General features: G+C 72.8%; 36 protein-coding genes (1 of these 36 cut by a window edge). 20 read left to right on the forward strand and 16 right to left on the reverse strand.

Features of this window, described 5'->3' with window-relative positions; translation table 11 throughout:
• The 8 genes in view from ACPXBU_RS16100 to ACPXBU_RS16135 are tightly spaced (at most 22 nt apart) and all read right to left on the reverse strand, a layout consistent with a single transcriptional unit that may run on beyond the window.
• Positions 1-360, reverse strand: the start of a protein-coding gene (locus ACPXBU_RS16100) for an ATP-grasp domain-containing protein (protein WP_393361824.1). Its footprint begins 894 nt before the window's first position; 360 of the gene's 1,254 nt are visible here — the first part of the coding sequence; it begins with the start codon at positions 358-360; its stop codon lies off the left edge, out of view.
• Positions 353-1,663, reverse strand: a complete 1,311-nt coding sequence (locus tag ACPXBU_RS16105; protein WP_425758640.1) for an ATP-grasp domain-containing protein — start codon at positions 1,661-1,663, stop codon at positions 353-355. Before ACPXBU_RS16105 ends, ACPXBU_RS16100 begins: the two co-directional genes overlap by 8 nt.
• Positions 1,660-2,940 (reverse strand): aspartate aminotransferase family protein, encoded by a 1,281-nt coding sequence (locus tag ACPXBU_RS16110; protein ID WP_393361829.1) that lies wholly within the window; start codon positions 2,938-2,940, stop codon positions 1,660-1,662. Before ACPXBU_RS16110 ends, ACPXBU_RS16105 begins: the two co-directional genes overlap by 4 nt.
• Entirely contained in the window at positions 2,934-4,454 is a 1,521-nt protein-coding gene (locus tag ACPXBU_RS16115) for an amino acid adenylation domain-containing protein (protein WP_425758641.1), read from the reverse strand. The genes ACPXBU_RS16110 and ACPXBU_RS16115 overlap by 7 nt, the downstream gene beginning before the upstream one ends.
• Positions 4,447-5,625 (reverse strand): acyl-CoA dehydrogenase family protein, encoded by a 1,179-nt coding sequence (locus tag ACPXBU_RS16120; protein ID WP_393361835.1) that lies wholly within the window; start codon positions 5,623-5,625, stop codon positions 4,447-4,449. The genes ACPXBU_RS16115 and ACPXBU_RS16120 overlap by 8 nt, the downstream gene beginning before the upstream one ends.
• Positions 5,622-5,888, reverse strand: coding sequence for a phosphopantetheine-binding protein (locus ACPXBU_RS16125; protein ID WP_393361838.1), 267 nt, complete (start codon positions 5,886-5,888; stop codon positions 5,622-5,624). The genes ACPXBU_RS16120 and ACPXBU_RS16125 overlap by 4 nt, the downstream gene beginning before the upstream one ends.
• Before the next feature lie 22 nt (positions 5,889-5,910).
• Positions 5,911-7,161: a pyridoxal phosphate-dependent aminotransferase gene (locus ACPXBU_RS16130; RefSeq protein ID WP_425758642.1), complete on the reverse strand. Its 1,251-nt coding sequence runs from the start codon at positions 7,159-7,161 to the stop codon at positions 5,911-5,913.
• The gene (locus tag ACPXBU_RS16135; protein ID WP_425758643.1) at positions 7,158-8,471 is read right to left on the reverse strand and encodes a KamA family radical SAM protein; all 1,314 of its coding nucleotides are present in this window, start codon (positions 8,469-8,471) and stop codon (positions 7,158-7,160) included. The genes ACPXBU_RS16130 and ACPXBU_RS16135 overlap by 4 nt, the downstream gene beginning before the upstream one ends.
• A 346-nt stretch (positions 8,472-8,817) precedes the next feature.
• Between ACPXBU_RS16135 and ACPXBU_RS16140 the strand changes: the two genes are divergently transcribed.
• From ACPXBU_RS16140 to ACPXBU_RS16190, 11 genes are read left to right on the forward strand one after another with little or no spacing between them, the layout of a single operon-like run.
• Positions 8,818-9,537, forward strand: a complete 720-nt coding sequence (locus ACPXBU_RS16140; RefSeq protein WP_425758644.1) for an alpha/beta fold hydrolase — start codon at positions 8,818-8,820, stop codon at positions 9,535-9,537.
• Positions 9,530-10,780 carry a glutamate-5-semialdehyde dehydrogenase gene (locus tag ACPXBU_RS16145; protein WP_425758645.1) on the forward strand — a complete coding sequence of 417 codons (1,251 nt, stop codon included), beginning with the start codon at positions 9,530-9,532 and terminating at the stop codon, positions 10,778-10,780. The genes ACPXBU_RS16140 and ACPXBU_RS16145 overlap by 8 nt, the downstream gene beginning before the upstream one ends.
• A gap of 38 nt (positions 10,781-10,818) precedes the next feature.
• Positions 10,819-11,100 (forward strand): acyl carrier protein, encoded by a 282-nt coding sequence (locus ACPXBU_RS16150; protein ID WP_393361853.1) that lies wholly within the window; start codon positions 10,819-10,821, stop codon positions 11,098-11,100.
• A complete protein-coding gene (locus tag ACPXBU_RS16155; RefSeq protein ID WP_425758646.1) occupies positions 11,097-12,413 on the forward strand; it encodes a TrpB-like pyridoxal phosphate-dependent enzyme in 1,317 nt (438 codons plus the stop codon). Before ACPXBU_RS16150 ends, ACPXBU_RS16155 begins: the two co-directional genes overlap by 4 nt.
• Positions 12,410-13,270, forward strand: a complete 861-nt coding sequence (locus tag ACPXBU_RS16160) for an acyl carrier protein (protein ID WP_425758647.1) — start codon at positions 12,410-12,412, stop codon at positions 13,268-13,270. Before ACPXBU_RS16155 ends, ACPXBU_RS16160 begins: the two co-directional genes overlap by 4 nt.
• The gene (locus ACPXBU_RS16165; RefSeq protein ID WP_425758648.1) at positions 13,267-13,524 is read left to right on the forward strand and encodes an acyl carrier protein; all 258 of its coding nucleotides are present in this window, start codon (positions 13,267-13,269) and stop codon (positions 13,522-13,524) included. The genes ACPXBU_RS16160 and ACPXBU_RS16165 overlap by 4 nt, the downstream gene beginning before the upstream one ends.
• Positions 13,524-14,639, forward strand: a complete 1,116-nt coding sequence (locus ACPXBU_RS16170; RefSeq protein ID WP_425758649.1) for an acyl-CoA dehydrogenase family protein — start codon at positions 13,524-13,526, stop codon at positions 14,637-14,639. The genes ACPXBU_RS16165 and ACPXBU_RS16170 overlap by 1 nt, the downstream gene beginning before the upstream one ends.
• The gene (locus ACPXBU_RS16175; protein WP_425758650.1) at positions 14,636-15,241 is read left to right on the forward strand and encodes a 4'-phosphopantetheinyl transferase family protein; all 606 of its coding nucleotides are present in this window, start codon (positions 14,636-14,638) and stop codon (positions 15,239-15,241) included. The genes ACPXBU_RS16170 and ACPXBU_RS16175 overlap by 4 nt, the downstream gene beginning before the upstream one ends.
• Positions 15,241-16,095 (forward strand): hypothetical protein, encoded by an 855-nt coding sequence (locus ACPXBU_RS16180; protein WP_425758651.1) that lies wholly within the window; start codon positions 15,241-15,243, stop codon positions 16,093-16,095. Before ACPXBU_RS16175 ends, ACPXBU_RS16180 begins: the two co-directional genes overlap by 1 nt.
• Positions 16,092-16,616 (forward strand): flavin reductase family protein, encoded by a 525-nt coding sequence (locus ACPXBU_RS16185; protein ID WP_393361874.1) that lies wholly within the window; start codon positions 16,092-16,094, stop codon positions 16,614-16,616. The genes ACPXBU_RS16180 and ACPXBU_RS16185 overlap by 4 nt, the downstream gene beginning before the upstream one ends.
• A 12-nt stretch (positions 16,617-16,628) precedes the next feature.
• The gene (locus ACPXBU_RS16190; RefSeq protein WP_425758652.1) at positions 16,629-18,185 is read left to right on the forward strand and encodes an AMP-binding protein; all 1,557 of its coding nucleotides are present in this window, start codon (positions 16,629-16,631) and stop codon (positions 18,183-18,185) included.
• 11 nt (positions 18,186-18,196) lie between these two features.
• On the opposite strand, the gene ACPXBU_RS16195 is transcribed toward ACPXBU_RS16190, so the two are convergent.
• The gene (locus ACPXBU_RS16195; protein ID WP_393361880.1) at positions 18,197-19,078 is read right to left on the reverse strand and encodes a LysR family transcriptional regulator; all 882 of its coding nucleotides are present in this window, start codon (positions 19,076-19,078) and stop codon (positions 18,197-18,199) included.
• 300 nt (positions 19,079-19,378) lie between these two features.
• On the opposite strand from ACPXBU_RS16195, the gene ACPXBU_RS16200 reads away from it, so the two are divergent.
• The gene (locus ACPXBU_RS16200) at positions 19,379-19,807 is read left to right on the forward strand and encodes a VOC family protein (protein WP_425758653.1); all 429 of its coding nucleotides are present in this window, start codon (positions 19,379-19,381) and stop codon (positions 19,805-19,807) included.
• 222 nt (positions 19,808-20,029) lie between these two features.
• On the opposite strand, the gene ACPXBU_RS16205 is transcribed toward ACPXBU_RS16200, so the two are convergent.
• On the reverse strand, positions 20,030-20,473 hold the full coding sequence (locus ACPXBU_RS16205) for a hypothetical protein (protein ID WP_425758654.1): 444 nt from the start codon (positions 20,471-20,473) through the stop codon (positions 20,030-20,032).
• 210 nt (positions 20,474-20,683) lie between these two features.
• Between ACPXBU_RS16205 and ACPXBU_RS16210 the strand changes: the two genes are divergently transcribed.
• Entirely contained in the window at positions 20,684-21,034 is a 351-nt protein-coding gene (locus ACPXBU_RS16210) for a PadR family transcriptional regulator (RefSeq protein ID WP_425758655.1), read from the forward strand.
• Complete coding sequence (locus ACPXBU_RS16215) at positions 21,031-21,699, forward strand: hypothetical protein (protein ID WP_425758656.1); 669 nt, start codon at positions 21,031-21,033, stop codon at positions 21,697-21,699. Before ACPXBU_RS16210 ends, ACPXBU_RS16215 begins: the two co-directional genes overlap by 4 nt.
• Before the next feature lie 25 nt (positions 21,700-21,724).
• Here the strand turns inward: ACPXBU_RS16215 and ACPXBU_RS16220 are convergent, their stop codons facing one another.
• Positions 21,725-23,071: a lysine N(6)-hydroxylase/L-ornithine N(5)-oxygenase family protein gene (locus ACPXBU_RS16220; RefSeq protein WP_425758657.1), complete on the reverse strand. Its 1,347-nt coding sequence runs from the start codon at positions 23,069-23,071 to the stop codon at positions 21,725-21,727.
• Positions 23,072-23,197: 126 nt separating this feature from the next.
• On the opposite strand from ACPXBU_RS16220, the gene ACPXBU_RS16225 reads away from it, so the two are divergent.
• From ACPXBU_RS16225 to ACPXBU_RS16245, 5 genes are all read left to right on the forward strand, one after another.
• Positions 23,198-24,142, forward strand: coding sequence for a methionyl-tRNA formyltransferase (locus tag ACPXBU_RS16225; protein ID WP_425758658.1), 945 nt, complete (start codon positions 23,198-23,200; stop codon positions 24,140-24,142).
• A 138-nt stretch (positions 24,143-24,280) separates the two neighbouring features.
• Positions 24,281-28,687 carry an amino acid adenylation domain-containing protein gene (locus ACPXBU_RS16230; protein ID WP_425758659.1) on the forward strand — a complete coding sequence of 1,469 codons (4,407 nt, stop codon included), beginning with the start codon at positions 24,281-24,283 and terminating at the stop codon, positions 28,685-28,687.
• Positions 28,684-39,093 (forward strand): amino acid adenylation domain-containing protein, encoded by a 10,410-nt coding sequence (locus tag ACPXBU_RS16235; protein ID WP_425758660.1) that lies wholly within the window; start codon positions 28,684-28,686, stop codon positions 39,091-39,093. Before ACPXBU_RS16230 ends, ACPXBU_RS16235 begins: the two co-directional genes overlap by 4 nt.
• Positions 39,090-49,862 carry an amino acid adenylation domain-containing protein gene (locus tag ACPXBU_RS16240; RefSeq protein WP_425758661.1) on the forward strand — a complete coding sequence of 3,591 codons (10,773 nt, stop codon included), beginning with the start codon at positions 39,090-39,092 and terminating at the stop codon, positions 49,860-49,862. Before ACPXBU_RS16235 ends, ACPXBU_RS16240 begins: the two co-directional genes overlap by 4 nt.
• Entirely contained in the window at positions 49,859-50,068 is a 210-nt protein-coding gene (locus tag ACPXBU_RS16245; RefSeq protein WP_393361908.1) for an MbtH family protein, read from the forward strand. The genes ACPXBU_RS16240 and ACPXBU_RS16245 overlap by 4 nt, the downstream gene beginning before the upstream one ends.
• Before the next feature lie 22 nt (positions 50,069-50,090).
• On the opposite strand, the gene ACPXBU_RS16250 is transcribed toward ACPXBU_RS16245, so the two are convergent.
• From ACPXBU_RS16250 to ACPXBU_RS16270, 5 genes are read right to left on the reverse strand one after another with little or no spacing between them, the layout of a single operon-like run.
• On the reverse strand, positions 50,091-51,821 hold the full coding sequence (locus tag ACPXBU_RS16250) for an ABC transporter ATP-binding protein (protein ID WP_425758662.1): 1,731 nt from the start codon (positions 51,819-51,821) through the stop codon (positions 50,091-50,093).
• The gene (locus ACPXBU_RS16255; RefSeq protein ID WP_425758663.1) at positions 51,818-53,500 is read right to left on the reverse strand and encodes an ABC transporter ATP-binding protein; all 1,683 of its coding nucleotides are present in this window, start codon (positions 53,498-53,500) and stop codon (positions 51,818-51,820) included. The genes ACPXBU_RS16250 and ACPXBU_RS16255 overlap by 4 nt, the downstream gene beginning before the upstream one ends.
• On the reverse strand, positions 53,497-54,336 hold the full coding sequence (locus tag ACPXBU_RS16260; protein WP_393361918.1) for an ABC transporter ATP-binding protein: 840 nt from the start codon (positions 54,334-54,336) through the stop codon (positions 53,497-53,499). Before ACPXBU_RS16260 ends, ACPXBU_RS16255 begins: the two co-directional genes overlap by 4 nt.
• Positions 54,333-55,421 (reverse strand): FecCD family ABC transporter permease, encoded by a 1,089-nt coding sequence (locus ACPXBU_RS16265; RefSeq protein WP_425758664.1) that lies wholly within the window; start codon positions 55,419-55,421, stop codon positions 54,333-54,335. Before ACPXBU_RS16265 ends, ACPXBU_RS16260 begins: the two co-directional genes overlap by 4 nt.
• Positions 55,418-56,497, reverse strand: a complete 1,080-nt coding sequence (locus ACPXBU_RS16270; protein ID WP_425758665.1) for a FecCD family ABC transporter permease — start codon at positions 56,495-56,497, stop codon at positions 55,418-55,420. The genes ACPXBU_RS16265 and ACPXBU_RS16270 overlap by 4 nt, the downstream gene beginning before the upstream one ends.
• A gap of 96 nt (positions 56,498-56,593) precedes the next feature.
• Between ACPXBU_RS16270 and ACPXBU_RS16275 the strand changes: the two genes are divergently transcribed.
• A complete protein-coding gene (locus ACPXBU_RS16275; RefSeq protein ID WP_425758666.1) occupies positions 56,594-57,637 on the forward strand; it encodes an iron-siderophore ABC transporter substrate-binding protein in 1,044 nt (347 codons plus the stop codon).
• Positions 57,638-57,671 lie beyond the last annotated feature (34 nt).

Genomic DNA, 57,671 nt, shown 5'->3' on the forward strand with positions numbered 1-57,671 from the left:
CGCCGCCCGCAGCGTCTCGATCTGGACGAACTTGTCGCGCCGGGCCTCGCTCAACGCGGTGCCGTTGCCGGGCAGGCCGAGAGCCTCGTTGAGCTGGTCGGTGAACTCCACTCCCAACTCGCTGCCCACCGCCACGGCCACCGGCCGCAGCGCCGCCAGCCGGGCCACCAGGTGGTCGAAGTCCCGGTCGTGGACGATGTTGTCGGTGTAGCCGCGCAGGTCGGCCTCGCCGTAGGAGGGCGGCGGCTGCGGCGTGGACTGGACCCGTACGCACTCCAGGCCGGCCTCGGCGAAGGCCGCCGCCAGCTTGTCGACAGCGCCGTACGGGTCGACAAGAGCAATTGTTCGCCTGTCACCCATTGTCGTCCTCCTCCAATTCGTAGAACCCGGGCCCGTCGAGGTAGCAGATGGTGTTCAGGTCCTTCTCCACGGTCGCCGCGTCGGCGTGGGCCAGACCCACCGCGAGCGGTTCGGAGCTGTCGTCGACGGTGCGTCGCAGCAGTTCGCCGGGTTGTACCCGCACCGACCGGCCCCGGTAGCTGTCCAGTCGCTCGACCTGGTCGAGCAGCGGGTACCCCTTGAGTCGGCCCTCGACGGGTGCGACGAGGAAGGCCATGGCGGCGTGTGCGTCACACCGGTAGGGGGCGTCGACCTCGGCGAGGAACCGGTCGCCGTCCAGGTACGCCTGCACGGTCCGGTCGATCTGGGACTCCCCGGTGGCGAGGACGGCGTACCGGGCGACGTCCGATCCGCACAGTCGCGCTCCCACCTCGACCAGCCGGGGACCGGCGCCGGTGATGATGATCTCCAGGTGGGCGGGCCCGTATCGGATGTCGAGCGCGTCGAGGACGGCGAAGGCGTACCGGCGCAGCACTGTCCAGCACGCCTCGGTGGGCGGCACGGACCGGATGCCGATGATGCGGTCGCGTACCCCGTTGATGTCGATCTTGGAATAGCGCCAGGTGTCGGTGACCCGGTGCCGGCCGCGCCAGCTCACCGTGTTCACCACGAACTCGGTGCCGGTCAGGTACTCCTGGGCGACGACACCCTCGTTGCGGTGGCCGAAGTCGTTGACCGCCGACCGGATCCGGAGATACGCCGCGACCGACTCGGCGGGCGTGTCGCAGATGTGCACGCCGTCGTTGCGGGCGCTGCGGATCGGCTTCACCACCACCCGCCCGCCGACCTTCCGGTGCCAGGCCGCCAACTGGTCCGCGTCCCGTACCGGCAGCTGGCGGGTGGCCGGCAGGCCCGCCGCGGCGATCGTGGCGATCTGGGCGTCCTTGGTCCGCCGCGCGTAGCTCAGCGCCGTGCCGTTGCCGGGCAGCCCGGCCGCCGCACCGAGCGCGTCGGCCAGCTCGACCCCCTGCTCGGAGCCCGCGATCACGGCCCGCGGCCGGTACGCCGCCAGCAGGCCGACCGTCGCCGACACGTCACCGTGGTGGACGATGTTCGCCGCGTAGCGGCTCAGGTCCAGCTCTCGGCGGTAGTACTCGGGGATGTCGACAGCGCTCTGCACCCGGACGCAGTCGTGCCCGGCCGCCTGGAAGGCCTGCGTCAGCCGGCTGGCCGAGCCGAAGCCGTCGACCACGGCGACCGTGGGCCGGTCGGTCCGGACGCCTGTCGGTCGGTCGTGCACGCTGAGCCCGCGCCGGTCGCTCACGGCCGCTCCCCGGTGACCGTGCCGAGGGCCCGGACCAGCCGGGTGACGATCTCGTCCGCCTCGGCCTCGGTCAGCACCAGCGGCGGCATCAGGACCAGCGTGTTGTTCGTGGTGGTGAGCAGCAACCCCGCCTCCTGGCAGGCGCGGCGGACCGTCGTCATGAAGCTCGCGCCCGGCCGCTCACCGCGGTCACGCAGCTCGACGCCGATCATCAGGCCCGCCCCGCGTACGTCGTGGATCAGGCCGGTGCCGGCCGCCTCGTCCCGCAGTCGCTCCCGGAGACGGTCGCCGACCCGGCGGACGTGGGCGAAGAGCGACCCGTCGGCCAACTCGTCGAGCACCGCCAGCCCGGCGGCCATTCCCACCGGATGACCGTCGGCCGTGCAGCCGTGCGGGAAGACGTACTCGGGTCGGGAGATCGCCTCGTCGAAGATCGCGTCGGTGCTGACCAACGCCGCCAGGGGGAAGTAGCCGGAGGTGATGCCCTTGCCGAGGATCAGCAGGTCGGGCAGCACCTGCTTGTCGACCATCACCGACAGGGCACCGGTCCGACCGAAGCCCGTCGTCACCTCGTCGGCGATCAGGTGGATGTCGTGCCTGTCGCACAGCTCGCGGATCTGCCGCAACGTGTCGGGCGGGGCGGCGAGCACGTCGGTGCCCATGACGGGTTCGACGATGATCGCCGTGACCCGCTCCGGACCGTGCCGGTCGACCATCCCCACCAGCGCGTCGAGGTTCCACGGCTTCACGTGGTGGACGTCCGGAGCCAGCGGCGCCTGCAACGCGTGCGCCTGCCGCTCGCCGGTCAGCGCGCTGGCGATGCCCCCGGTGCCGTGGTAGCCGTTGGTGAAGGCGATGACCTTCGTCCGCTGCGTCTCGCCGCGAACCTTGCGGACGAACCGCGACAGCAGGACCGCGGCGCTCGTCATCTGCGAGCCGGTGCTGCCGAAGCGGACGTGGTTGAGCGGGTCGGGCAGCGCGCCGACGAGGCGGCGGGCGTACTCCAGCGCCACCTCGGGCGGTTCCTCGTAGCGGATCACCTGAGCGACAGGTAGCCGACGCAGTTGGTCGCACATCGCCTCCACCACCCGTTCGGCCTGGTAGCCGAGCGTGGTGTTCCACATCGCGGCGCGCGCGTCCAGGTACCAGGTGCCGGCGGCGTCCTGCACCCAACATCCCTTGCCCTGGGTGACCGCGCTGCGGGCGATGCGGCCGTCGTCGATCGCCGGCCGGGTGACGGAGTTGTACCAGAGGGCGTCGTGGGAATCTCTCAACACGCCAGGGCCTCCAACTTCCTACGGTCGAGCTTGCCGTTGTCGTTGCGGGGGAACAGCTCTACGGACGCGATCCGGGCCGGCACCATGTAGCCGGGCAGGCGGGCGGCCACCCAGCGGGCCAGGTGCTCGGCCGGCAGGGCGCCTCCCACGTACAGGGCGCGCAGGTCGACGCCGTCGAAGAAGACGGCGGCGTCCTCGACCTCCGGGTGCCGGCGGAGCACCGCCTCGATCTCGCCCAGCTCCACGCGGTAGCCGTGCACCTGAACCTGCGCGTCGAGCCGGCCGAGGTGGGTCAGCTCACCGCCGTCGTCGACGACCCGGTCACCGGTGCGGTACCACAGGTCCTCCGTCAGCGGCTCGGATCCGGGGTGGGTGATGGCGGCCCGGCCCGGGGACCAGCTCACGAAGCGGTCGGCGTTGTTGGCCGGGTCGAGATAGCCGGCGAAGCGCTGCGGTCCCCGTACGCACAGCTCCCCCTCGCGGGCCGGGTGCCCCTGCTCGTCCAGGACCACGTACTCCAGGTGTGGCAGGCAGCGTCCGATGGGGACCGTGCCGTTGCGGGTCCGCGGCCACTCGGCCGGGTCGGCGGGCAGCCGGTACCCGGTGCAGGTCACTGTCAGTTCGGTGGGCCCGTACAGGTTCTCGATCACCGCGTCCGGCGCGGCGCGGTGCCAGGCCGCCGCCTGGTCGGCGGTGAGCTGCTCCCCCGCGAACAACCCCCAGCGCAGGTCCGGCATCCGGCCGGCCGGCAGGCGTCGCATCCGGCCGGCGAGGGAGACCACCGACGGTACGGAGAACCAGTGGGTGACCCCGTGCCGGTTGACGAAGGCCGCCGGATCGGCCAGCTCCTCGCGGCGGGGCACCACCAGGGCGCCGCCACCGGTCCAGGTGACGAACATGTCGAACACCGACGGGTCGAAGGTGAGGTCGAACGTCTGGCTGAGCCGGCTACCCGGACCCACGTCGTAGCGGGCCACGTGGTGCTCGACGTACGGCCGGACGTTGTCGTGTCGGATCGGCAACCCCTTCGGCACGCCCGTCGAACCCGACGTGAAGAGGATGTACGCGGGCGCCTCGCCGGTCGGCTCCGGCCCGTCGACGGCAGCGTCCCGCCGGCGTCCACGGCCCACCACGCGCCCACCCGGCGTCGCCTGCACGAGCGGGGCGCTCACCGGGGCCAGCGACGCGGCCATCGTGGTGTCCAGGAGAACGGTCCAGAGCCCGGCCCGCGCCGCGATCGTCGCGTTGCGGTCCGGGGGGAAGATCGGATTCAGCGGTACGACGGTCCCGCCGCCGCGCAGGATGGCCAGGTAACCGGCGTACGCGAGCGGGCTGCGGGCGGCGAGCAGACCGACCCGCGCCCCGGCCGGCATCGGGCCCAGGTCGGCGGCGAGGCTGTCGACGAGCGCGGCCAACTCGCGGTAGGTGAAGGTGGCGTCGTCGACGAGCAGTGCCGGCTCGCCCGGGTGCCGGCGGACCGTGGCGGCGAACCAGTCGTGCATGGTGTCAGACATGACGCACCTCGCGATCCATGAGCACCAGGACACCGTCGGCCGCGTGCAGCCGGTCGTTGCTGTAGTTCAGCGGCGCCGATCGCAGGTCACGCAGGGCCCGCTCCAGCGCGAGGTCCGAGTCACGTAGGTAGCCGTGTCGCATGCCGAGAAGCTCGACGAGGTCGTCGACAGCCGCCGGGCACAGCTCGGAGGCCGTCAGCTTGACCGCGTTGACGAGCAACTGCACCCCGACGAGTGTCGGATCGGCGGTCGTGGTCAGGACCGCGACCGTGTGACTCACCAGGGCGTGCACGGTGTCCAGCCGCTGCCGGACCCGGGACAGCCGGTGCAGCAGCAACTCGGAGTCGAGGTTGCGGCGGCTGCGCTCGGCCCGCAGCAGGGTCACCACGCGACTGAGCGCCCCGTCGGCCGTACCCAGCCAGCACGCGGCCCAGCCGAGGTGGGCCATCGGGGCGAAGGTCCGTACGGCGATGTCCCGGAACCCGCCGTGCGCGCCGATCACCTGCCCGACCGGAATGTCGCCGCGCAGGTGCAGCGGGGCGCTGTGCGTGCCCCGCATTCCCATCGGGTTCCAGCCGCCCCGGACGGTGATCTCCAGTTGGTCGCGCTCCGCGTAGAGCAGCGACAGCTGGGTGGGAGAGGTGGCGTCGGGGGCCTGCATCGTGACGAGGAACGCGTCGGCGTACTGGCCGCCGGTGACGACCGGGGCGAACCGGTCCACGTGCACCACCGCGCCGTCGCCGGTCAGCGCGGTACCGGAGGAGAGCAGGTGACCGCCGGTGGCGGCCTCGGTGGTCACGGAGGCCAGGTACAGCTCGCCCCGGGCGATCCGGGGCAGCAGCTCCTCCCGCAGCGCGCCGCCGTCGCGAACGATGGCGGCCACCTGCTGGCAGTGCATCGTGAAGATCATTCCGACCGACATGCAGGTACGCGAGAGCCGCCCGCTGACCGCGACCAGGTCGGCGAGGTCGCCGCCGGCGCCGCCGTGCGCGGCGGGCACCATCAGGCCCAGCAGCCCGGTGGCGCGCATGGCCGCCAGGGCTTCCACCGGAAACCTCGCGTCGCGGTCGCACTCGGTGGCGTGTCGGGCGGCGACCTCGGCGACCTCGGCGACCGCGCGGTCGAGGTCGGCGGCGCTCCACCCGGTCGGGCGGGTCACGGTGACGGTCATGCCGGGGTCCCGCTTCCCAGCGCGGTCCGCTCGAACAGAGCGGTCAGGGTGTCCAGCCGGGTCAGGTTGTCCGGCGTCAGTTCGATGGGGTCGACCTCGACCTCGAGGCGCTCCTCGACGCGTTCCACCACCTCCACGATCCGGAACGAGTTGAAGGTCGGCAGGTTGGTCAGGGTGGGGGTCGCGTGCAGGATGTCCGGGTCGACGCCGAGGACCTCGGCGGTGACCTCGATGACGGCGGTGTGGACGGTGGATCGGTCCATGGTGTCTTCTCCCGGGATGCGGTCAGGCGCCGAGCTTGGCGAAGCCCTCTTCGACGCGGGTCAGGTTGTCGGCGACGTGTGGCAGGGCGAGCGGATCCTCGGCGGCGAGGGCGGCCTCCTGCTCCTCGTCGGTGCCGCCGTACAACATGCTGGTGGCGGCCTTGAAGCGCAGCGCGTCCGGATCGTCGCCGAGCAGGTGCCCGGCGAGCACCGCCAGGTCGAGTTCGTCGAGCAGGTAGCGGGCCAGCGACGCCGAGTCGGTCACGCCGCGCATGTGCAACGTCTCCCGCAGCGGCGTGAAGTCGGGGTAGACGTAGAAGGCCCCTGTCGGTGGGCGACACGTCGCCCCGACCGCCACGACGGAGCGGTGCACGGCCCGGGCCAACGCGCCGTGCAGCCGGGCACTGGCCGCCAGCCGCTGCCGGATCTCCGGCGGCTCGGCGAAGGCGTACGCCGCCACCTGCTGCATCGGGCCGGCCAGGGTGGACCACAGGTCACTGGCCACGCTGATCAGCCCGTCGCGCAACCGGCGGCCGGCGGCGCCCGGCGGCACCCGCAAGGCTCCGATCCGCCAGCCACCCAGCGCCAGCGACTTGGACAGGCCGGTCGTCACCACGGTCCGGTGCGGGACCAGTTCGGCGGGACTGACGAAGGGCGTGTCCGGCCGGTGCAGCACGTCCCGGTAGATCTCGTCCGAGACGATCGTCAACCTCTCGGCCTCGGCGATCGCGCACACCTCGCCGATCAGCTCGGCGCTGGCGAGCGTACCGGTCGGGTTGTCCGGCAGGGTGAGCACGACGATCCGGGGGTCGCCGCCCTCGCGGCGGGCCGCCGCGATCGTCTCGCGCAGCGCGGTGGGCTCGGGGATGCCGCCGCAGCTGTCCGGGATCGGCACGCCCCAGGCCCGCTTGCCGGCCATCCGGGCCTGCGGGGCGTAGGAGTTCCAGCAGGGGCGGGGCAGCAGCACGTCACCCGGCAGGACCAGGTTCAGTGCCATCAGCAGCGGCTTACTGCCGGGGCCGAGCAGCACCTGCTCGGGGCCGGTGGGCAGGCGTCGCCGCCGGAAGTAGCCGGCCACCGCCGCCCGGGCGTCCGGCGCCCCGGCGACCGGGCCGTACGCGTTGCGGCTGGCGCCCGCGCACAACTGCTCCACCAGGGGCCCGAACGGGGGCAGGCGGGACTCGCCGAAACCCAGGTGGACGACGGGCCGTCCCTCGGCGCGCAGGCGAGCGACCTTTTCGTTGAGGGCGAGATTCGGTGACATCGAGGTCATGACAGCACCGCCGTTCGGATGTCGTCGGGCACGTCGGCGGCCAGTTCCAGCTCGCTGAGCCAGGCCGCGCCGGTGTGGTAGTGGGCCCGGAACGGGCGGCCGACCAACGCGGGGTTGCGGGCCTGGAGCATCCGCAGTTGGAAGTAGCGGCCGTCCGGGTGGGTCTCGACACCGTCCACGATCACCTTGCCGGAGGTGGTCGACATGACCGGCCCGCGGACGGTCCGGGCGAGGCCGGGCAACGTGCGGTACGCGGCGTGGAAGATCTCCACCGCCCGGGCCAGCGGCACCTTGAAGTAGTCGTACGGGCCGGTGTCGCGCTCGACGAACATGTAGTACGGCACCGCTCCGGCGGCCAGTTCGGCCCGCCACAACTCCGCCCAGACGTCGGCCTGGTCGTTGATGTGCGAGACCATCGGGGCCTGGCAGTAGATCACCGCTCCGGTGGACCGGATCCGGCGCATCGCGGTCGCCACCAGGGGTGCGCGCAGTTCCCGCGGATGGGTGAAGTGCGCCATCACCGCCACCTGCTTGCCGGCCGCGATGACCTGCTCGAACAGGCGCAACAACTCGTCGCTGTCGGCGTCGCCGACGTAGCGCTGCGGCCAGTAGGCAAGCGACTTGGTGCCGATCCGGATGGTCTGGACGGTCGGCACGTCGAGCAGCGGTTCGAGGTGGCCGCGCAGCCGTTCGGTGCTCATGATCATCGGGTCGCCGCCGGTGACCAGCACGTCGCTGACCTCGGGGTGGTCGCGCAGGTAGTCCACCAGCCGGTCGGGGCCGGGGGTGGCGAAGCGGAGCGCGGGATCGCCGACGAACTGCGCCCAGCGGAAGCAGTACGTGCAGTACGAGTGGCAGGACTGGCCCTGGGTCGGGAAGTAGAGCACGGTTTCGCGGTACTTGTGCTGCAGGCCGGGCAGACGCTCGCCCCGGTGCACCGGCACGTTGTACTCCCGCTGACCGGACGGGTGCGGGTTCAGGCCGGCGCGGATGCGGGCGACCACGGCGGCGACCTCCCGGGGGGCACCCGAGTCCACGACGGCGGCCAACGCCTGCTCGTCCTCGGCGGAGAGCATGCCGCTCTGGGGGAAGAGCAACCGGAACATCGGGTCCTTCTCGGGCCGCGTCCAGTCGACCAGGTGGTCGAGGACGTATTCGTTCACCCGGAACGGAAAGACGTGCGCCAGTAGAGCGATTTTGTCGCGCAGGTCGGGGCGCAGGCCGTACCTGCTGGCGATCTCGCCGATGTGGCGCGGACCGAAGGCCCGGAAACGAGCGGCGGTCACCGGTTGTTCGAGCATCAGTGTCATACGAATTCCTTCACTCCGGACGTGGGCCGAATGCCATTCGACGCTTATCAGTTGCCGCCGGCCGGCGGTCGCGTCGTCCACCGCCAACTACCCCCGCACCAATGCCCTAACCGACCTGACGACATCTTCCGATCAGCCTTCCTCATATCGCGATAGAAGACCTTTATGGCTGGTCGGGCAGCAGCGGCGATAACCATTTCCGAGCCCCCCATCAACATATTGAATCGACTCTTGGAGGCGTCGGTGTTTATGGCTGCGGTAACGACGGAAATAGACCTACGGCATCTTCGACACACGTAAGGAGTGCGTTGCTCATGAATCTCGCCACTGGTCGCGGGTGGAAGCGGTGAACGGCCTGGACGGCGCGCAGCCGATGCTGCTGCCGATGGGCCGGCCCCGCTCCGGCATGTCCAGCGTCCTGATCCACCCGGCCGGCGGCGGCCTCGGCGCCTACGCGGGCGTGGTGCTGAAGCTGGGCCGTCGTGGGCCGGTGTTCGGCATCCGCGGCCACGGTCTCGCCCCGGGCGAGACGCCGGACACCACGGTCGCCGCGATGACCGACAGGTACCTGACCCTGCTGGACAGCCTGCCCGACCCACCGGACCTGCTGTTCGGTTGGTCACTGGGCGGCGTCGTGGCGTGGGAGCTGGCGGCGCGGCTGCGCTCCTCGGGCCGCCGACCGCGGGTCGTCATGGTCGACAGCCCCGCGGCCGGCATCGACCGCGACCCGTCGGCCGCGCGACGGTGGCGCGAGCGGGTCCGCGCGTCGCTGACCGAGAACGGCGGATTCCCCGCCGACCGGGTCGCCCGGACGGTCGAGGCCCACCTCGACGCGGTCACCGCCTACCGGGTGGCGGGTGAGCACGACTGCCCCACCCTGCTGCTGCCCTGCGCCCAGGAGGAGAACGCCGCTCATCTCGCGGCGTGGCGATCGGCGACGCCGCAGCTGACGGTGCGACCGCTGCCCGGCGGGCACTTCACCGCCTTCGACCGCGAACAACTGCCGTTGCTCCTCGGCCACCTCGACGAGTTCCTCACCGCGACGACGGAGGCGACACGTGCCTGACGAACTGCTCGCCACCGCGCGAGCGGCGTACGCCGCCGCGCCGCCGGTGGGCGACCCCGCCTACCGCGGCTACTGCGCGGCGCTCGCCCGACGTCTCGTCGCCGACTGGCCGCTGATCGTGGCGGCGAACGCCGACGACGTCGCCGAGGCCGAACGGACCGGCATGCCCCCGACCCTGGTGAACCGGCTCCGGCTGACCGACGCCCACCGGGACCGCATGGTGGCGCTCACCGAACAGGCCCGGCGGGAGATCGAGGCCGTGGTCACGGTCGAGGTCCCGGTCACCGGCGCGGCGCGGACGGTGCACCGGGTGCCCCGCCCCCTCGGCGTCGTGCTGATGGTCTACGAGGCCCGGCCGACGGTCACCGTCGACGGCGCGCTGCTGCCGGTCGTGGTGGGCAACGCCGTCCTGCTGCGCGGCGGACGGGAGAACGCCGCCACGAACGCCGCGCTGGAACGGACCGCGCACGCCGCGCTGGCCGAGGCCGGGCTGCCGACCGGGCTGGTCACCGTCCTCGACGACCCGCACCGACGGCTGCTCCGCGCCCTGCTGAAACGACCAGACCAGGTGGACGTGGTGATCCCGCGCGGCAGCCCGGCGCTCGTCGACGCCTGCCGAACCAGCGCCATCCCGCTCATCGCCAGCGGCGGCGGGGTCAACCACCTGTACGTGCACCGCAGCGCCGACCTCGACCTGGCGGCCCGGGTGACGCTGGACAGCAAGCTTCCCGAGCCCGCCGGCTGCACCTCGGTGGAGACGGTGCTCGTCGACTCGACAGTGGCCGAGGCGTACCTGGAGGCGTTGGCCCGACAGCTCAAGGAGACCGAGGCGACGCTCACCCTCCGGGTCGGCCCCGGGGTCGACGTCCCGGTGGCGCCCGGGTTGCGGACCGAACCGCTGGGACCGTACGACGTCGGCCGGGAATTCCTCGAACCGGTGGTCGCGCTCGTCGGCGTCGACGGCCCGGCCACCGCGCTGGAGCACATCCGCACGCACGGCTCCGGACACACCGAGGGCGTCCTCGCCCGCGATCCGGAGGTCACCGACGCGTTCCGGCGCGGCGTCGACGCCGCCATGGTGGTCGTCAACGGCTCGCTGCGGCTGCACGACGGTCCCACCCTCGGTCTCGGCACCGAGATCGCCATCGCCACCGGCCGGCTGCACGTCCGAGGTCCGGTGACCCTCGCCGCGCTCGTCACCTACAGCTACGTCACCGACGCGGCGGGAGCGCTGCGCGGCTGACCCGTGTCCTGTCCGTCCGTCCCCTGGAGAGGGAGATCATGCCCACGCACCTGTCACTCGACCGGTCGGCCGTCGCCACCGTCGTCAAGAAGATCGTCGTCGCCGAGTCCCGCCTGTCCGTTCCGCCCGAGGTCATCTCCGACGACGAACCGCTCGTCGGCGACCTGCTGCACGTCAACTCGCTCGGCTTCGTCGGCATGCTCGTCCGCATCGAGGACGAGTTGGACGCGACACTGCCGGACGACCTCTTCGTGGGGCGCAGCTTCCGCACCGTCGGTGACCTCATCGACGTCGTGACCGCCGCGGAGGTGCAGCCGTGACCACCGAGGTCCCCACCCGCTGGCGCAGCGTCCTGCCGTACCTGGCCGAGCCGCTGCCGCCGGACGTCACGCCGCGCCGCGAGAGCGGCGAAGTCAAGATCAACCTGCCCGTCGAGCTGGTCCGGCACAGCGTCTCCACGAAGGAGTACTGGGACATCCCCGCCCCGGTCGTGGAGCGGTACCGGCAGTACCGGCCGACGCCGCTGTGGCGCGCCCGCGGCTTCGAGGAGGCCGTCGGCGCACGGGTGCCGATCTACGTCAAGAACGAGGGCGTCAACATCTCCGGCAGTCACAAGCTCAACACCGCCCTCGCCCAGGCCCACTACTACCGTCAGGCCGGCGTCGAGGAGCTGGTCACCGGCACCGGCGCCGGCCAGTGGGGCACCGCGATGGCCGCCGCGTGCGCCCTCTTCGGGCTCCGCTGCCGGGTCTTCATGGTGGAGTCCAGCCTGCGCCGCAAGCCGTACCGGGGGGTGCTCATGCGGATGCTCGGCGCCGAGGTGCACCCCAGCCCCAGCGGCCTGACCAAGGTCTCCGCCAGCGAGGATCTCGCCGCCGGCAACAGCCTCTCCCTCGCCATCGGCGAGGCGGTCGAGTACGCCGCCGACCACGACGGCGTCGCGTTCTGCATCGGCAGTGGCGAGACCTACAGCATCCTGCACCAGTCGGTGATCGGGCTGGAGGCGGCCGACCAGCTCGCCGAACTCGACGCCCGGATCGACACGGTGGTCGGGTGCGTCGGCGCCGGCTCCAACTTCGGCGGCATCGCGCTGCCGTTCCACGCCGCCGCCCGGGCCGCCGGAGCGGAGGGACCCCGGCTGGTGGCCGCCGAGTCCAGCAGCACCCCGAAACTCACCCGGGGCGTCTACGCGTACGACAAGACCGACGCGACCGGCAGCGGCCCGATGGAGGCGATGTACACAATCGGCAGCGACTACCAGATCCCCGACGCGCACACCGCCGGCCTGCGCTTCCACGGGGCGGCGAAGCTCATCTCCGCGATGCGGCACGCGGGTGACGTGGACGCGGTGGCGATCAACCAGGTCGACGCCCTGGACGCGGGACGACTGCTCACCCGACACGAGAGCCTCCTGCCCGCGCCCGAGTCCGGGCACGCCCTGGCCGCGGCCGCCCGGATCGCCGCCTCCGGCGAGTCCCAGCAGGGCGTGCTCGTCTGCGTGAGCGGGCACGGCTACCTGGACCTGGCCGCGTACGAACACTTCCTCGCCGGCGGCGTGGAGGACCAGTCCCCGCCCGACGAGGCGCTGGCCCGCGCGGTGGCCGGTCTGCGACCGGTGGGAGCGGCGTCGTGACCGCCGCCGTCGCCACCGGCGTCCGTACCGAGCTGCTCGACTGCATCCAGGCCAACCTCGCCGTCCTCGCCGACCGGTGGGGCGAGCCGGCGCGGCACCTGGCCCTCGGCGCGACGCTGCGCTTCCAGCCGCGTCCCGGTCCCGACGGGCTGCCCACCGTCGACCCGCCGGTGCGCCAGCACCTGGCCGAGCTGACCGGGCACGTCGGCCTGGTCGCCCGACACGAGCACCGCCACCTCGACCCGACCGGTCAACGCGCGCTGGCGGAACGGGCCGCTGTCGTCTACGCCGTCGGCGACAGCTACCACATGCCGTGGCTCCCGTACGCGGGCCACAGTCACATGGAGCACAGCTACCTCGTCGCCCTGCACGGCGAGGAGGCGCTGATCGGCGACGCCTACGACAACGAGACCGCCTGGGGTGCCGCGCGACCCGGCGACTGGACGCTGCCGTGGACGCGGCTGCCCATGGCCGACCTGGCCGTGGTCTACACCATCACCGACGACTACCGGCCGCCCTCCCCCTCGGTACGCCTGGACGACCCGGCGGCCTACCTCGAGGCGTACGCGCGGTGCGGCGACCCGGTCGCCGCGGCCCGGCGACTCACCGCCGAGACGTGGCTGATGAGCCGAGCGCGCAAGCTGCACGCCGCGTACCGCCTGCACCGGGGGGAGAGCCTGGACGCGGAGGCGCACCTGCGCCGCTGGGACCAGCTCACCGCCACCGCCTTCATCGCCCTGCGCCGGGTGGAGCGGGGTCGACCCGCGCCCGGCACGCTGCTGACCGACCTGGCCGCAGCCCTCACCGCCGACCGGGACGTCTTCGCGACCCGGCCCGACCAGTTGGAGAAGCCGTGAACCAGACCTTCCAGGACCTGCTCGTGCCGTACCTGCCGTACCTCAACGGTCGACAGGTCACCGAGGAGAGCCGCCTGCACGACCTCGGCCTCAACTCGATGAAGGCCATCGACCTGCTCTTCACCATCGAGGACGAACTCGGTGTGTCGCTGCCGGACGAGGATCTCAACGACTCGACGTTCGCGACCGCCGGCAGTCTGTGGCACGCGGTGCAGCGGGCCAGCGTCGGCGAGCCCACGAAGGTGAACGTCTGATGACCCTTCCGACGGTGCTGGACGATCCGGCGGCGGACGCACCCCGGGTGCTCGACGCCCTCGGTCCCGGCGCGACCGGGCCGGACGTCTGGCGGACACTGGGCGCCGCGGGCCTGCTCGCGCAGGTGTACCGCGACGGTGATCCTCGGCAGGGGGTGGACCCGGCCGCGCTCGGCGCGCTGCTGAGCGCCGTCGACGAGCGCTGCCCGGTGGGGACCACGCTCGCGGTCTGCGTACCGTTGGCCACCTGCCTGCCGCTGCTGGCCGGCGGGACCGGTCCGGCCGCCCGGACCCTGACGGACGCGCTGCGTGGCGACGCCGTCGTGGCCCTGGCCGCCACCGACGATGTCGCCGGTTGTGACCTGGCCTCGCTCGGCACCACCGTGACGTTGCACGAGGACCACGTGGAGCTCACCGGGACCAAGCGCTGGATCACGAACGCCACCCGCTGCGACGCGCTGCTGGTCCTGGCCCGGCACCGGCCCGGCCCGCACTTCACCAACTTCACCTGGCTGCTGGTACCCGCCACCGCCCGCGGCGTCCGCGCCGAGGCGGCCGAGACCGACCTCTTCGACGGCTCGGGCACCGGGCATCTCTTCTTCGACCGGGTCCGGCTCGGTCGCGACCACGTGGTCGGTGGGGTCGGCCGGGGCATGAGCGGATTCGCCGCCCACATCGCCGTCGAACGGCTCGCCGGGGCGTTGTGGGCGGTCGCGCTCTGCCGGCGGGTCCTGGCGGACACCCTGCGCTACCTCCAGGACCGCCGATACGGTGACGGCACCCTCTGGCACCTGGAGGGCGTCCGCCAGCGGTACGCCGCCGCCCTGCTGTCCGCCCGGCAGCACCTGGCGCTCACCGACAGCCTGGCCGAGGCCGTGGCGTTGCGCCGGGACGCGACCGCCGCGGCGATGCTCAAGGCCAGCGCCGCGGGCGCCCTCGAACGGGTGCTCGGCGAGTGCGCCCACCTCCAGGGCGCGTACGGCTTCCGGACCGGTGGGCCGCAGCACCTGCGCGCCCAGGCCGCCCTGTTCGGCATCGGCGGCGGCACGACCGAGGTCGTGCTGTCGGTGATGGGCGGCGCCGCCACCGACATCCTCGCGGGGCTGGACCGATGAGGGCGCGTGAGGTCGGCCCGGGGGTCTGGGCGGCGGCCGGCGGCGTCACGACCGACGGCACGACACGGGCGGACCGCTCCGCCGCCCAGGCGATGGCACCCTGGCGGGCCCGGCAGTTCCTCGGCGGGCGGGCCCTGCTGCGGTCGCTGCTCGCGGAGGTCGTGCCGCCGGTCGCGGGAGCGGACCTGGTGCCCGGCCCGAACGGCAAGCCGGTGCTGGCCGGTTGGCCCGACGTGGGCGTCAGCATCTCGCACGACGAGGAGTACGTGGCGGTAGGCGTGGCCGCCGGCCGCCGGGTCGGTGTCGACGTGCAGACACCGCCGGACCCGGTTCCGGCGTCGATGCTGCGCCGGTGCGCCCGTCGTCATCTGGACGAGTTGGCGGTGCTGCCGCCCCGCCGGCGAGACCGGGTCTTCACCGAGATCTGGGCGGTCCAGGAGGCCTGCGTCAAGGTCGACGGCTCCGGCATCGGCGGTCGTCCGTGGCGGATCGACGTGCCGCCGGACGAGGACGAGGGCGACTGGCGGGGAGTGCGCTGGCGCAAGCTACCCGACCTCGCGGACCCGCCCGTGGCGTGCGCGTGGGACGGCGGTGACCGATGATGCCGGAACTGTCCTGCTACACCACGGCCCTGGTCGACCACCTCGGACCGGCCGCCGCGGACCGGCTCGCCGACTCGGTACGTCTCCGGGTCCGCCTCGACGCCCCGGACGGCGTGCTGGCCTTCTCGCACCACGACCGCGTCGACGGCGGGTCGCTGGCGTACGCGTCCACCGGCGACTGGGCGACCGCCCGCGCGGCACTCGCCGAGCAGCTCGCCGAGCACGACTCGGTGATCGTCGTCGGCAACACCTACCACCTGCCCTGGTCGCCGCAGCACCTGTCGCAGTCGGTCGCCCACTGGTTCGTCCTGAGGGGACACCGGGACGGCCGGTGGCGGGTGAGTGACCGGTTCGACGCGCTACTCCCCGCGGGTCAACAGCGACCCTTCACCGGGTGGCTCGACGACGCCGCGCTGCGGACCGCGCTGACACCACTGGGTCGGTGCGCCCCGCACCAGCACAACCGGGACGTCTACGCGTTGGGCGTCCCCGTCGAGGTGGGCGACCCCGACCAGTACCGGTGGCTCCGACCCGGCGGCGGTGGGGAACTCGCCTGGCCGGGCGAGTGGCTGCACGAGCCGGCCGTGGTGCTGGCCGCGGTGCGCGACCGGTTCCGCGCCGACGAGCAGGCCCTGCATCGGCACGCCGACGACCTGTGGGCGGCAGCCCGGCACCACTGTCACCGGCTGACCCGCCGCGGCGAGCCCACGCTGGCCACGGCCTGGGCCGAGCTGCCCAAGGCGCTGCGGTTCGCCGCCGACTCCGCTCGGCGCGGTCGCCCCCGGCCCGGGGTGCTCACCGGGGTATTCGACCGGCTCATCGAGCTGACGACCAGGACAGAGGTGTACCGATGATCAGCCTTGAGACGGCAGTCGACGAGCGGGCCTACCGCGCCGCCATGTCCCGGCTGGGCAAGTGCGTCGCGATCACGACCGCGCTCGGTCCGGCCGGCCCGGTGGGCTGCACCACCACCTCGCTCATGTCGCTGTCGGTGGCGCCGCCGAGTGTGCTGCTGGCCTTCCGGACCGGTGGTCGTACCCTCGCCGACCTGCTCGCGGCCGGCCGCTTCGCGGTCAACGTGCTCTCCCGCGACCAGGACGCGCTGGTCCGCCGCTTCGCCGCCGGCACTGCCCGGGAGCGCTTCGGGGCGGTGGACTACCGCCTGCACGACGGCGTACCGCTGCTGCGGGACGTCGCCGTCGCGATGGTCTGCCACGTCCGCGAGACGCTCACCGCCGTGGATCACACGCTCGTCGTCGGCACCGTGTGCGAGCTGCGGACCGGCCCGGACGAGCCGCTGGTGCTCGTCGGTGGTCGACCGCACCGCGCCGTGCCGGAGGCCCCCGCACCGCCGATCCCCACCCAGAACTGTTGACCAGGAGGCCCGATGTCCCATGTCACGCACCGACCCGACGAACGGTTCGACGAGTTCCTCCTCGCCGCCGCGCGTACGTCGCCGGACAGCCCGGCCGTCGTGGAGTACGTCGACGGCGGCACCCGGCACACCACATTCGCTGAGCTGGCAGCCGCCGCCGAACGCCACGCCGCCGCACTGGACCGGTACGGCCTCGACGTCGGCGACCGGGTGATGGTGGTCTCGGACACCTCGGCGGAGGCCATCGCGCTCCTGCTGGCCTGCTCGTCGCGGGGGCTGCCGTTCGTGTCGGTGAGCCCGGAGACGCCGGACGAGCGGCGGGCCACGATCGCGGCCCTCGCCGAACCCGCGCTGTGCCTGTTCGCCACCCCACCCGCCGACACCGCCCCCGGCGAGGGTTGGTTCGGACCCGACGGCATCCACGTGCCGGCCCCGCCGGAGCCCCGGCCACGCCGACGCCGGACGGTGACACCCACCGACCCGGCCTACATCATCTTCACCTCCGGGACGACCGGGCTGCCGAAGGGCGTCGTGATGAGCCACCGGGCGGTGGTCTCCTTCTACCGGGGCATGCTCGCCGAGGGCATCGTCGGGGTCGATGACCGGGTGGCCTCGACCGCGCCGCTGCAGTTCGACTTCTCGTTGCTCGACATCGGCCTGGCCCTGGGCAGCGGCGCGGCGGTCGTGCCGGTGCCGCGGACGCTGCTGCGCTGGCCCACCCGCTTCCTCAAGGTCCTGCGCACCACCCGGGCCACGCAGGTCAACGGCGTTCCGTCGATCTGGCGGCAGGCGCTGCGACACGTTCCCGATCAGATCGCCGAGCTGACCGACCTGCGCGGCGTGCTGTTCTGCGGCGAGGACTTCCCGCTGCACGAGCTGCGCCTGCTCCAGCGGTTGCGTCCGGCGGCCCGGCTGGTCAACTGCTACGGCGCGACCGAGTCGATGGCGGCCAGCTTCGCCGACGTGCCGAACCCGCTGCCCGAGGATCTCGACCGGCTGTCGATCGGCGCCGGCCACGTCGGCGCCGAGCTGCTGGTGGTACGGGATGGCGAGGTGACCGAGGAGGTCGGCGCCGTCGGCGAGATGTACCTACGCAGTCCCGCGCTCTTCTCCGGATACTGGGGCGACGCCGAGGCGACCGCCGCCACCCTCGTGCCCGACCCGGTCGAACCGCGCTCCGGCGAGCGGGTGCTCCGCACCGGTGACCTGGCCTACCGCGGGGAGGACGGCGAGCTGCGCTTCTGCGGACGGGTGGATTCGCAGGTGCAGATCCGCGGCAACAGGGTGGAGCTGGCCGAGGTGCAGCGGCGGCTGCTGCAGTTCCCCGGGGTGGCCGAGGCCGCCGCGGTCGTGGTGACACCACCGGACCAGGACCCGGAGCTGGCCGCGTTCGTGGTCCTCGCCGCCGACGCGCCACCGGTCCAGGAGAGCGATCTCCTGGCCTTCTGCCTAGGGTCGATGCCGTCCTACATGGCGCCGAGCCGGATGCGCGTGGCCGACGCGCTGCCGGTCAACCAGCACGGCAAGACCGACAAGCGCAAGCTGCTCGCCGCGCTCGCCGGGCAGTGACGGGTGCGACCTCAGTCCTCCCGGATCACCTGTTCGGCGGCGGCGAGCACGACCTGCAGGGCGGTGTGGGGCATGCTGCCGCGCCGCCACACCGCCTGGGTGAACGTCTGCGTCGGCGGCTTCCAGGGCACCTTGCGCAGGACACCCGCCGCGATGTCCCGAGACACCGCCACCTCGGGCAGCAGCCCGGCACCCACCCCGTTCGCGACGCTGCGCTTGACCGCCTCCAGCGAATTGAGCTGCAGCGTGCGGCGGGGCGGGGCCGGGAAGGACTTGTCCTGAAGCGGGAAGGCCAGGCAGTGCCGTGCGTCGACGTCGGAGCAGACAAGCATCGTGTGGAAGAGGTCCTCGACGTTCGCGGGCCGGCCCGAACTGTCCTCCGGGGCGGCCACCAGCGCCAGCGGTTCCGGCCGGAGGATGCTGAACTCCAGATCCTCGTACGACTGCTCCACCCCGATCAGGAAGACACAGTCCAGTTGCCCGTCGCGCAGGCGACGCAGGGCGTCCTGGGGCTCCAGCGAGTGCAGGGAGAGCTCGATCTCCCGGTGACGGACGCACAGGTATTCGATGAGCGGTAGCAGCCGGTGGTTGGTCAGGGTCTCCGGTGATCCCACACTCACCCGGCCGTGGGGCTCGCTCGGGACGGAGACCGCCCGCTGTGCGTCCGCTGCCAGCCGGACGATCTCACGGGCGTAGGGAATCAGGGCCCGACCGCTGCTGGTGGGGCGAACCCGGCCGGGCGGTCGCTCCAGGAGGATCGCCTGGAGCGACCGCTCCAGGGTCTTGATCCGATGGGTGATCGTGGGTTGGCTCACCTTCAACCGGACCGCAGCCGCGGTGAAACTTCCGACTTCCACAGTGGTCAGAAGTGCCTGGAGCTGAGGAATGTCCACAACCTCTCCCGCATCATGAGCCGTGCCCGGATGCGCCGGGCGTTGAGCAGAATCACGTGGATGGGCTGAGTCTGACGAGCGGCCTTGGACTCACGCTCCGTCACGCCCAGATAGTTGTCGCATGTAAATTTTTCACAACTGACGGTAACACCTCCAAATCAGACGGTGCAAGCATGTCAATGAATGTTTAGGGCGGGGAAAATTGGGTATTCGCGGCTACCGTCGTGGTGCGCTAATCGCGCGTGTCCGCCGCGCCGCCTCGATCATCACGGTGCACAATGGCGTTCGGAGGTGATCAATGTGACTGACGGGGAAAGGGTCCCGAAGCTGTGTCAGGTGGTGCTCGACTGCACCGACGCCAGGTCACTCGCGGAGTTCTACCGGTCGCTGCTGGGCCTGACGTACGGGCCCGGTGACGAGCCGCCGGAGCCGGGGCGGGCGGACGAGCGCGGTGACGACTGGCTCGTGCTCAGGACCGCCGACGGCACCCCGCAACTAGCCTTTCAGCAGGTAGACCAGTTGCCGCCGCCGACCTGGCCGGACGATCGGGTGCCACAACAACTGCATCTGGATCTCAGCGTGACCTCGATCGAGGAGTTGCGGGCGCAGCACGAGCGGGTCCTGGCCCTCGGGGGCCGGCTGCTGTCCGATCAGAAGAACGGCCCCGACGAGCCGTTCCGGGTCTACGCCGACCCGGCCGGACATCCCTTTTGCATCTTCGTCGCCTGAGGAGGATTCGGGCCGCTCCGACAATCGGGGCGGCCCGAATCTCCCGGGTGGTTCGGAAAGGCGTGGCCGTCGGCCCACCGTCTATCGACCCGCCGACAATCCCGCCAGTTATTGAGCGCGGATCTTCCGCCCTGGAATGCGATTCCCGCAAGCACTTCCGTCGCCGAGACCGGTGAGCACGCTTTTCTGAAGAGACGGATGGCGGCTGCTCGTCCGAGCGGATCAGGCGGTCGGCACCGGCGCCAGAGCCGCCGCGAGGGCCTCGGCGTTCTTCTTGTCCACCCGGGGGAAGGTCAGCGTGATGCCGTCTCCCGCGCCCCCGAAGGCGAGACGCAACAGGCTCACCACGCCGATCTTCGCCTCGGCGAGCGCGATGTGTTCCCGGGGCACCTCGCCGAGCACACCCGTGCCGGGTCCGCCGAGGAAGGTCTGTGGCAGGAAGATCATTCGCTGGTCGGTGAGCACGATGAACTGCTTCTTGGTCCGCGCCAGCGCGGCGCCCGCCGCTCCGGCAGCCGCCTGGATCAGCCCCTGCGTGACCGCCGTCCCGAGCCGACTGGCCGAGAAGCCTCCGACCAACGCTCGGGTCGCGGTGATGGGCCGCTCCCCCGGCCGCAGGATCGGCGCCACCCGCTCGAACGCGCGGGTCTGGAGCTTCTGGTTCATGGTGTCCTCCGTCGTCGACCGTGATCGGCGCTGATGTTACGGAGCAGGTCACCGGGGGCTATCCGTCGATCAGCCGCATGATCATGACAGTCGGCCATGATCGACATCGGGCCACTCGTGCTCGCGGTCCTGTGCCAGCGCGTCTCGGGCCGCTATCAATACCGCGACGACTAGGTTGTGTTGCTGACTAGTCAGCGGTACTTTCTAGTCATGGGCGACGAGCCGCAGTGGCCAGCACAGTGGATGCGAGGCGTCCTGGAGCTGTGCGTGCTCGCGCTTGTCGGCGAGCACGAGACCTACGGCTACGAGATCGTGCAACGGCTGAGGACAGCGGGGTTCGGCCAGGTCAAGGGCGGCACGCTGTACGCGATCCTGTTGCGGCTGGAGGAAGACGGCCTGATCGACTCGGCGTGGCGCGACGGCGCCGGCGGCCCCGGCCGGAAGTACTACCTGATCACCGATGCCGGGCGGGCCGCGCTGGGCGCGCGCCGGGACAGCTGGGCCGCCTTCGTCGCGACGACATCCGAGCTGTTGACCACCACGGGGATGGAAGCACGATGAGTGACTCCTACAGCGATCAACTCGTTGTCGCACTTCGACTACGGGACGTGCCGGGACCGCGGATCGGTCAGATCGTCGCCGAAGTGGAGGCGTTCACCGCCGACTCCGGGCAGGATCCGATCGAGGCGTTCGGCCCCGTGGAGACGTACTCCGACAGCATCGCGGCGGAGCTGCGCTCTGAGCCTCCGCCGCGGCGCAGAACGCGCGAGCTGCTCTGGGCCGGTCCGCCGGCGGTCGGCTCACTGGTCCTGGTCGACGGGCTGTGGGGCGTGCTCAGGGGAGATCGGGCGGAGATCACCCTCGGCACGGCCATGGTCGCGATCCTCCTACCCCTGGCTGCCCTCCTGCTGGTCGCCGCACTGACGCACGCTCGTCGGTGGGCCTCCGTCGTCGCCGCGTCGATCGCCGTGGCAAGCATCGCGCTGCTGTGGGCCGGCGACCGGCTGGTGCTGGTGCGCTATCCGGCGTGGATCGGGCTGTGCTGCGGCGCCCTGTTGTTGGTGACCGGTCTCGGCCTGGTTACCGCAACTCAGCGGGATCCGGTGATCGATCCACGGACCGGCCACGACCGGCACCCGATGACCGTACGGTTCGCCGTGCTGGCGGGCGTACCGATGGCGCTCGCGCTGGTCCTGCTCGTGGTCGTCGCCCTGCTCACCGACTGACACCGAGCATCGGCGGGCTGAACCGTCAGTCCGGCACGCCTGCGCTCACGGCGACGCGGGTGGCCATCGGGCGGTCGTCGGCGCGGTGGCCGACGATGGAGCCGAGAATCTCGCCGGCGCGTACGGCCGCGTTGGACAGCAGGGAGGCGCTGATGCCGTGCGAGTGTTCGGTGCCGCCCTGCAGGTAGACGTTCGCCCGCACCGACGCGTCCGCCCGGATGCGATAGTCGCGCTGCACCACGGCCCGGCCGAACTCGTCCCGGTGGTAGTGGCGGGCGGCGTCGTCGAGCAGCGGGAACGGATCGACCGGCTGGTAGCCGGTGGCGCAGATCAGGACGTCGGCGTCGAGGACCGACACCTCGCCGGTGGTGAGCGTCTCGACGGTCACGGCCACCCTGCCGTCGTGCTCGCGGGCCCCGGTCAGGCGGGACATGTTGAGCAGGCGCAGCCGCTGGACGCCGTTGACCTTCTCCTGGTAGGAGCGCCGATAGAGTTCCTCGATGAGGTCGGCGTCGACGACCGCGTAGTTGGTGTTGCGGTGGTAGTTCATCAGCATCGTCTTGACCTCCGACGGCGCGGTGAAGTAGTCGTCCACGGCGGCCGGGTCGAAGATGCGGTTGGCGAACGAACTGTCGTCGGCCGGGCTGTAGCCGTACCGGGAGAACACGCCGCACACCTCGGCGGACGGGAACCGCTCGTGCAGGAACGCGGTGACCTCGGCGGCGCTCTGGCCGGCGCCCACCACGACGAACCGGGACGGGTCGGTGCCGTCGAGCCGCTCGATGTTCGTCAGGAGGTCGCGGCTGTGCCAGATCTGGTCGGAGGCCTCCACGCCGGCCGGGGTCTGCGGGAGCAGCCCGGTCGCGACGACGAGGTTGCGCGCACGGTACGAGTCGACGCCGCCGCTGTGGCGCACCAGCACGTCGAACGCCTCGACGACGCCGTCGCGGAGCACCGGGACGACCCTGGTGACCTCCTGGCCGTAGTGCACCAGGTCGTCGACCTTGGCCGCGGCCCACTCGAGGTAGTCGTGGAACTCGACGCGCAGCGGAAAGAAGCTCTTGTGGTTGACGAAGTCGACGAGCCGTCCCCGGTCCTGCAGATAGCACAGGAAGCTGAACTCGCTCGTGGGGTTACGCAGCGTGACCAGATCCTTGAGGAAGGACACCTGCATCGTCGCGTCCGACAGCAGCATGCCGCGGTGCCACCCGAACCGGGCCTGGCGCTCCAGGAACACGGCGGTGACCGGGTCCGCCCCGGCGCCGTCGTTGTGCTCGCGCACGGCGACAGCCAGGGCCAGATTGGACGGACCGAAGCCGATTCCGAGCAGGTCGTAGACCGGAATTGCGCCGTACGGAGCGGCCTGTGACATCGGCAGTCCTCATCGTCAGATCGAGTGGGTCGACACCCTGCACGTGAAAGAGCCGCCCCCGGGGACGGCGCGAAGCTAGGTTAGACTAACCTAACTTTTGCTGAGTTGGATGGGCCAGGAGGAACCGTGCGGGTAGTCATGTTCGGGTACCAGACGTGGGGGCATCGGACCCTGCAAGCGCTGCTGGACTCGGAACACGAGGTCGCTCTCGTGGTTACGCATCCGCCGAGTGACCACGCGTACGAGCGGATCTGGAGCGACTCGGTCGCCGACCTCGCGGCGGCGCACGGCATTCCGGTCGAGGTCCGCGACCGGCCCGACGACGATCTGCTGGTCCCGCTGGAGAAGGCCGATCCGGACGTCATCGTGGCGACAAACTGGCGCACCTGGATCCCACCGCAGATCTTCGAACTGCCCCGGCGGGGCACACTCAACGTGCACGACTCCTTGCTCCCCGCGTACGCGGGCTTCTCGCCGTTGATCTGGGCCCTCCTCAACGGCGAGAAGGAGGTCGGGGTGACCGCGCACATGATGGACGCGGAGCTGGACGCCGGGAACGTCGTGTTGCAGCGGTCGGTCCCGGTCGGCCCGCGAGACACGACCACCGACCTGTTCCACAAGACGCTTGAGCTGTTCGGGCCGATCACCGTCGACGGCCTCGCGCTCATCGCCTCCGGCAAGACCGACTGGACGCCGCAGGACCGCTCGAAGGCCAGTTTCTTCCACAAGCGCTCCGATGAGGACAACCGCATCGACTGGACCTGGTCGGCGGAGGAGCTGGACCGGCTGGTCCGGGCGCAGTCCGACCCGTACCCGAACGCGTACGCGTTCCACCAGGGCCGGCGACTGCGCATCGTCGCCGCGTCCGTCTCGCAGGGCATCTACGGCGGTACGCCCGGTCGCATCTTCTTCCGCGAGGGTGACGCCGTCGTCGTCGTGGCCGGCGCCGAGGCCCGCCGTGGCCGGAGCCGTGGTCTCGCGATCGAGCGGGTCCGCCTGGACGACGGCACCGAGCTGACCGCCACTGAGTATTTCCGCAGCATGGGCGGCTACCTCACCAGCCACCCGTGACGCGCGGGCGCTGATTCGTTCGGGCCTCCGGGGCTCGCGCCGATGGGCCGGGCCCCGGATCCGTCGCGCCTCGAATCCCTACGTTTAGGCCAGGCTTACCTTACTGACGACCGCCCCGGCCCTTTCAGGAGCGACTGTATGCAGATCATCGGTGGCAGCACCGGCGGCACCGTGGCGGACCGGGAGGCGTACTCCAGTGGCGGCCCGCTGACCGTCGCCCCGACCACACTCCCGGACGCCTTCGCGACGGTGGCGCGACGTGACCCCGACGCGGTGGCGGTGGTCTTCGAGGACGTCGAGGTCAGTTACGCCGAACTGGACGCCAGGGCCAACCGGCTGGCGCACGTGCTCGTCGCCCAGGGGCTGGGCCCGGATCGGGTGGTCGGGCTCGCCGTACCCCGCTCGGTGGACATGATCGTGGCGGAGCTGGCCGTGCTGAAGGCCGGCGGCGCCTACCTCCCGCTGGACCCGGCCGACCCGGCCGAACGGCTCGCCTACCTGCTCGGCGACGCGCGACCGGTCTGCCTGGTCACCACCTCCGAGGTGGCGGACCGACTGCCCCGCGCCGACGACGTGCCCCGGCTGCTGCTCGACGCCCCCGAGGTGATGGCCGAGCTGGCGAACGCGTCGACAGACGACCCCGAACGGCCCGGCCTGCGGGTCGAGCACGCCGCCTACGTCATCTACACCTCGGGCTCCACCGGGCGACCCAAGGGCGTGCTGCTCACCCACACCGGCGTGGCCAAGCTGCTGTCCACCCAGTTCGAGCGGTTCGGGCTCACCCCCGACGTCCGGGTCCTGCACTTCGCCTCGCCGAGCTTCGACGTCGCGTTCTGGGATCTCTGCCTGGCCCTGCTCTCCGGTGGGCGACTGGTCATCGTCCCCGCCGACCGCCGCGTCGCCGGGCCGGCACTCACCGAGTACGCGATCCGGCACCGCGCCAACTTCATGATCCTGCCCCCGGCGCTGCTGGCCGCGCTGCCCCCGGAGTGTGAACTGCCACCGGGCATCCTGTTGGCCGGCACCGAACGGGTCTCGCCGGAACTGGTCGCCCGCTGGGCGCGGGATCGCCGGATGTTCAACGCGTACGGCCCGACCGAGGCCACCGTCAACTCCACGCTCGGCGAGTGTGACCCGGAGCGGGTCGACGGCGCCTCGGTCCCGATCGGTCGCCCCGACCCGGGCACCGACGCCTACCTGCTCGACGACGCGTTGCGGCCGGTGGAGCCCGGTGTGCCAGGCGAGCTCTACCTCGCCGGGCCGGGCCTGGCCCGCTGCTACGTCAACCGGCCGGACCTGACCGCCGAGCGTTTCCTCGCCGACCCGTACGGACCACCCGGCGGACGGATGTACCGCACCGGTGACGTGGCGATCTGGCGTGCGGACGGGCGGCTGGACTTCCTCGGCCGGGTCGACGACCAGGTGAAGGTGCGCGGATACCGCATCGAGCTGGGTGAGATCGAGTCGGTGCTGGCCCGCCACCCGAACGTCGGTCAGGTCACCGTGCTGGCCCGCGAGGACCGCCCGGGTGACGTGCGGCTGGCCGCCTACGTCGTACCGAGCGAGGACGGCGCGCCGCAGGACCGGGCCGACAGCCAGGTCGCCGAGTGGAAGGAACTGCACGAACTGCTCTACCAGGCCGGCCGGGTGGAGCGCTTCGACGAGAACTTCACGGGCTGGAACAGCAGCTTCGACGGCTCCCCCATTCCGTTGGAGCAGATGCGCGAGTGGCGGGACACCACTGTCGACCGGATCCGGTCGCTCCGGCCCCGGCGCGTCCTGGAGATCGGTGTCGGCAGCGGGTTGCTGCTGTCGCGACTCGCCCCGGAGTGCGAGAGCTACTGGGGACTCGACCTCTCCGAGCAGGCCATCGACACGCTGCGGGCCGCGGTGGCGACGATTGCGGGACTCGACGAACGGGTCACGCTGCGCGCCCAACCGGCCCACGACCTGGAGGGTGTGCCGACCGGTTGGTTCGACACTGTCGTCATCAACTCGGTGGCGCAGTACTTCCCGAGCGCCGACTACCTGACCGACGTGCTGCGCGCGGCGGCCGAGCGACTCGCCCCCGGCGGGGTGATCTTCGTCGGAGACGTCCGTAACCTGCGCCTGCACCGGATGCTGCACGAGGCGATCCAGACCAGCCGTGGCGTCGCCCCCGCCGAGCTGGACGCCGCCGTCGAGGCCGCGGTCCGCGCCGAACGCGAACTGCTGCTCGACCCGGACTACTTCGCCGCGCTGCCGAGCGGGTCGATCCGGGGCGCCGAGGTGTGGGTCAAGCGGGGCGGTTACGACAACGAGCTGAGCGGCTACCGCTACGACGTCGTGCTGACCACCGCTCCCGTGCCCGCGCCCACGCCCGAGGCGACGTACGCGTGGGCCGGGAGCCTGGACGACGTCCGGAAGCAGTTGACCGCCGGCCCGCGGCGACTGCGGGTCACCGCGGTGCCGAACGCGCGCCTGGGTGCGGCGGACGCCCCGTCCGTCGAGGACATCCACGCCCTGGCCGACGCGTCCGACTACCGCGTCGTGGTGACCTTCGCCGGCTCCTCGACAAGCGGGGACCTCGACGTCGTCTTCCAACGCGACGCCGAACCCCGCCACGCCTACCGTCCCGGCGGGGTGGCCGCGCACGCCAACACCCTGACCGCGGCCGCCGATCCGACGGCGCTGGTGAAGGCGCTGCGTCTGCACGCGGAATCCTGGCTGCCCAGCTACATGGTGCCGACCGGCTTCGTGCTGCTGGACCGACTGCCGGTGCTGACCAGCGGCAAGCTCGACCGGGCCGCGCTGCCAGCACCCGACTACGCCGCCCAGGCCACCGGCACCGCGCCCCGCACGCCCCGGGAGCGGGTGCTCTGCCAGCTCTACGCGGACGTCCTGGGCGTCCCCGGGGTTGGCATCGAGGACGACTTCTTCAGCCTCGGCGGGGACAGCATCGTCTCCATCCAGTTCGTGCTGCGCGCCCGCGCGGTGGGACTGGTCTGCACCTCACGCCAGGTGTTCGAGCGTCGGACGGTGGCCGCGCTGGCCGAGGTCGTCACCGACCTCGACACCGGCGCCCGGGACCGCCCCGACGACGGGGTGGGCGACATCCCGTTCACACCGATCCTGCGCTGGCTCGACGAGACCGGCGGCGGAATCGACGCGTTCAGCCAGTCGATGGTGCTCGCCACTCCGGCGGGCGCCACCGAGGCCGACCTGGCCGCCGTGCTGACCGCGCTCACCGACCGGCACGACCTGCTGCGCTCGCGGCTCGTCCGCGCCACCCCCACGACGCCGGGCCGGCTGCACGTCGCGCCGCGCGGCACCGGCCAGCCGTGGCTGCGGCGGGCCGAGCCCGGCGCGGTGATCGAGGCCGAGGAGCGGGCCGCCGCCGGCCGGCTCGACCCCGAGCGGGGAGTGATGGCCCAGGCCGTCTGGTTCGACAGCGGGCCCTCCGCGCCGGGCCGGCTGCTGCTCGTCATCCACCACAGCGTCGTGGACGGTGTCTCGTGGCGGATCCTGCCGGCCGACCTGGCCACCGCCTGGGAGCAGCGGACGGCTGGTCGTACCCCCGTCCTGGAACGCACCGGCACGTCCTTCCGGCGGTGGGCCACGGCACTCACCGAGGCGGCCCGGCGACCGGAACGCACCGCGGAACTGGCGCTGTGGCGGCGCATCCTGACCGGCGCGGACCCGGCGCTGACGCGACGCCCGCTGCGGCCGGTGGACGACCTCGCCACCGTCGCCCGGCACACCGTACGGCTGCCCGCCGCGACCACCGAGCCGGTGCTCACCACGGTCGCCGCCGCCTTCCACGCCGGCATCAACGACGTGCTGCTCACCGCGCTCGCCCTGGCGATGATCGACTGGCGGACCCGCCACGGCAAGGGGACCGAGCGCTCGGTGCTCATCGCGTTGGAGGGGCACGGCCGGGAGGAGCAGGTCGTCGCGAACGCGGACCTCACCCCGGCGCTCGGCTGGTTCACGAGCGTCTTCCCGGTCCGTCTCGACCCGGGCGACATCGATGTCGCCGACGCGTTGGCCGGCGGACCGAGCGCCGGCACCGCGCTGAAGCGGCTCAAGGAGCAACTGCGGGCCATCCCGGACCACGGCATCGGGTACGGGATGCTGCGGTACCTCAACCCGGACACCGAGCCTGAGCTGGCCGCCCACCCCACCCCGCAGGTCAGCTTCAACTACCTCGGCCGGTTCACCGCCTCGTCCGGCGACGGCGGGAACTGGACGCCAGTCGCCGGGCACGGGATCCTGGCCGGCGGGTTCGACCTGGGCATGCCCGTCGCGCCGTACGCGTTGGAGATCAACGCGTACGTGCAGGACACCACGGCCGGCCCGGAGCTGGGGGTGACCTGGGCGTACCCGCGTGACCTGCTGGACGACGCGGCGGTGGCCGATCTGGCCGCGGCCTGGTTCGCCGCGCTGGAGGCCCTCGTCGTGCACGCCCGCGGCCCGGCCGCCGGCGGGCTCACCCCGTCCGACCTGACGCTGCGACTCAGCCAGGACGAGATCGACGAGTTCGAGGCCGAATGGGAGCTTTCGTGACCGCGACCGCCACCCCCGGGCAGGCCTCCGGGATCGCCGACATCCTGGCGCTGACCCCGCTCCAGGAGGGGCTGCTCTTCCACGCGCATCTCGCCGCGGACGGCCCGGACGTCTACACCGGACAGTTGACCGTCGCCCTGGACGGGCCGCTGGACGCCGAGCGGCTGCGGGCCGCCGGGCAGTCCCTGCTCGACCGTCGGCCCAACCTGCGGGTGGCGTTCCGCCGCCGCAAGAACGGGCAGTCCGTGGCCGTGGTGCCACGACACGTGCCGCTGCCCTGGTCCGCCCTGACCCTGGCCGAGGACGACCTTCCCGGCTTCCTCGACACCGACCTCGCGACCCGGCTCGACCCGGCGACCGCGCCGCTGCTGCGGATGACCCTGATCCAGCTCGATCCGCACCGGCACCGGCTCGTCATCACCCACCACCACCTGCTGCTCGACGGTTGGTCGGTGCCACTGTTGCTGGACGAGCTTGTCGCCCTCTACCGGGGCGACCCGCTGCCCGAGCCCGCCGACTTCCGCGACTACCTCGCCTGGACCGCCGCGCAGGACCGCCCGGCGGCCGAGACCGCGTGGCGCGAGGCACTGGCCGGGCTGGACGGGCCGACACTCCTCGCTGGCCGACCGCCGGCCGACGCGGTCGTCCCGCAGCGCCTCGTCCGGGACCTCCCGGTCGAGGCGACCACTCGGCTCACCGCCCTCGCCCGCGCCCGTGGGCTCACCCTGAACACGGTCGTCCAGGGCGCCTGGGGAATCGTGGCCGGGGCGCTGACCGGACGCGACGACGTGGTGGTCGGCGCGACAGTCGCCGGTCGACCGCCGGACCTCCCCGGCGCCGACACCATGATCGGCCTGTTCATCAACACCATTCCGGTCCGCATCACCCTGGACCCGGCCGCCTCGGTGACGACGGTGCTGCGCCGGCTGCAGGACGGGCAGGTGCGGCTGATGGAGCACCAGCACCTCGGGTTGGCCGAGATCCAGCGACTGGCCGGGCACGGCGAGTTGTTCGACACCCTGACGGTCTTCGAGAACTACCCGCTCGGCGAGGCGCTGCCGGCGCCGGCCGACGGCCTCCGGGTCACGGGCGCGGCCGTCCGCGACTGCGCGCACTACCCGCTGACGCTCACCGCGCGTCCCGGCCAGCGGCTGCACCTTGACCTGGAGTACCGCGCCGACCTGATCGACACCGACGCCGCCGGGACGTTGCTGGACCGGCTGACAGTGGTGCTGACCCGGATCTGCGACGCCCCGGACGCGCCCCTCGCCGCCGTCGACGTGCTGACCTCGGCGGAACGGGACCGCGTCCTGCGGGGTTGGAACGACACCGCCAGGCCGCTGCCCGACACCACTGTCAGCGCGCTGTTCCACGAGCAGGCCACCCGGACGCCCACGGCTGTCGCTCTCGTCGCGGACGGACGCGAGTGGACGTTCGCCGAGGTGGAGCGCTGGGCTGCCGGGCTGGCCGGGGCGTTGCGCGAGCGCGGCGTCACGCGTACCGACCGGGTGGCGCTCGCGCTGCCCCGGGCGCTCACCGTGCCGGCGGTGTTCGGCGTGCTCGACAGCGGCGCGGCCTACCTGCCGCTCGACCTGAACCAGCCGACCGACCGGATCACGGCGATGCTCGACGACGCCGCCCCGGCGGTGCTCGTGGTCGCGGCCGGCGACGACCCGGCCCCAGGGTGGACGGGTGTCCGGCTGGTGGTGGGTTCGGCGGTGCCCCAGGCGGAACCGTTCGTGGCGACGCCGTCGGCGGAGGACCCCGCGTACGTGATCTTCACGTCGGGGTCGACGGGGCGGCCGAAGGGTGTCGTGGTGCCGCATCGGGGCATCGTGAACCTGTTCGCGTCGCATCGGGAACGGCTGATGGCCGGTCCGCGACGCCGGGTCGCGCACGTCGCGTCGTTCACCTTCGACGGGTCGTGGGAGCCGCTGCTCTGGCTGCTCGACGGGCACACGGTGCACGTCGTCGACTCGGACGTCTACCTCGATGCCGCCGCGCTTGTCGGCCACCTGCGCGAACAGCGGATCGACGTGTTGGACGTGACGCCCACGTACCTGCGGGAGCTGGTGCCGGCGGGTGTGCTGGACGCGGGCCTGAGTGTGTTGTTGGTCGGTGGTGAGGCGATCGACGGGCAGTTGTGGCAGCGAGTGTGCGCCACGCCCGGGTTGACCTGCCACGACCTGTACGGGCCGACCGAGGCGTCGGTGGACGCCTACGGGTGGGAGGGTCCGGACCGGGCCGCGTACCGACTGGCGAACGTCCGCACCTACGTGCTCGACGCCGCCCTGCGGCCGGTGCCGCCGGGGGTGCTCGGTGAGCTGTACGTGGCCGGGGCGGGGTTGGCGCACGGGTACCTCAACCGGGCCGGGTTGACGGCGCAGCGGTTCGTGGCCGATCCGTTCGGTCCGGCCGGTGCGCGGATGTATCGCACCGGGGACCTGGCCCGGCTCAACCGCGGCGGGGTGTTGGGGTTCGCCGGCCGCGCCGACGGGCAGGTCAAGGTGCGCGGCTTCCGAATCGAGCTGGGCGAGATCGAAGCCGCCCTCGGCCAGGCCGCCGTGGTCGTGCGCGACGGCCGACTTGTCGCCTATGTCGTCGGTGGGCCCGTCGACCTGGACCGGCTGCGGGCCACGTTGCCGGACTACATGATCCCGTCGGCGTTCGTCGAGGTGGACGCCTTGCCCCGGACGGTGGCCGGGAAGCTCGACGTCGCCGCGTTGCCCGCTCCGGACCTCACCGCGTCGAGTGTGGGCCGGACCGCCCGCAACAGCCGCGAACAACAGTTGTGTGACCTGTTCGCCGAGGTGCTGGGCCTGCCGTCTGTCGGTATCGACGACGACTTCTTCACCCTCGGTGGCCACTCGCTGCTGGTCATGCGCCTCGCCGGCCGCGTACGCGCCGTCCTGGGCGTCGAACTGCCCGTCCGCGCGGTATTCGACAGCCCGACGGTGGCGGGTCTACTGCCGAAACTGGTCGGGTCCAGTCGCGCCCCACTGGTGGCGGGACCACGTCCGGATCGGGTGCCGCTGTCGTACGCCCAGCAACGGTTGTGGTTCCTGTATCGGCTCGAAGGACCGAACCCGACCTACAACATCCCGATCGCCTGGCGGCTACGCGGCCGCCTCGATGCCGACGCGCTGATCGCGGCCGTCGGTGACGTGGTCGCCCGACACGAAACCCTCCGCACCATCTTCGGCGAGCAGGACGGCGGCGAGCCGTACCAGCGGATCCTGCCCGCCGCGCCGGTCGCGGTGCCGGTGGCGGACATCGCCGAGGCGGACCTCCCCGACCGGCTCGCGGAGATCGGGGCGTACGGGTTCCGCCTCGACCACGAGCCGCCGATGCGGGCCCGGCTCTACCGGATCGCACCTGACGAGCACGTGTTGCTCCTGCTGCTGCACCACATCGCCGGCGACGAGTGGTCGGATGTGCCACTGCGCCGCGACATCGTGGCCGCCTACACCGCCCGCTGCGCCGGGCTGGTGCCGGCATTCCCGCCGCTGCCCGTGCAGTACGCCGACTTCGCGCTGTGGCAGCGCGCCGAGTCGGGCACGCTCACCGCGCAGGTCGACGGGTGGCGGGAGGCCCTGGCCGGGCTGCCCGACGAGGTGGACCTGCCGGCCGACCGCCCGCGTCCGGCGGAGGCCAGTCACCGCGGCGACGTCGTCGACTTCACGCTGCCCGCCGAGGTCACCGAACGGCTGCGTGCGCTGGCCCGGTCGACCGGGACCTCCGTGTTCATGGTGGTGCAGGCGGCGGTGGCGGTGCTGCTGTCCCGCCTGGGCGCGGGCACCGACGTCCCGCTGGGCGCACCGGTGGCAGGCCGACCGGACGCCGCACTCGACGACCTCGTCGGCTTCTTCGTGAACACCCTCGTGCTGCGCACCGACACCTCGGGCGACCCGTCATTCCGCGAACTGCTGGCCCGGGTACGAGAAACCGACCTCGCCGCGTTCGACAGGCAGGACGTGCCGTTCGACCACCTCGTGGAAGCGCTGAACCCGGTCCGGTCGCTGGGCCGGCACCCGCTGTTCCAGACGATGGTCTCCTACCTCGGCGAGGCCGACGCCGCGTGGCACCTCGGGTCGCTGCGCGTCGAGACCGAGCGGGTACGCCAGCACGTCGCGATGTTCGACCTCTCCTTCGACTTCTTCGAGACGCGCGGCGGCGTCCGAGGCGAGGTGGAGTACGCCACCGACAGGTACGACAGGTCGTCCGCCCAGACCCTCGTCGAGCGGTTGCAGCGGGTCCTCGCCACCGTCGCCACCGACCCGTCGACGGTGGTGAGCAGGATCGACGTGCTCGCTCCCGCCGAGCGTTCCCGGCTGCTGGCCGTGCCGCCCGCCACACCGATCCCGTCGGGCTCCATCGTGGACCTGTTCGTCGCGCAGGCGGCGGCCAACCCCGAGGCGGTGGCCCTGGTCTCCGGCGGCCGGGCCTGGACGTACGCCGAGTTGGACGACTGGTCGTCACGGCTCGCCGGGGCACTGGCCTCGTACGCCGGGGGCCTCGTCGCGCTGGCCACCTCCCGCCCGCTCACCGTCCCGGCGATCCTGGGCGTGCTCAAGGCGGGTGCGGCGTACCTGCCGCTGGACGCGTACCAGCCGACCGACCGGATCACGGCCATGCTCGACGACGCCCGGCCGGCGATCCTGGTCACCACCGGGGACACCGACGTGCCCTGGACCGGCCCTCGGCTGGTGGTGGGCGCGGCCGTGCCGCAGGCGGAACCGTTCGTTGCCGCGCCGTCGGCGGAGGACCCCGCGTACGTGATCTTCACGTCGGGGTCGACGGGGCGGCCGAAGGGTGTGGTGGTGCCGCACCGGGGCATCGTGAACCTGTTCGCGTCGCATCGCGAGCGGCTGATGACCGGTCCCCGGCGTCGGGTCGCGCACGTCGCGTCGTTCACCTTCGACGGGTCGTGGGAGCCGCTGCTCTGGCTGCTCGACGGGCACGCGGTGCACGTGTTCGACGATGACGAGTACCGCGACGCGGGGATTCTCATGGCGCGGCTTCGTGAGCAGCGGATCGACGTGCTGGACGTGACGCCCACGTACCTGCGGGAGCTGGTCGCGGCCGGGCTGTTGGACGCGGGCCTCAGCGTGCTGTTGGTCGGCGGTGAGGCCATCGACGGGCAGTTGTGGCAGCGGGTGTGCGCCACACCGGGGTTGGTCTGCCATGACCTGTACGGGCCGACCGAGGCGTCCGTGGACGCCTACGGGTGGCACGGACCCGACCGGGCCGTGTACCGGTTGGCGAACGTCCGCACCTACGTCCTCGACGGCGGGTTGCGGCCGGTGCCACCGGGCGTGCTCGGCGAGGTGTACGTGGCCGGGGCCGGATTGGCACACGGATACCTCAACCGGACCGGCCTGACGGCGGAACGGTTCGTGGCCGACCCGTACGGCCCAGCGGGCGCACGGATGTACCGCACCGGCGACCTGGCCCGGCTCAGCCGCGACGGGGTGCTGGAGTTCGCCGGCCGCGCGGACGGGCAGGTGAAGGTCCGCGGGTACCGCATCGAGCTGGGCGAGATCGAGGCCGCCCTCGGCCAGGCCGCCGTGGTCGTGCGCGACGGCCGACTCGTCGCCTACGTCGTGGGCGAGGTCGACACCGACCGGCTGCGGGCCACGTTGCCGGACTACATGATCCCGTCGGCCTTCGTCGAGGTCGACGCGCTACCCCGCACTGTCGCCGGGAAACTCGACGTCGCCGCGCTGCCCGCCCCGGACCTCGCCGCGTCGAGTGTGGGCCGGACCGCCCGCAACAGCCGCGAACAACACCTCTGCGACCTCTTCGCCGAGGTGCTGGGCCTCCCGTCGGTGGGCATCGACGACGACTTCTTCGCCCTCGGCGGCCACTCACTGCTGGTCATGCGCCTCGCCGGCCGCGTACGCGCCGTCCTGGGTGTCGAGTTGCCCGTCCGCGCGGTATTCGACAGCCCGACCGTGGCGGGTCTGCTGCCGAAACTGGTCGGGTCCAATCGCGCCCCACTGGTCGCGGGGCCACGTCCGGACCGGGTGCCCCTGTCGTACGCGCAGCAACGGTTGTGGTTCCTCTACCAGCTCGAGGGACCGAACCCGACCTACAACATCCCGATCGCCTGGCGGCTACGCGGCCGACTGGACCCGGACGCACTGATCGCGGCCGTCGGTGACGTGGTCGCCCGACACGAGACCCTGCGCACCATCTTCCCGGACGTCGACGGGACCCCCTACCAGCGCATCCTCCCACCGGACGCCGTCCCGGTCGAGTTCCACGAGGGCGGCGACGTCGACACCGCCGCCGAGCACGCCTTCGCGCTCGATCGGGAGCCACCGCTGCGGGTCGACGTGTTCCGGGTGGCACCTGACGAGCACGTGTTGCTCCTGCTGGTGCACCACATCGCCGGCGACGAATGGTCCGACGCACCGCTGCGCGCCGACCTCACCACCGCGTACGAGGCGCGCCGCGCCGGACACGCCCCGGCGTTCCGACCGCTCCCCGTGCAGTACGCCGACTTCGCCCTCTGGCAGCGCGAGCAGTCCGCCGGCCTGACCGACCAGGTGCGGGCGTGGCGGGAGGCCCTGGCCGGGCTGCCCGACGAGGTGGACCTGCCGGCCGACCGCCCGCGTCCGGCGGAGGCCAGCCATCGCGGCGACCTCGTCGAGTTCGACCTGCCCGACGCGGTGGCCCGCGACCTACGCCACCTGGCCCGGTCGACAGGCACCAGCCTCTTCATGGTGGTGCAGGCGGCGGTGGCGGTGCTGCTGTCCCGCCTGGGCGCGGGCACCGACGTACCGCTGGGCGCACCGGTGGCGGGCCGACCGGACGCCGCACTCGACGACCTCGTCGGCTTCTTCGTGAACACCCTCGTGCTGCGCACCGACACCTCGGGCGACCCGTCATTCCGCGAACTGCTGGCCCGGGTACGGGAAACCGACCTCGCCGCGTTCGACCGACAGGACGTGCCGTTCGACCACCTCGTGGAGGCGCTGAACCCGGTGCGGTCGCTGGGCCGGCACCCGCTGTTCCAGACGATGGTCTCCTACCTGCCCGGTGGGGGCGACACCTGGACGCTCGCCGAGCTGACCGGAGCGCCCGAACCCGTCGGACACCGTACGGCGATGTTCGACCTCTCCTTCGACTTCGCCGACGCCCCGGGGGGCGGCATCGAGGGAAGCCTCGAATTCGCCACCGACAGGTACGACAGGTCGTCCGCCCAGATCCTCGTCGAGCGGTTGCGGCGGGTCCTCGCCACCGTCGCCGCCGACCCGTCGGCGGTGGTCAGCCGAATCGACGTCCTGAGCCCGGACGAACGGGACCTGCTGCTCGACGCCGACGTCGGCGCGACGGTCCCGCCGGGGTCCATCGTGGACCTGTTCGAGACGCAGGCCTCGACCACGCCCGCGACCGTGGCGCTGGTCTCCGGTGGCCGGTCGTGGACGTTCGCCGAGCTGGACAGGTGGTCGTCCCGGCTGGCCGGGGTACTGGCCGGACGCGGCGTGGGCCGAGGAAGCCTGATCGCGCTCGCGGTCCCCCGCCCGCTCACCGTCCCGACGATCCTCGGCGTGCTCAGGGCGGGTGCGGCGTACCTGCCGCTGGACGCGTACCAGCCGACCGACCGGATCGCCGCGATGCTCGACGACGCCGCGCCGACGCTCGTGCTGACCGGCGGTGACGTGCCCCTGCCGCCCGGCACCGCCCGCCTGCTGCTCGACGAGCCCACAGTCTTCGAGGGCCCGCTCGGCAGCCCCGCCCGCCCTCGGGCGGACGACCCCGCGTACGTGATCTTCACGTCGGGGTCGACGGGGCGGCCGAAGGGTGTGGTGGTGCCGCATCGGGGCATCGTGAACCTGTTCGCGTCGCATCGGGAGCGGCTGATGGCCGGTCCGAAGCGTCGGATCGCGCACGTCGCGTCGTTCACCTTCGACGGGTCGTGGGAGCCGCTGCTCTGGCTGCTCGACGGGCACACCCTGCACGTCCTCGACGACGACGAGTACCGCGACGACACCGCCCTGGTCGGCTACGTCCGCCGCCACCACCTCGACGTGGTGGACGTGACGCCCACCTACCTGCGGGAGTTGGTCGCGGCCGGGCTGTTGGACGCGGGCCTCAGTGTGTTGTTGGTCGGCGGTGAGGCCATCGACGGGCAGTTGTGGCAGCGGGTGTGCGCCACGCCCGGGTTGACCTGCCACGACCTGTACGGGCCGACCGAGGCATCCGTGGACGCCTACGGGTGGCACGGACCCGACCGGGCCGCGTACCGGTTGGCGAACGTCCGCACCTACGTCCTCGACGCCGGGCTGCGGCCGGTGCCACCGGGCGTGCTCGGCGAGGTGTACGTCGCCGGGGCCGGATTGGCACACGGATACCTCAACCGGACCGGCCTGACGGCGGAACGGTTCGTGGCCGACCCCTTCGGTGCGGCGGGCGCGCGCATGTACCGCACCGGGGACCTGGCCCGGTACAACCGGGACGGGGTGCTGGAGTTCGCCGGCCGCGCCGACGGACAGGTGAAGGTTCGCGGCTTCCGGATCGAGCTGGGCGAGATCGAGGCCGCCCTCGGCCAGGCCGCCGTGGTGCTCCGGGACGGCCGACTCGTCGCCTACGTCGTGGGTGGGCCCGTCGACCTGGACCGACTGCGGGCGACGCTGCCCGACTACCTGATCCCGTCGGCGTTCGTCGAGGTCGACGCGCTGCCCCGCACCGTCGCGGGCAAACTCGACGTCGCCGCGCTGCCCGCCCCGGACTTCTCCGCGCTTGTCGGCGGCACGGCCGCCCGCACCAGCCGGGAGCAGCACCTGTGTGACCTGTTCGCCGAGGTGCTGGGCCTGCCGACCGTCGGCGTCGACGACGACTTCTTCGCCCTGGGCGGCGACAGCATCGTCTCGATCCAACTGGTCAGCCGGGCCCGCGCGGCAGGCCTCGGCATCAGCCCACGGGACGTGTTCCGGCACAAGACCCCGGCCGGGCTCGCCCAGGCCGCCACCGTCGACGTCCCGGAGACCGAGGACCCACGCGAGGCGTACGGGAGCGCGCCACTCACCCCGGTCATGCGCTGGCTCGCCGAGGTGGACGGCCCGACCACCGGATACAGCCAGTCGATGCTGCTGCACGCCCCGGCCGGACTCACCGCGGCGGGGCTGGCCGAGGTGGTGCAGGCGCTCGTCGACCGTCACGACCTGCTGCGTGCCCGGGTGACCGGCGACCGTGTGCACATCCCCGAGCCCGGCGCGCCCGTCGACGTCGTGCGGGTGGCCCCGTACGACGAGAACAACCTGCCGGCGGTCGCCGCCGCCGCCCGCGACCGGCTCGACCCCGCCCGTGGTGTCCTGCTCCAGGCGGTGCTGCTCGAACCCGGGCACGTGCTGCTCGTCGTACACCACTACGCCGTGGACGGGGTGTCCTGGCGGATCCTGCTGCCCGACCTCGCCGCCGCCTGGGCGGCCCGGCAGGCGGGCAAACCGAGCACGCTCCCGCCCACCGGCACCTCGTTCCGCCGCTGGGCCCGGGAACTCGACGGCCTCTCCCGCGACGCGAGGACTGTGGCGCAGCTGCCGTACTGGACCGAGGTTCTGGCCGGGCCGCGCGCCCCGCTGGGCAACCGACCCCTCGACCCGGCCCGCGACCGCACCGGCACCTGCGACGAGATCACCGTCGAGCTGCCACCGGAGGAGACCCTGCCGCTGCTCACCACAGTGCCCACCGGCTTCCACGCCGGCGTCGGCGACGTGCTGCTGACCGGGCTCGCGTTGGCGCTGCGCGACTGGGCCGGCGGCGCCGGCTGGCTGGTCATGCTCGAAGGGCACGGCCGCGAGGAGCACCTGGTGGCCGGCGCCGACCTGTCCCGCACGGTCGGCTGGTTCACAAGCGAGTACCCGGTACGGCTGGACCTCGGCCCGGAGCACCCCGCGGACGCCCTGAAGACGATCAAGGAGCGGTTGCGGGCGGTGCCGGACAACGGCGTCGGCTACGGCCTGCTGCGCCACCTCAACCCCGACACGGCCAGCGTGCTCGCCGGGTACGACAAGCCCTCGATCGGCTTCAACTACCTCGGCCGGTTCGCCGCCGGGAACGCCGACGAGGGGCCGTGGGAACCGGCCGGGGAGGGCTGGGGCGGCGGCGCCGACGACGGCATGCCCGCCGACTACCCGCTGGAGATCAACGCGACCACCGAGGACCACGCCGACGGGCCGCGGCTCGCCGCGACCTTCACCTGGCCACGGGACCTGCTCACCGAGGAGCACGTCCGCGACCTGGCCGGCCGCTGGCGGGAGGCGCTGCGAGCGCTCGCCGCCGACCCGCAATCCGGGGGATACACCCCGTCCGACCTGAGCCTGGTCGAGGTGAGCCAGGCCGACATCGACAGCCTTGAGGCCGAGTTCGCCGACCTCGAGTCCGAGTGGGAGACGCAGTGACGAAGAAGACCGGGCTCGAGGACGTCCTGCCACTGTCGCCGTTGCAGGAGGGGCTGCTCTTCCACGCGCTCTACGACACCGACGCCCCCGACGTCTACACCGTGTCGACGGCGCTGGACCTGACCGGGCCGCTGGACGCCGTCCGGCTGCGCGAGGCCGGGCAGGCGCTGCTCGACCGGCACGCCAACCTGCGGGCCGGGTTCCGGCGTACGGCCAAGGGCACCACCGTCGCCGCGATCCCCACCCGGGCCCGCCTGCCCTGGACCGAGCACGACCTCAGCGGCCTGCCCGAGGCCGAGCGCGACGCGGAACTCGACCGGCTCGCCACCGCCGACCAGCGACAGCGTTTCGACATGGCCCGGCCGCCGTTGCTGCGGATGACGCTGACCCGACTCGGGCCCGCGGCACACCGCCTCACCATCACCCACCACCACATCCTGCTCGACGGCTGGTCCGCGCCGCTGCTCGTGCGGGAACTGCTCGACCTGTACGCCAAGCCCGGCTCGTTGCCGCCGGTCACCCCGTACAAGGCGTACCTGGCGTGGCTGGCCCGCTGGGACCGGGACGCGGCCACCGCCGCCTGGCGGCACGCGCTCGCCGGGCTCGACGAACCGACCCGGATGGCGCCCGCCGGCACCACGCCCGAGCCGGTCGTCCCCGGCTCGGTGGAGACCGCGCTGCCAGCCGAGCTGAGCGGCCGACTCACCGACCTCGCGCGTACCCTCGGCGTCACTCTCAACACAGTGGTGCAGGCGGCCTGGGGTCTGCTGCTGGCCCGGCTCACCGGCCGCGACGACGTGGTCTTCGGCGCCACCGTCTCGGGGCGGCCACCGCAGTTGCCGGGTGTCGAGTCGATGATCGGCCTGTTCATCAACACCGTGCCGGTGCGGGTCCGCGTCGACCCGGCCGAGCCAGCCCACGACCTGCTCGTACGCCTGCAGGACGAGCAGGCCGCGCTGATGGAACACCAGTACCTCGGGCTGGCCGACATCCAACGGCTGGCCGGACACGGCGAACTGTTCGACACGCTCACCGTCTTCGAGAGCTACCCCGACGACCCGGGCGCCGCCGAGCCGGTGCCCGGGCTGCGGGTCACCGAGGCGCAGGACGAGGACGCCACCCACTATCCGCTGGTGCTGGTCGCCGAGCCGGGCGCCCGGATCAACCTGGAGATCCGGCACCGCGCCGACGTGTTCGACGCCGACGCCGCCCGCACCATCCTCGACCGACTGGTCCGCGTCGTCACCGCGCTGGCCGTCGACCCGACCGCCCCGGTCGGCCGGATCGACATCCTCGACCCGACCGAGCGCGCCACAGTCCTCACCGAGTGGAACGGCAGCACGGACGGCATCGTGGCCACCACCTTCCCCCGGCGGTTCGCCGACATGGTCGCCGCGTACCCGGAGAACATCGCGGTGATCTGCGAGGACGAGCAGATCAGCTACGCCGAGCTGGCCGTACGCTCGGACCGGCTGGCCCGGGCGCTGACCGCCCGTGGCGTCGGCCCCGGGCAGGTCGCCGCGGTGGCACTCCCCCGCGGCGTCGACCTGGTCACCGCGCTTGTCGGCGTGCTGCGCTCCGGCGCCGCCTACCTCGCGCTCGACCTGGACTACCCGGCCGACCGGCTGCGCTACATGCTGGAGGACGCCGCGCCGGCCTGCGTCGTCACCCGTGTCGAGCTGACCGACGCGCTGCCCGGCGACGTGCCCGTGGTGGACGTGGCCGCGTCCGGACCCGACGTGGCTCGTGTCGAGCCGGAGGTCTCGGACGCCGCGTACGTCATCTACACGTCCGGTTCGACCGGCCAGCCCAAGGGCGTCGTCGTCACCCACGAGGGCGTCGCGAAGCTGCTCGCCACCCAGCAGCTCCGGCTCGGTGTCACGCAGACCAGTCGGGTGCTGCTCTTCGCGTCGCCCAGCTTCGACCTCGCGTATTGGGAGCTGTGCCAGGCGCTGCTCTCCGGCGGCGCGCTCGTGGTGGTCCCGGCCGAACTGCGCATCCCCGGCGCGCCGCTCGTCGACTACCTCACCAAGCACGAGGTCACCCAACTGGCCCTGCCGCCGTCGGTGCTCAGCGCGCTGCCGGCCGACTGCCGACTGCCGCTCGGGGTGTCCATGCTCGTCGGCACCGAGGAGGTGCCGGCCCGGTTGGCCGAGCGGTTCGCCGCCGGCCGGCGCATGTTCAACGCGTACGGGCCCACCGAGACGAGCGTCAACGCGACACTGTGGGAGTGTGCGCCGGTCTCCCCCGGCAGCGTGCCGATCGGCTATCCGGATCCCGGGCAGTTGGCGTACGTGCTGGACAGCGGCCTGAACCCGGTCCCGCCCGGTACCGTCGGTGAGCTGTACCTCGGCGGCCTCGGCCTGGCCCGTGGCTACCACAACCGGCCCGGCCTGACCGCCGAGCGTTTCCTGCCCGACCCGTTCGCCGCGCCCGGCGCCCGGATGTACCGCACCGGCGACCTGGTGCGCTGGTCCCCGGACGGGGCGCTGGAGTTCGTCGGTCGCGTCGACCACCAGGTCAAGATCCGCGGCTTCCGGGTGGAACTCGGCGAGATCGAGGCTGTGGTCGCCCGGCAGGAGGGCGTCCGGCAGGCCGCCGTGGTGCTGCGGGCCGACGGTGGCGTCAAGCGGATCGTCGCGTACGTCGTCGGCGGCACCGATCTCGCCCGGTTGCGGGCGGGCATCGCCGCCACGCTGCCCGACTACATGGTCCCCGGCGCGTTCGTCGCCCTGGACGCGCTGCCGGTGTCCGTGAACGGCAAGCTGGACCGGGCCGCCCTGCCCGCCCCGGAGTTCACCGCCGACGGCGGCGGCCGCACACCCCGCACTCCCCGCGAGAAGCTGCTCTGCGACGTCTTCGCCGAGGTGCTGGGGGTGCCCACGGTCGGCATCGACGACGACTTCTTCGCCCTCGGCGGCGACAGCATCATGTCGATGCAGTTGGTCGGCCGGGCCCGGGTCGCCGGCCTGCTGATCACCCCGCGTCAGGTGTTCCACAATCGCACCCCGGCCCGGCTGGTGGCCGTCGCCGGCACCGTGACCGGCGCCGACGCGGTGCCGTCGAGCCTGTCCCTGGTCACCCTCACCGAGGCCGACCGGCGCGAACTGGTCGGCCTCGGCGTCGACGTCCGGGAGGTGCTGCCGCTCTCGCCGTTGCAGACCGGCCTGCTGTTCCACAGCCTGCTCGACGACGCCGGCCCGGACGTCTACACCGTCCGCATGGTGGTGGACCTGACCGGGCCGATCGACGCCGCCCGGCTGCGCGCCGCCGGTCAGGCGCTGCTCGACCGGCAGCCCAGCCTGCGCGCCTCGTTCCACCACCTCGCGTCCGGCACGGCGGTCAGCGTCGTCCCGGCCGCCGTCACCGTGCCGTGGACCGAGGCCGACCTGTCCGAGCTGGACTCCGACGCGAGGGAGGACGCCTGGCAGCGGCTCCTCGCCGAGCAGGGCCGCCGCTTCGACCCGGCCGTCGCGCCGTTGCTGCGCCTGGCCCTGGTGCGTACCGGCCCGGACTCCCACCGGCTCGTGCTCACCCACCACCACCTGCTGCTCGACGGCTGGTCCCGGGGACCACTGCTGGCCGAGCTGTCCGCCCTGTACCGCGACGGCGACACCGCACCGGTGACCGGCCGACCGTTCCGGGACTACCTCGCCTGGCTGGCCGGGCAGGACCGGCGGACCGCCGAGGACGCCTGGGCCGCCGCGCTCGACGGCCTGGCCGAGCCCACCCGTGTCGCGCCCGCCGACGGGCGTCGTGCCTCGCTGGCTCCCGAGGTGGCCGAGGTGGAGTTGCCGGCGGACCGGACGGCCGCGTTGACCGCTAACGCCCGCGCCCGTGGCCTGACCGTGAACACCATCGTGCAGGCCGCCTGGGCGCTGCTGCTGGCCCGGCTCACCGGCCACGACGACGTGGTCTTCGGCGCCACCGTCGCCGGGCGACCGGCGCACCTGCCCGGCGTGGAGTCGATGATCGGCCTGTTCATCAACACCGTGCCGGTGCGGGTCCGGATCGACCCGGCCGAGCCCGCCCACGCGCTGCTCGACCGGATCCAGGACGAGCAGTCCGCGCTCATGGAACACCAGTACCTCAGCCTCACCGACATCCAGCGCATCGCCGGGCACGGCGAGTTGTTCGACACCCTGCTGGTCTTCGAGAACTACCCGGACGGCGACGCCACCGACGACGGGCTGCCGGTCACCGGCACCGACGGGCACGACGCCACCCACTACCCGCTCACGCTCATCGCCGAGCCCGGCCCGACCCTGCACCTCGCCGTCGAGTACCGGCCCGACCTGTTCGACGCCGCGTACGCCGGGCGGCTCGCCACTGCGCTCGTCACGGTCGTGGACGAACTCGTCGGCGGGCTGGACGCCCCGGTCGGTCGGGTCGGCCTGCTCGACCGGGACGGGCGCGCGGCGATCCTGGCCGCCGGGACCGGCGAGGTCCACGAGCTGCCCGAGGCGACCCTGCCGGAGCTGGTGGCCGCACAGGTCGCGGCGACCCCCGACGCGGTGGCGCTCGTCGACCCGGACGGGGTCGAGATGACCTACCGCGACCTGGACGCGCGCACCGAACGGCTGGCCCGGGTGCTCACCTCCGTCGGCGCCGGACCGGAGACGGTCGTCGCGCTCGCCCTTCCGCGTTCGGTCGAGCTGGTGGTGGCGATCCTCGCGGCCGGACGGGCCGGCGCCGCGTACCTGCCGCTCGACCTGGACCACCCGGACGCGCGGCTGGCGGCGATGCTCGCCGACGCGCGGCCCGTCGCGGTGCTCGCCGTCGGCGCCACCGCGTCGCGCGTCGCTGGATTGCCGCACGCGGACGCGCCCATCGTGCTCGACGGGCCGCTCGACGACCCGCGGGTACGGCCCACGCCGCCCGGCCCCCGGCACCCGGCGTACGTCATCTACACCTCCGGCTCCACCGGCGCGCCCAAGGGTGTCGAGGTCGAGCACGCCGGCATCGTCAACCGGCTGCGCTGGATGCAGCACGAGTACGGCCTCACCGCGGGTGACCGGGTGCTGCAGAAGACCCCGGCCGGCTTCGACGTGTCGGTCTGGGAGTTCTTCTGGCCCCTGAGCACCGGGGCGACCCTCGTGCTGGCCCGGCCGGACGGCCACCGCGACCCGGTCTACCTCGCCGAGGTGATCCAACGGGAACGGGTCAACACCGTGCACTTCGTCCCGTCGATGCTCGCCGCGTTCCTCGCCGAGCCGGGCGCGGCCGATTGCACAGCCCTGCGCCGCGTCCTGTGCAGCGGTGAGGCGCTGCCCAGCGCTCTCGCCGATCGGTGCCGGGAGCTGCTGCCCGGCGCCGCCCTGCACAACCTGTACGGCCCGACCGAGGCGTCGGTGGACGTGACGGCGTGGCCCGCCGAGCGTGGTACCGGCACGGGTTCGGTTCCGATCGGCGCACCGGTGTGGAACACCCGGGTCAGCGTGCTCGACGCCGGGCTGCGCCACGTGCCGGTGGGGGTGCCCGGTGAGCTCTACCTGTCTGGTGTGCAGGTGGCCCGCGGTTACCGGGGCCGGCCCGACCTGACCGCCGACCGTTTCGTCGCCGACCCGTACGGTCCGGCCGGCGAGCGCATGTACCGCACCGGCGACCAGGTGCGCTGGAGCGCGCCCGGGGTGCTCGAATTCCTCGGTCGCGGCGACGGCCAGGTGAAGATCCGTGGGCTGCGCGTCGAGCTGGGCGAGATCGAGGCCGCGCTCACCGCACAGCCCGACGTCGGTTCGGCGGTGGTGCTGCTGCGCGAGGACCGGCCGGGCGTCGCGCACCTGGTCGCGTACCTCACCGTGGCCCGCACCCTGGACGAGGCGGCGGTGCGGGCCCGGCTCGCGGCGCGGCTGCCCGAGCACCTGGTGCCGTCCGCCTTCGTCGTCCTCGACGCGATGCCGGTCTCGGTGAACGGCAAACTGGACCGGGCCGCCCTCCCCGCGCCCGACTTCGCCGGCGCGGGCACCGGCACGGCCGCGCGTAACCCGCGTGAGCAGGTGCTCGTCGACCTGTTCGCACAGGTGCTGGCGGTGCCCACGGTGGGTGTCGACGACGACTTCTTCAGCCTCGGCGGCGACAGCATCATCTCGATCCAGCTGGTCGGCCGGGCCCGCGCCGCAGGTCTGTCGCTCACCCTGCGGCAGGTGTTCCACCTGCGGACGCCTGCCGCGCTGGCCGCCGCCGCCGGGTCGGCGTTCACCGCCGCCAGCGGCAGCGGCGCGCTTGTCACGCTCACCGACGCCGAGACCGCCGAGATCGCCGGGCGGGGCCTGGACGTGGCCGAGGTGCTGCCGCTCGCACCGTTGCAGACCGGGCTGCTCTTCCACGCCGCGTTCGACGCCGACGGCCTCGACCTGTACACCGTGCAGATGGTCTTCGACCTGCCCGGCAGCGTCGAGCCGGCCCGGCTACGGGCCGCCGGGCAGGCGCTGTTGCAGCGACACGCCAACCTGCGGACGTCGTTCCACCAGCTCGACTCCGGCCGACCGGTCGCCGTGGTGAACCGTGGTGTCACGCTGCCCTGGGCCGAGACGGACCTGTCCGATCTGGACGCCGCGCGGCAGGAGGAGGCGTGGCAGCGCTGCCTCGCCGAGGAGGGCCGCCGATTCGATCCGGCGGTCGCCCCGCTGCTGCGGATGATGCTGGTCCGCACCGGTGACGCGTACCGGTTGGTCCTCACCCACCAGCACATGCTGCTCGACGGCTGGTCCCGAGGGCCGCTGCTGGACCAGCTCGCCGAGTTGTACGAGGCCGCCGACGGCGGCGCCACCCCGCCGCCGTACCGCGACTTCCTCGCCTGGCTGGCCGGGCAGGACCGGTCCGCCGCCGAGCAGGCGTGGCGTACCGCGCTGGCCGGGGTCACCGACGCCACCCGGCTCGCCCCGGCCGACCCGCACCGCGAACCGGCGGTGCCCGAGCTGGTCGAGCAGGAGCTGACCGAGGCCGTCACCGCGCGCCTGACCGGCCTGGCCCGCTCCCGGGGGCTGACGCTGAACACGCTCGTCCAGGCCGCCTGGAGCATCGTGCTGGGCCGGCTCACCGGCCGTGACGACGTGGTCTTCGGCGCCACCGTCTCCGGACGACCGGCACAGTTGCCAGGTGTCGAGTCGATGATCGGGTTGTTCATCAACACCGTGCCGGTGCGGGTCCGCCTCGACCCGGCCGAGCCGGTGGCGGGGCTGCTGGCCCGGCTCCAGGACGAGCAGTCGACGCTGCTCGACCACCACTATCTCGGGTTGGCCGACGTCCAGCGCCTGGCCGGCGTCGGGGAGTTGTTCGACACGCTGCTGATCGTGGAGAACTACCCGGAGCGTACCGACGACGGGTCGGAGAGCCTGCTCGCCGCCGTCGACGCGGGTGGGCGCGACGCCACCCACTACCCGCTCACCTGGGTCGTCGACCCCGGCCAGCGGCTACGGATGGGCCTGGAGTTCCGTCCCGACCTCTTCGCCCCGCCGGTCGCCCGACGACTCGTCGACGCGCTCACCGCCGTCCTGACCGCGTTCACCACCGACCCGGACCGTGCGGTGGGCCGCCTGGACCTGGTCTCGGACGAGGACCGCGGCGGCCGGAACCCGCAGCCGCCGGCCAGTGGAGACGACCCGACGGTCGCCGACCTGTTCGAGCGGCAGGCGGCCGAGTCGCCCGACGCGACCGCCGTCGTCTGCGGCCCGGTTCGCCTGACGTTCGCCGACCTCAACGACCGCGCCAACCGGCTGGCCCGGCTGCTCGCCGGCCGGGGGGTCGGCGCCGAGGACGTGGTGGCCCTGGCCCTGCCGCGCACCGCCGACGCGATCACCGCGATCCTCGCGGTGCTCAAGTGCGGTGCCGCCTACCTGCCGCTGGACCCGGCCTACCCGCCGGCCCGGGTCGCCGCGATGCTCGCCGACGCGCGGCCCGCCGCGCTCGTCACCGCCGCCGGGGTCGGTGTCACGGCGGACGGGCTCGACCGCGTCCTGGTCGACGACCCGGCGTTGGCCACGCTCGCCGGGCACGACCTGACCGACGACGACCGGGTACGCCCGGCCCTCCCCCAGCACCCGGCGTACGTCATCTACACCTCCGGCTCCACCGGACGCCCGAAGGGCGTGGTGGTGACCCACCGCAACCTGGTCAACCTGTTCCGGAGCCACCGCGCGCAGTTGCACCTGCCCGCCCGCGCCGCCACCGGTCGCCGCCACCTGCGGGTCGGGCACGCCTGGTCGTTCGCGTTCGACGCCTCCTGGCAGCCGCAGCTGTGGCTTCTCGACGGGCACGCCCTGCACATCGTCACCGAGGAGTTGCAGCGCGACCCGGAGCAGCTCGTCGAGCTGATCCGGGCCGAGGGGATCGACTTCATCGAGCTGACCCCCTCGCACTTCGCGCAACTCGCCGACGCCGGCCTGATCCGCGACGGGCGCTGCCCCCTCGCCGTGGTCGGTGTCGGTGGCGAGGCGGTGCCGCCCGCGCTCTGGCAGCGCCTGGGCGGGCTGCCCGGCACCGAGGCGTTCAACCTGTACGGCCCGACCGAGGCCACTGTGGACGCTCTCGCCGCCCGGATCGGCGACACCACCTCCCCGGTGATCGGCCGGGCCGTCGCGGGTGCCCGCGCGTACGTGCTGGACCGGGCCCTGCGGCACACCCCGACCGGCGTGGCCGGCGAGCTGTACGTGGCCGGGGCCGGACTGGCACGTGGCTACCTGGGCCGGCCGGACCAGACCGCCGAGCGTTTCCTCGCCGACCCGTACGGCGCGCCGGGCGAGCGGATGTACCGCACCGGTGACCTGGTGCGGTGGACCGAGGACGGCCGGGTGGAGTATCTCGGCCGGGTCGACGAACAGGTGAAGATCCGTGGCTTCCGGGTGGAGCTGGGCGAGATCGAGTCGGTGCTCGCCGCGCAGCCCGGCGTCACCGAGGCCGTGGTGGTCGCCCGCGAGGACCGCCCCGGCGTACGCCTCCTGGCCGGCTACGTGGTCGGCGGCGACGACCTCGACCTGGCCGCGCTGCGTGCCGCCGTCGCCGTCGAGCTGCCCGACTACATGGTGCCGTCCGCGGTGGTCCGCCTCGACCGGCTACCCACCCTGGCCAACGGCAAGCTGAACCGGGCCGCGCTGCCCGCGCCCGACCTCGGCGCGACAGGCACCGGCCGGGCGCCCCGCACGGATCGGGAGCGTGTCCTGGGCGAGGTGGTCGCGGCCGTGCTGGGCCTGCCGTCGGTGGATGTCGAGGCGGACTTCTTCGCGTTGGGCGGCGACAGCATCGTCGCGATGCAGCTCGTCGGTCGCGCCCGTGCGGCCGGCCTGCGACTCACCCCGCGGCAGGTCATCGCGGAGCGTACGGTGGCCGGGCTGGCAGTGGTCGCGACCGTGCTCGACCGGGCCGACGGCCGGGTCGGCGACGGGGTCGGGTCGTTCCCGCTGACCCCGGTCATGCGCTGGCTGCGCGAGGTGGACGGCCCGATCGACGGGTTCAACCAGTCCGCTGTGGTGCAGGTCCCGGCGGGCCTGGGTTGGGCGCCGCTGCTGGCCGCGTTGCAGGCCGTCGCCGACCGGCACGACCTGCTGCGGGCCCGGCTGGACCGCACCGGCGACTGGTCGGTGACGGTGCCGCCGCCCGGCTCGTCGCGGGCCGCCGACTGGACGGTACGCGTCGACGTGCGCGGCCTCGACGACCGTGGCCTGTGGGACGCGGTCGTCGAGCAGGCGACAGTCGCGCAGGCCGGGCTCGACCCGGACAACGGGGTGATGATCCGGGCCGCCTGGCTGGACGCCGGCGCGGACCGGCCGGGCCGGCTGCTGCTGCTGGTCCACCACCTGGTCGTGGACGGTGTCTCGTGGCGGGTGCTGCTGCCGGAGATCGGCGCGGCCTGGCGGGACGCGGTCGCCGGCCGGACCCCGCTCGCCGCCCCCACCGGCACGTCGTTCCGCCGCTGGGCGACAGGCCTCGCCGAGCGGGCGGTGGACCCGGCCCGGGTGGCGGAGCTGCCGAGATGGGAGCAGATCGTGCGGCGGGGCGACCCGTTGCCGGTACGCCGCCCGCTCGACGCCGCGCTCGACGTGGCCGGCACCCTGCGCGACATCACCCTGACCCTGCCCACCGACGTCACCGAGGCCCTGCTCACCCGCGTTCCGGCCGGGCTCGGCGCCGGTGTCAACGACGTCCTGCTGGGCGCGTTGGGGGTGGCCGTCACCAGGTGGCGGGCCGCGCGGGGCGGCGCGGGCGACGCGGTGCTCGTCGCGCTGGAGGGCCACGGGCGGGAGGAGCACCTGGTGGACGGGGCCGACCTGTCCGGCACGGTCGGCTGGTTCACGAACATCTTCCCGGTCTGCCTGGACACCGCCGGGATCGATGTGTCGGCCGGCGGCGCGGCGGTGGCCGAGGCGGTGGTGCGGGTCCGCGAGCACCTGGCCGAGTTGCCGGACAACGGCATGGGCTACGGCCTGCTCCGCTACCTCAACCCGGCGACCGCGCCCACGCTGGCCGCGCTGCCGCATCCGCCGATCCAGTTCAACTACATGGGACGGTTCGACTTCCCGGAGGCCGCCGACTGGGAGTTCGCCCCCGAGGCGGAGGCCGCCGAGAACGGCGCCGACGACGCCATGCCCGAGACGTACGAGCTGGTGCTGAACGCCCAGACCGAGGACCGCGCGACCGGCCCGCAACTGGTCGCCACCTGGAGCTGGCCGGACGGCGTGTTCGCCGACGGCGCGGTGGACGATCTCGCCCACCTCTGGTTCGACGCCCTGCACACCCTGGTAACGCACACCCTGGTAACGAGGAGTATCCGATGAGCACGAACCCGTTCGACAACGCCGATGGCACGTTCCTGGTGCTTGTCAACGACGAGAACCAGCACAGCCTGTGGCCGGTCTTCGCCGAGGTGCCGGCGGGCTGGCGGGCCGTGCACGGCCCGGCCGGTCGGCAGGACTGCGTCGACTACGTCAACGCGAACTGGACCGACATGCGCCCGCAGAGCCTGATCGACGCCGAGCGCTGACCGGCGGCCCGGACCAGCGCGTTCAGTGCCGAGCGCGCTGGTCCGACCAGGCCCGCCACAGCGTGGCGTACGGGCCGTCCCGCTCGACCAGCTCGCGGTGGGTGCCCGCCTCGACGATCCGGCCGGCCTCCATCACCAGGACCCGGTCGGCGCTCACCGCCTGGGTGAGTCGATGCGCCACGACCAGCGCGGTACGCCCCGCCAGGGCGGCGGTGGCCACCCGTTCGAGCAGGCGCGCTCCGGCGCTCCCGGCCTCCGCGGTGGCCTCGTCCAGGATCGCCACCGGCGGATCGGCCAGCAGCAGCCGGGCGAACGCCAACTGCTGGGCCTGCGCCGCCGTGAGGACGTGCCCGCCCGCGCCGACCTCGGTGTGCAGGCCGTCGGGCAGTTGAAGCACCCAGCCCAACGCCTGCACCCGGTCCAGCGCGGCGCTCACCTCGTCGTCGGTGGCGTCCGGGCGGGCCAGCCGCAGGTCGTCGACGAGCGGCCCGGCGAAGACGTGCACCTCCTGGGTGATGAGTGCGACCTCGCCGGCCGGCACCGCGACGGTCCCGCCGGTCGGCTGGTGCACCCCGGCGATCACCTTGGCGAGAGTGGTCTTACCGGCGCCGCTGCCGCCGACCAGGGCGACCCGCTCGCCGCGGGCGATCGTCAGGTCGACGTCGTGCAGCACCTGCCGGTCCGGCCGGTACGCGAAGTCCAGCCCGCGTACCACCACGGCGTCCGGGCCGTCGCCGGCGTCGGCGCGTCGCCGTACGGGCGGGGTCAGGTCGGCGACCCCGACCAGCCGGTCCAGCCCCGACGCGGCGGCCTGGGCGTCGTCGACAAGGGCGAGAGCCACGTTGATCGGGCCGAACAGCCCGTGGAAGTACAGCGCCGCCGCGGTCGCCGTGCCGATGCTCACCGCGTCCCCGCGCACGAGGAAGAAGCCGGTGCCGAGGACTGCGGCGAGCCCGAGGAACTCGGCGACGTGCAGCCGGGCGTAGAACCGGGTCTGCAACGCGACGCCCCGCAGCAGCAGGTCCACCGCCTGCTGGGACTTCGTGGCGACCCGCTCCCGATGCTCGTCGGCGATCCGGAACGCACGGATCGTCGGCGCGCCGTCGATCGTCGCGAGCAGGTGGTGCTGCTGCGCGGCGACGGCGACCCGCTGCCGGGCGTAGAGCGGGACGGCGCGGCGGGCGTACCAGCGCACCGTGTGCGCCTGCACCGGCACCGCGATCAGCGCCGCGAGAAGGAAACGCCAGTCGAGCACGGCCATCCCGGCCAGGGTGAGCACGATTGTCAGCAGGGCGCGGGTGAACTCGGGGACCGCGCTGCGGGCCGCCTCGGCGATCACGGCGACGTCGTTGGTGACCCGGGAGGTGAGGTCACCGGTCCCCGCGCGCTCGACCTGTTCCAGCGGTAGGTGCAGCGCCGAGGAGACGAACCGTTCCCGTAGCCGGGCCAGCACACCCTCGCCGACCTGCGCGAGCAGGGCGATACCGAACCCGGCCAACGCCGCCTCGACGACAGCGCCGGCCACCAGGCCCGCGCCGGCGAGGATCACGTCACCGGTGCTGCCTCCGCCGGTGGCCAGATCGACGATGCGCCCGAGCAGCGGCGGGCCCACCAGCCCGGCCGCGGTGCCGGCGACAAGCAGGGCGAGCGCCCCGGCCAGCCGGGACCGCTGCGGACGCACAAGCGCCCGCAACTGGGCCAGGGTGCGACGTCCGGTCGCGATCGGCAGCAACGTCGTCGAGTCGGTGGTCATGCGAGCACGGTCTCCCGGTAGGTGTCGTCCTCGGCGACCAGGTCGCCGTGCGCGCCGTCGGTGCGCACGATGCCGTCGTGTACGACGATCACCCGGTCGGTCACGGCGAGCAGCGCCGGGCTGGCGGTGACCAGGATCGTGGTACGCCCGTCCCGCATCGCGCGCAGTCGCCCGGCGATGCGGGACTCGGTCGCCGCGTCGACGGCTGTGGTCGGGTCGTGCACGACGAGCACTGGCGGGTCGCCGGCCAGGGCCCGGGCGAGCGCGATGCGTTGCCGCTGCCCGCCGGAGAGCGAACGGGCCCGATCGTCGAGCACCGTGTCCAGCCCGTCGGGCAGACCGCGGGCCACCTCGTCGGCGTCCGCGGCGGTGACCGCGGCGTCGACGCTCGCCGGCGCGGCCCGCCCGGCGAGCGAGACGGCGGCGCGGACGCTGTCGTCGAACAGGTCGGTCTGGTGGTCGACGGCCAGCACCACGGCCCGCAGGTCGTCCGGCGCCAGGTCGGCGAGGGGTACGCCGTCGAGTGCGATCACCCCGGCGACCGGATCACGTACCCGCCCGAGCAGCCGCACCAGTTCGGCCGCCTCGGCCGGGTCGGTGGTCACGATGCCGACCAGCTCGCCGGGGGCGATCTCCAGGTCGATGCCGCGCAGGGGTGGGCTGTGCACCCCGCGCAGCGCGAGCCCACCACGGGCCGGCGTGACCGGGTGCGCCGTGCCGTCGGGCACCGCGACGGGCGTGTCGAGGACGGCGGCGACGCGGCGGGCGGACGCGCGGCCCTGCGCGAGGTCGGCGCCCACCCAGCCGAACGTGGACATCGGACCGACCAGGAACTGCGCCAGGCCGAGTGAGGAGATGAGCTGACCGACGCTGATCTGGCCGTGGAGTGCGAGGACCCCGCCGATGACCGCGATGATCGCCAGGAACGTCCCGCTGAGCGTGAGCACCAGTCCCTGGTACGCGGCCTCGGCGCGCGCCGCCCGTACGGTCGCGGCCAGCGCGCTGCGGCTGCGCTGCGCGTACCTGTCGACCGCCGCTGTCTCGGCCCGCAGGCCCTTGACCACGCGCAGGCCGATGACCAGGTCGGCGGCGATGCCGGAGGCGTGCGCGCTGTGCTCCTGCTCGGTCTCGCTGCGCTCTTCAAGCGGCTTACCGAACAGGCGGGTGAGCAGCAGCAGCGGCGGGGTGCCTAGGAGCACCACGAGCCCGAGTGGCAGGGAGATGGACAGCAGCAGGACCGCCGCGAGGACCAGACCGACGACGGCGGCCACGCCGGAGACGACGGCGATGGCGACCGCGCCGACCCGGGCCGCGTCGCTCGTCGCGATCGACACCAGGGCGCCGGGCAGCCGGTCGGCCTCCGCGCCGCCGCGCTCGTGCAACACCCGCCTGGTCACCCGTAGCCGCAGGTCGTGCGCCGCCTGTTCGGCGGCACGTTCGCCGGTACGCTCGCCGTAGCGGTAGCTGTAGCTCAGGCCGACGTAGACGGCGGCCAGCACACCCAGCCAGAGGGCCAGGCTGCCGACGCCTCCGTCCACGGCCCGGTCGATGATCACACCGATCAGGAACGGCACCGCGGCTTCGCCGGCCTGGTGGCCGGTGATCAGCAGCGTGCTCAGCGAGATGAGCCGCCGCTGCCTGCCGAGCGTGGCGGTGAGCAGGCCGCTTCCGCCGGTCACGCGGGAACCCGGTCGACCGCCGCGACGACGCCGGCGTGGGCCAGTCGACGCCGCTGCCGCCCGGCCGGCACCACCATCGGGGTGTCCGTCTCCGGGTCGGTCATCACCCGGCAGGGCATCCCGAAGACCGTCTCGACAAGCTCCGCCGTCATCACCTCGGCGGGTGGCCCCTGGGCGAGAACCCGGCCCTCCCGCATCACGATCAGCTCGGTGGCGTACCGGCAGGCGTGGTTGAGGTCGTGCAGGACGGCGACGACAGTGCGGCCCTGCTCGTGCAGGTCGGCGCAGAGGTCCAGCACCTCGAACTGGTGCGACAGGTCGAGGAACGTGGTCGGTTCGTCGAGCAGCAGGATCGGCGTCTGCTGGGCCAGCGCCATCGCCAGCCAGACCCGCTGCCGCTGCCCGCCGGAGAGTTCGTCGACGAACCGGTCGGCCAGGTCGGTCACCTCGGTCTGGCGCATCGCGTCGGCGACCGCCGCCTCGTCCTGCGGCGACCACTGCCGCAGCAGGCGCTGGTGGGCGAAGCGGCCCCGGGCGACCAACTCCTCCACCACGATCCCGCCGGGCGCGACCGACGACTGCGGCAGCATGCCGAGCTGACGGGCCACCTGCTTGGACGGCTGCGACGCGATGGTCTGACCATCCAGGTAGACGGCACCGGACTGCGGCTTCAGCACCCGGGCCAGGGACCGCAGCAACGTCGACTTGCCGCAGGCGTTGGGGCCCACGATGACGGTGAACGACCCGTCGGTGATCTGGACGTCGAGGCCCTGGACGACCACCCTCTTGTCGTACGCCAGGGTCAGCGCGTCGGCCCGCAGCCGCGACTCGGTCATCGCTGTGCTCCTTGTCCGCCGTTACGTCGCTCGTGGAAGAGCAACCAGGTCAGGTAGATGCCGCCCAGGGCGGCGGTGACGAGACCGACCGGGACGTCGTCGTCGGGCAGGAGGCGCTGGGCAACCCAGTCGCTCGCCGTCAACAGGGCGGAGCCCATCAGCGCGGCCGGCAGGATCCCGGCGTTCGGCGAGCGGGTCAGCCGAGCGGCCAACGGTGGCGCGGCGAGGGCGACGAACGCGATCGGCCCGGCCGCGGCGGTGGCGCCTGCCGCGAGCCCGACGCCGGCCACAGCGAGCACCACCCTGCCGCGTTCGACGGGTACGCCGTGCAGCATCGCGGTCTCGTCGCCGAGGGCCAGCATGTCGAGGTGCCGGCCGTGGTAGAGCGCGACCGGCAGCAGCACCGCGACCGCGACGCCGACGAGGGTCACCTCGGTCCATCCGGGGCCGTTGACGCTGCCGATCAGCCAGACCTGGGCGGCGATCGCCTCGTCCAGTCGGCTGCGGTAGATCAGGAACGAGTTGAACGAGTCGAGCAGCGCGGCCACTCCGACGCCCATCAGCACCAGCCGGAACGGCTGCACCCCACGGCGGAACGCGAGCAGGTAGATGGCGACCGAGGTGGCCAGACAGCCGACGATCGCACCGGCCGCGACCTGGAAGCCGCTGCCGTTGAACAGCAGCAGGACGATGAGCGCGCCGGTCGCCGCGCCCACCGTCAGGCCGACGAAGTCGGGGCTGCCCAGGGGGTTGCGGGTCAACCCCTGGAAGATCGTGCCGCTCGCGCCGAGGGCCGTGCCGACCAGCAGCGTGATGAGTACGCGGGGTAGCCGCAGCTCCTGCACGATGAAGTCGGTGCCCGGGTCGCCCTGGCCGACGAGGCTGCGCAGCACGTCGGGCACGGGGATCGGGAAGTCGCCGCTGGAGAGGTTGACGAGCGCGACGCCCAGCGCCGTGAGCAGCAGCGCGGTGCCGGCGATCAGCGCCCGCAGGTGCAGCCGCAGCGAGAGCCGGCCGCCCCGGCTGCGGATCACCAGGCGGGTCGTCCGTCCGGACGGGCGGAGCTGGAGCACCGGGCCGCTCACAGGGTGCTCAGTCGGCGTCGGCGGCACAGCGCGATGAACAGCGGTGCGCCCAGGAACGCGGTGACCACCCCGACCGGCAGCTCGGCCGGGGCCACCAGGACCCGCCCGAGCACGTCCGAGACGAGCAGCAGGGTGGGGCCGAGGACCAGCGAGTAGGCCAGGATCCAGCGGTGGTCCGAGCCGGTGAACATCCGGGCCGCGTAGGGGACGGCCAGGCCGACGAACCAGATCGGCCCGCAGGCGGCGGTCGCGGCCCCGCACAGCAGGGTGATCGTGATCATGCCCAGCACCCGGATCCGTCCCGGGTGCGCGCCGACCGAGGTCGCCGCGTCGTCGCCCATGCTCAGCGCGTTGAGTTGGCGGCCCAGCGCCAGCGCCAGCAGGACGCCGACCACCAGGAACGGCGCCAACTGGGTGATCGTGCTGGTCTCCCGGTCGGCGAGCGAGCCGACGTCCCAGTGCCGGTACCTGTCGAACGCCTCCCGGTGGGTCACCAGGATCGCCCAGACTCCGGCGCCGAGCACGGAGGTGAGGGACACCCCGGCGAGCACCTGCCGTTCCGGGGTGGGCGCCCGGCCGGCGCCGCCGAGCGCGAAGACGGCCGCCGAGGTGAGCCCGGCGCCGGCGATGGCGAACCAGACGTACCCGTTCGCGCTTGTCACTCCGACGAGCGCGATGGCCAGCACCACGCCCGTGGACGCGCCCAGGCTGACCCCGAGCAGGCCGGGTTCGGCGAGCGGGTTGCGGGTGAGCGCCTGCATCACCGTGCCGGCCAGGCCCAGCGCCGCGCCCACGGCGAATCCGAGGATCGTCCGCGGCACCCGTAGCCGGTGCACGATCTCCGCGGCGGAGGAGCCGTCGTCGTGCCAGAGCACCTGCCAGACCGTGCCGAGGCCGAGCGAACGGCTGCCGACCGCGATGCTCAGCGCCACGGCGGCGGCGAGGGCGACGACGCCGACGACGAGGCCGGTCCAGCGGCGACCGGAGCGCGACGACGACTCGCGCGGCGCCTTCCGAGGTGAAACGGTCCCGGGCGCCGGGTGGGTGCCGGTGCCTGGGGTCAACGCGTGCTCCATCCGTCCACCCGTTCGCATTACTCAATTAGGTGAGGCTAACCTACACTCCCGTTCGAGGTCACCACCCTGGGGCCTCGCTGGCAGAAAGGAACAGCCGTGCGGCTTCCCTCAATCCGCCGGAGCGCGACTGTCGCTTCGACCGCGCTCCTGCTTCTCCTCGCGGCCTGCGGCGGTGGATCGGAGCCGTCGGCGCCCTCCTCCGGCGCCACCACCTCCACCGCCTTCCCGATCTCGATCGAGCACAAGTTCGGCACCGCCACCATCCCGGCCGAGCCCAAGCGGATCGCCGTGGTCGGCCTGGTCGAGCAGGACGCCCTGCTGTCGCTGGGCGTCGTGCCGATGGCCACCACCGAGTGGTTCGGCGAGAAGCCGGGCGCGATCTGGCCCTGGGCCGAGGCCGCGCTGGGCGCGGGTGCCAAGCCGCAGGTGCTCACCAACACCGACGGCATCCAGTTCGAGAAGGTGGCCGCCCTGCGGCCCGACCTCATCCTCGGCGTCTACTCGGGGCTGACCAGCGACGACTACGCGAAGCTGGCGAAGATCGCGCCGACCGTGGCCCAGCCGAAGGACTCCGTCGACTATGGGGTGTCCTGGCAGGACGTCACCCGTACGGTCGGCACCGCCGTGGGGCGCAAGGCCCAGGCGGACAAGGTCGTCACCGACGTCGAGGCCACGTTCGCCGCGGTACGCACGGCGAACCCGGCCTTCGCCGGCGCGACCGGCCTGATGGCCACCACCTACGAGGGCTACTACGTGTACGGCCCGCAGGACTCGCGCGGTCGGTTCCTCACCGACCTGGGCTTCAAGCTGCCGTCGGGGCTGGCCGAGGTGACCGGCAAGGAGTTCGGCGCGAACCTGAGCCGGGAGCGCACCGACATGCTCGACACCGGCGTGCTGATCTGGCTTGTCGACAGCTACGACGCCGACCGGACGAAGGTGCAGGCCGACCCGCTCTACAGCAAGCTCAAGGTCAAGACCGAGGGTCGTGACATCTACCTGGAGAACGAGGAGCTGGTCGGCGCGGCGACCTCGTTCATCACCCCGCTGAGCCTGCCGTTCCTGCTGGAGAAGATCGTCCCGCAGCTGACCGCGGCGGTGGACGGCAACCCGGCCACGGCGGTGCAGCGCTCCGCGGCCTGACGACCGGGGTGGGGAACTGGACCGGACGGGACGG

Source organism: Micromonospora sp. DT231, from assembly GCF_049847025.1.
Classification (GTDB): Bacteria; Actinomycetota; Actinomycetes; order Mycobacteriales; family Micromonosporaceae; genus Micromonospora.

Excerpts from the sequence above, each read along its gene's own strand:
- ACPXBU_RS16205 (WP_425758654.1), bottom strand. The coding sequence starts at position 20,473 with ATGAACCAGAAGCTCCAGACCCGCGCGTTCGAGCGGGTGGCGCCGATC.
- ACPXBU_RS16125 (WP_393361838.1), bottom strand. The coding sequence starts at position 5,888 with ATGGACCGATCCACCGTCCACACCGCCGTCATCGAGGTCACCGCCGAG.
- ACPXBU_RS16190 (WP_425758652.1), top strand. The coding sequence starts at position 16,629 with ATGTCCCATGTCACGCACCGACCCGACGAACGGTTCGACGAGTTCCTC.
- ACPXBU_RS16250 (WP_425758662.1), bottom strand. The coding sequence starts at position 51,821 with ATGACCACCGACTCGACGACGTTGCTGCCGATCGCGACCGGACGTCGC.
- ACPXBU_RS16120 (WP_393361835.1), bottom strand. The coding sequence starts at position 5,625 with ATGACCGTCACCGTGACCCGCCCGACCGGGTGGAGCGCCGCCGACCTC.
- ACPXBU_RS16170 (WP_425758649.1), top strand. The coding sequence starts at position 13,524 with ATGACCCTTCCGACGGTGCTGGACGATCCGGCGGCGGACGCACCCCGG.
- ACPXBU_RS16270 (WP_425758665.1), bottom strand. The coding sequence starts at position 56,497 with ATGGAGCACGCGTTGACCCCAGGCACCGGCACCCACCCGGCGCCCGGG.
- ACPXBU_RS16230 (WP_425758659.1), top strand. The coding sequence starts at position 24,281 with ATGCAGATCATCGGTGGCAGCACCGGCGGCACCGTGGCGGACCGGGAG.
- ACPXBU_RS16175 (WP_425758650.1), top strand. The coding sequence starts at position 14,636 with ATGAGGGCGCGTGAGGTCGGCCCGGGGGTCTGGGCGGCGGCCGGCGGC.
- ACPXBU_RS16260 (WP_393361918.1), bottom strand. The coding sequence starts at position 54,336 with ATGACCGAGTCGCGGCTGCGGGCCGACGCGCTGACCCTGGCGTACGAC.
- ACPXBU_RS16135 (WP_425758643.1), bottom strand. The coding sequence starts at position 8,471 with ATGACACTGATGCTCGAACAACCGGTGACCGCCGCTCGTTTCCGGGCC.
- ACPXBU_RS16210 (WP_425758655.1), top strand. The coding sequence starts at position 20,684 with ATGGGCGACGAGCCGCAGTGGCCAGCACAGTGGATGCGAGGCGTCCTG.
- ACPXBU_RS16150 (WP_393361853.1), top strand. The coding sequence starts at position 10,819 with ATGCCCACGCACCTGTCACTCGACCGGTCGGCCGTCGCCACCGTCGTC.
- ACPXBU_RS16130 (WP_425758642.1), bottom strand. The coding sequence starts at position 7,161 with ATGACCTCGATGTCACCGAATCTCGCCCTCAACGAAAAGGTCGCTCGC.
- ACPXBU_RS16115 (WP_425758641.1), bottom strand. The coding sequence starts at position 4,454 with ATGTCTGACACCATGCACGACTGGTTCGCCGCCACGGTCCGCCGGCAC.
- ACPXBU_RS16220 (WP_425758657.1), bottom strand. The coding sequence starts at position 23,071 with ATGTCACAGGCCGCTCCGTACGGCGCAATTCCGGTCTACGACCTGCTC.
- ACPXBU_RS16185 (WP_393361874.1), top strand. The coding sequence starts at position 16,092 with ATGATCAGCCTTGAGACGGCAGTCGACGAGCGGGCCTACCGCGCCGCC.
- ACPXBU_RS16245 (WP_393361908.1), top strand. The coding sequence starts at position 49,859 with ATGAGCACGAACCCGTTCGACAACGCCGATGGCACGTTCCTGGTGCTT.
- ACPXBU_RS16215 (WP_425758656.1), top strand. The coding sequence starts at position 21,031 with ATGAGTGACTCCTACAGCGATCAACTCGTTGTCGCACTTCGACTACGG.
- ACPXBU_RS16180 (WP_425758651.1), top strand. The coding sequence starts at position 15,241 with ATGCCGGAACTGTCCTGCTACACCACGGCCCTGGTCGACCACCTCGGA.